This window comes from Arthrobacter sp. SIMBA_036, assembly GCF_046535135.1.
Classification (GTDB): Bacteria; Actinomycetota; Actinomycetes; order Actinomycetales; family Micrococcaceae; genus Arthrobacter.
The window spans coordinates 56011-112317 of record NZ_JAWRXG010000001.1; the positions used below are offsets into that span (position 1 = coordinate 56011).

The 56307-nt window shown below is 61.0% G+C and carries 63 protein-coding genes and 1 tRNA gene (2 of these 64 cut by a window edge); 48 read left to right on the forward strand and 16 right to left on the reverse strand.

Annotation, left to right across the window (positions count from 1 at the left end; genetic code table 11):
* Positions 1-1308, forward strand: the 3' portion of a protein-coding gene (locus SB659_RS00290) for a PspC domain-containing protein (protein WP_410549168.1). 90 nt of this gene lie to the left of the window's left edge; the window shows 1308 of its 1398 coding nt (coding positions 91-1398); its start codon lies off the left edge, out of view; its stop codon occupies positions 1306-1308.
* A complete protein-coding gene (locus SB659_RS00295) occupies positions 1292-1966 on the forward strand; it encodes a LuxR C-terminal-related transcriptional regulator (RefSeq protein ID WP_284979036.1) in 675 nt (224 codons plus the stop codon). Before SB659_RS00290 ends, SB659_RS00295 begins: the two co-directional genes overlap by 17 nt.
* Positions 1967-2085: 119 nt before the next feature.
* Here the strand turns inward: SB659_RS00295 and SB659_RS00300 are convergent, their stop codons facing one another.
* Positions 2086-3315 carry a pyridoxal phosphate-dependent aminotransferase gene (locus SB659_RS00300; protein ID WP_284976352.1) on the reverse strand — a complete coding sequence of 410 codons (1230 nt, stop codon included), beginning with the start codon at positions 3313-3315 and terminating at the stop codon, positions 2086-2088.
* 255 nt (positions 3316-3570) lie between these two features.
* On the opposite strand from SB659_RS00300, the gene SB659_RS00305 reads away from it, so the two are divergent.
* From SB659_RS00305 to rplL, 9 genes are all read left to right on the forward strand, one after another.
* Positions 3571-3643, forward strand: a tRNA-Trp gene (locus tag SB659_RS00305).
* 80 nt (positions 3644-3723) lie between these two features.
* Positions 3724-4005: a preprotein translocase subunit SecE gene (secE, locus tag SB659_RS00310; RefSeq protein ID WP_284976353.1), complete on the forward strand. Its 282-nt coding sequence runs from the start codon at positions 3724-3726 to the stop codon at positions 4003-4005.
* Positions 4006-4116: 111 nt separating this feature from the next.
* Positions 4117-4986 carry a transcription termination/antitermination protein NusG gene (gene nusG, locus SB659_RS00315; protein ID WP_410549169.1) on the forward strand — a complete coding sequence of 290 codons (870 nt, stop codon included), beginning with the start codon at positions 4117-4119 and terminating at the stop codon, positions 4984-4986.
* 129 nt (positions 4987-5115) lie between these two features.
* Positions 5116-5547, forward strand: a complete 432-nt coding sequence (gene rplK, locus SB659_RS00320) for a 50S ribosomal protein L11 (RefSeq protein ID WP_011775609.1) — start codon at positions 5116-5118, stop codon at positions 5545-5547.
* A 148-nt stretch (positions 5548-5695) separates the two neighbouring features.
* Positions 5696-6403, forward strand: coding sequence for a 50S ribosomal protein L1 (rplA, locus tag SB659_RS00325; protein ID WP_284976355.1), 708 nt, complete (start codon positions 5696-5698; stop codon positions 6401-6403).
* Between the two features lie 106 nt (positions 6404-6509).
* On the forward strand, positions 6510-7619 hold the full coding sequence (locus tag SB659_RS00330) for a GNAT family N-acetyltransferase (RefSeq protein WP_410549170.1): 1110 nt from the start codon (positions 6510-6512) through the stop codon (positions 7617-7619).
* Positions 7598-8767 (forward strand): GNAT family N-acetyltransferase, encoded by a 1170-nt coding sequence (locus SB659_RS00335; protein ID WP_410549171.1) that lies wholly within the window; start codon positions 7598-7600, stop codon positions 8765-8767. The genes SB659_RS00330 and SB659_RS00335 overlap by 22 nt, the downstream gene beginning before the upstream one ends.
* Before the next feature lie 299 nt (positions 8768-9066).
* Positions 9067-9669 (forward strand): 50S ribosomal protein L10, encoded by a 603-nt coding sequence (gene rplJ / locus SB659_RS00340; protein ID WP_410549172.1) that lies wholly within the window; start codon positions 9067-9069, stop codon positions 9667-9669.
* 74 nt (positions 9670-9743) lie between these two features.
* The gene (gene rplL, locus SB659_RS00345) at positions 9744-10118 is read left to right on the forward strand and encodes a 50S ribosomal protein L7/L12 (protein WP_284976359.1); all 375 of its coding nucleotides are present in this window, start codon (positions 9744-9746) and stop codon (positions 10116-10118) included.
* 59 nt (positions 10119-10177) lie between these two features.
* Here rplL and SB659_RS00350 read toward each other — a convergent pair whose 3' ends face one another.
* Together SB659_RS00350 and SB659_RS00355 are read right to left on the reverse strand one after the other, a co-directional pair.
* Positions 10178-10669: an aminoacyl-tRNA deacylase gene (locus tag SB659_RS00350; protein ID WP_410549173.1), complete on the reverse strand. Its 492-nt coding sequence runs from the start codon at positions 10667-10669 to the stop codon at positions 10178-10180.
* A 14-nt stretch (positions 10670-10683) separates the two neighbouring features.
* Positions 10684-11883, reverse strand: coding sequence for an acetyl-CoA C-acetyltransferase (locus SB659_RS00355; protein ID WP_284979028.1), 1200 nt, complete (start codon positions 11881-11883; stop codon positions 10684-10686).
* A 437-nt stretch (positions 11884-12320) separates the two neighbouring features.
* Here SB659_RS00355 and rpoB point away from each other — a divergent pair, with 437 nt between their 5' ends.
* The 6 genes from rpoB (at position 12321) to tuf (ending at position 24681) form a co-directional block, all read left to right on the forward strand.
* On the forward strand, positions 12321-15827 hold the full coding sequence (rpoB, locus tag SB659_RS00360) for a DNA-directed RNA polymerase subunit beta (protein WP_284976361.1): 3507 nt from the start codon (positions 12321-12323) through the stop codon (positions 15825-15827).
* A gap of 104 nt (positions 15828-15931) precedes the next feature.
* Positions 15932-19831, forward strand: a complete 3900-nt coding sequence (locus SB659_RS00365; protein ID WP_284979027.1) for a DNA-directed RNA polymerase subunit beta' — start codon at positions 15932-15934, stop codon at positions 19829-19831.
* A gap of 397 nt (positions 19832-20228) precedes the next feature.
* Positions 20229-20603, forward strand: a complete 375-nt coding sequence (gene rpsL, locus SB659_RS00370) for a 30S ribosomal protein S12 (protein ID WP_009358312.1) — start codon at positions 20229-20231, stop codon at positions 20601-20603.
* A gap of 1 nt (position 20604) precedes the next feature.
* A complete protein-coding gene (rpsG, locus tag SB659_RS00375) occupies positions 20605-21075 on the forward strand; it encodes a 30S ribosomal protein S7 (protein WP_003803829.1) in 471 nt (156 codons plus the stop codon).
* A gap of 69 nt (positions 21076-21144) precedes the next feature.
* A complete protein-coding gene (gene fusA, locus SB659_RS00380; protein WP_284979026.1) occupies positions 21145-23259 on the forward strand; it encodes an elongation factor G in 2115 nt (704 codons plus the stop codon).
* Positions 23260-23490: 231 nt separating this feature from the next.
* Complete coding sequence (tuf, locus tag SB659_RS00385) at positions 23491-24681, forward strand: elongation factor Tu (protein WP_284976364.1); 1191 nt, start codon at positions 23491-23493, stop codon at positions 24679-24681.
* 105 nt (positions 24682-24786) lie between these two features.
* Here tuf and SB659_RS00390 read toward each other — a convergent pair whose 3' ends face one another.
* Positions 24787-26232: a GH1 family beta-glucosidase gene (locus SB659_RS00390; protein ID WP_410549174.1), complete on the reverse strand. Its 1446-nt coding sequence runs from the start codon at positions 26230-26232 to the stop codon at positions 24787-24789.
* Positions 26233-26613: 381 nt separating this feature from the next.
* Between SB659_RS00390 and rpsJ the strand changes: the two genes are divergently transcribed.
* From rpsJ to map, 23 genes are all read left to right on the forward strand, one after another.
* Positions 26614-26922 (forward strand): 30S ribosomal protein S10, encoded by a 309-nt coding sequence (rpsJ, locus tag SB659_RS00395; RefSeq protein WP_003803825.1) that lies wholly within the window; start codon positions 26614-26616, stop codon positions 26920-26922.
* A gap of 17 nt (positions 26923-26939) precedes the next feature.
* Positions 26940-27590, forward strand: coding sequence for a 50S ribosomal protein L3 (gene rplC, locus SB659_RS00400; RefSeq protein WP_258438093.1), 651 nt, complete (start codon positions 26940-26942; stop codon positions 27588-27590).
* Between the two features lie 4 nt (positions 27591-27594).
* Entirely contained in the window at positions 27595-28212 is a 618-nt protein-coding gene (rplD, locus tag SB659_RS00405) for a 50S ribosomal protein L4 (protein ID WP_410549175.1), read from the forward strand.
* On the forward strand, positions 28209-28514 hold the full coding sequence (gene rplW, locus SB659_RS00410; protein ID WP_011775593.1) for a 50S ribosomal protein L23: 306 nt from the start codon (positions 28209-28211) through the stop codon (positions 28512-28514). Before rplD ends, rplW begins: the two co-directional genes overlap by 4 nt.
* A 29-nt stretch (positions 28515-28543) precedes the next feature.
* Positions 28544-29383, forward strand: coding sequence for a 50S ribosomal protein L2 (gene rplB / locus SB659_RS00415; RefSeq protein WP_011775592.1), 840 nt, complete (start codon positions 28544-28546; stop codon positions 29381-29383).
* A gap of 12 nt (positions 29384-29395) precedes the next feature.
* A complete protein-coding gene (gene rpsS, locus SB659_RS00420; protein WP_011775591.1) occupies positions 29396-29677 on the forward strand; it encodes a 30S ribosomal protein S19 in 282 nt (93 codons plus the stop codon).
* 38 nt (positions 29678-29715) lie between these two features.
* Positions 29716-30081, forward strand: a complete 366-nt coding sequence (gene rplV, locus SB659_RS00425; RefSeq protein ID WP_090817766.1) for a 50S ribosomal protein L22 — start codon at positions 29716-29718, stop codon at positions 30079-30081.
* Positions 30082-30915 carry a 30S ribosomal protein S3 gene (gene rpsC / locus SB659_RS00430; protein ID WP_284976367.1) on the forward strand — a complete coding sequence of 278 codons (834 nt, stop codon included), beginning with the start codon at positions 30082-30084 and terminating at the stop codon, positions 30913-30915.
* The gene (rplP, locus tag SB659_RS00435) at positions 30916-31332 is read left to right on the forward strand and encodes a 50S ribosomal protein L16 (protein ID WP_003803795.1); all 417 of its coding nucleotides are present in this window, start codon (positions 30916-30918) and stop codon (positions 31330-31332) included.
* A 2-nt stretch (positions 31333-31334) separates the two neighbouring features.
* The gene (gene rpmC, locus SB659_RS00440) at positions 31335-31655 is read left to right on the forward strand and encodes a 50S ribosomal protein L29 (protein ID WP_284976368.1); all 321 of its coding nucleotides are present in this window, start codon (positions 31335-31337) and stop codon (positions 31653-31655) included.
* Positions 31652-31948, forward strand: coding sequence for a 30S ribosomal protein S17 (gene rpsQ / locus SB659_RS00445; RefSeq protein WP_284976369.1), 297 nt, complete (start codon positions 31652-31654; stop codon positions 31946-31948). The genes rpmC and rpsQ overlap by 4 nt, the downstream gene beginning before the upstream one ends.
* A 353-nt stretch (positions 31949-32301) precedes the next feature.
* The gene (gene rplN / locus SB659_RS00450; RefSeq protein WP_284976370.1) at positions 32302-32670 is read left to right on the forward strand and encodes a 50S ribosomal protein L14; all 369 of its coding nucleotides are present in this window, start codon (positions 32302-32304) and stop codon (positions 32668-32670) included.
* A 3-nt stretch (positions 32671-32673) separates the two neighbouring features.
* Entirely contained in the window at positions 32674-33033 is a 360-nt protein-coding gene (gene rplX / locus SB659_RS00455; RefSeq protein ID WP_018776682.1) for a 50S ribosomal protein L24, read from the forward strand.
* On the forward strand, positions 33033-33620 hold the full coding sequence (gene rplE / locus SB659_RS00460) for a 50S ribosomal protein L5 (protein WP_284976372.1): 588 nt from the start codon (positions 33033-33035) through the stop codon (positions 33618-33620). The genes rplX and rplE overlap by 1 nt, the downstream gene beginning before the upstream one ends.
* A gap of 77 nt (positions 33621-33697) precedes the next feature.
* A complete protein-coding gene (gene rpsH / locus SB659_RS00465; protein ID WP_284976373.1) occupies positions 33698-34096 on the forward strand; it encodes a 30S ribosomal protein S8 in 399 nt (132 codons plus the stop codon).
* An 18-nt stretch (positions 34097-34114) separates the two neighbouring features.
* Positions 34115-34651, forward strand: coding sequence for a 50S ribosomal protein L6 (gene rplF, locus SB659_RS00470; protein ID WP_284976374.1), 537 nt, complete (start codon positions 34115-34117; stop codon positions 34649-34651).
* A gap of 3 nt (positions 34652-34654) precedes the next feature.
* Positions 34655-35038: a 50S ribosomal protein L18 gene (gene rplR, locus SB659_RS00475; RefSeq protein ID WP_284976375.1), complete on the forward strand. Its 384-nt coding sequence runs from the start codon at positions 34655-34657 to the stop codon at positions 35036-35038.
* Positions 35039-35067: 29 nt separating this feature from the next.
* Entirely contained in the window at positions 35068-35745 is a 678-nt protein-coding gene (gene rpsE / locus SB659_RS00480; protein WP_284976376.1) for a 30S ribosomal protein S5, read from the forward strand.
* A gap of 2 nt (positions 35746-35747) precedes the next feature.
* Positions 35748-35954 (forward strand): 50S ribosomal protein L30, encoded by a 207-nt coding sequence (rpmD, locus tag SB659_RS00485; RefSeq protein ID WP_011775580.1) that lies wholly within the window; start codon positions 35748-35750, stop codon positions 35952-35954.
* A complete protein-coding gene (rplO, locus tag SB659_RS00490) occupies positions 35954-36436 on the forward strand; it encodes a 50S ribosomal protein L15 (RefSeq protein WP_284976378.1) in 483 nt (160 codons plus the stop codon). The genes rpmD and rplO overlap by 1 nt, the downstream gene beginning before the upstream one ends.
* Positions 36437-36623: 187 nt before the next feature.
* A complete protein-coding gene (gene secY / locus SB659_RS00495) occupies positions 36624-37934 on the forward strand; it encodes a preprotein translocase subunit SecY (protein WP_284976379.1) in 1311 nt (436 codons plus the stop codon).
* Between the two features lie 5 nt (positions 37935-37939).
* Positions 37940-38509 carry an adenylate kinase gene (locus SB659_RS00500; RefSeq protein ID WP_284976446.1) on the forward strand — a complete coding sequence of 190 codons (570 nt, stop codon included), beginning with the start codon at positions 37940-37942 and terminating at the stop codon, positions 38507-38509.
* Between the two features lie 164 nt (positions 38510-38673).
* The gene (gene map / locus SB659_RS00505; RefSeq protein ID WP_284976380.1) at positions 38674-39501 is read left to right on the forward strand and encodes a type I methionyl aminopeptidase; all 828 of its coding nucleotides are present in this window, start codon (positions 38674-38676) and stop codon (positions 39499-39501) included.
* A 73-nt stretch (positions 39502-39574) separates the two neighbouring features.
* On the opposite strand, the gene SB659_RS00510 is transcribed toward map, so the two are convergent.
* From SB659_RS00510 to SB659_RS00520, 3 genes are read right to left on the reverse strand one after another with little or no spacing between them, the layout of a single operon-like run.
* On the reverse strand, positions 39575-40921 hold the full coding sequence (locus SB659_RS00510; protein ID WP_410549176.1) for an extracellular solute-binding protein: 1347 nt from the start codon (positions 40919-40921) through the stop codon (positions 39575-39577).
* Positions 40922-40978: 57 nt separating this feature from the next.
* The gene (locus SB659_RS00515) at positions 40979-41836 is read right to left on the reverse strand and encodes a carbohydrate ABC transporter permease (protein ID WP_284979047.1); all 858 of its coding nucleotides are present in this window, start codon (positions 41834-41836) and stop codon (positions 40979-40981) included.
* A 38-nt stretch (positions 41837-41874) separates the two neighbouring features.
* Entirely contained in the window at positions 41875-42864 is a 990-nt protein-coding gene (locus tag SB659_RS00520) for a carbohydrate ABC transporter permease (RefSeq protein WP_410549177.1), read from the reverse strand.
* A 292-nt stretch (positions 42865-43156) separates the two neighbouring features.
* Between SB659_RS00520 and SB659_RS00525 the strand changes: the two genes are divergently transcribed.
* The 8 genes from SB659_RS00525 to SB659_RS00560 all read left to right on the forward strand — a co-directional run bounded on the left by SB659_RS00525 (position 43157) and on the right by SB659_RS00560 (position 48499).
* Positions 43157-44131: a P1 family peptidase gene (locus SB659_RS00525; RefSeq protein ID WP_410549178.1), complete on the forward strand. Its 975-nt coding sequence runs from the start codon at positions 43157-43159 to the stop codon at positions 44129-44131.
* A gap of 225 nt (positions 44132-44356) precedes the next feature.
* Entirely contained in the window at positions 44357-44578 is a 222-nt protein-coding gene (infA, locus tag SB659_RS00530; protein ID WP_011775571.1) for a translation initiation factor IF-1, read from the forward strand.
* 72 nt (positions 44579-44650) lie between these two features.
* A complete protein-coding gene (gene rpmJ, locus SB659_RS00535; protein WP_011775570.1) occupies positions 44651-44764 on the forward strand; it encodes a 50S ribosomal protein L36 in 114 nt (37 codons plus the stop codon).
* Between the two features lie 194 nt (positions 44765-44958).
* Positions 44959-45336, forward strand: a complete 378-nt coding sequence (gene rpsM / locus SB659_RS00540; protein WP_011775569.1) for a 30S ribosomal protein S13 — start codon at positions 44959-44961, stop codon at positions 45334-45336.
* 51 nt (positions 45337-45387) lie between these two features.
* On the forward strand, positions 45388-45789 hold the full coding sequence (rpsK, locus tag SB659_RS00545; RefSeq protein WP_014922380.1) for a 30S ribosomal protein S11: 402 nt from the start codon (positions 45388-45390) through the stop codon (positions 45787-45789).
* Between the two features lie 149 nt (positions 45790-45938).
* The gene (locus SB659_RS00550) at positions 45939-46949 is read left to right on the forward strand and encodes a DNA-directed RNA polymerase subunit alpha (RefSeq protein WP_284976385.1); all 1011 of its coding nucleotides are present in this window, start codon (positions 45939-45941) and stop codon (positions 46947-46949) included.
* 66 nt (positions 46950-47015) lie between these two features.
* Complete coding sequence (gene rplQ, locus SB659_RS00555) at positions 47016-47576, forward strand: 50S ribosomal protein L17 (protein WP_410549179.1); 561 nt, start codon at positions 47016-47018, stop codon at positions 47574-47576.
* A 32-nt stretch (positions 47577-47608) separates the two neighbouring features.
* A complete protein-coding gene (locus SB659_RS00560) occupies positions 47609-48499 on the forward strand; it encodes a tRNA pseudouridine synthase A (protein WP_410549180.1) in 891 nt (296 codons plus the stop codon).
* Between the two features lie 121 nt (positions 48500-48620).
* Here SB659_RS00560 and SB659_RS00565 read toward each other — a convergent pair whose 3' ends face one another.
* The 9 genes from SB659_RS00565 to SB659_RS00605 form a co-directional block, all read right to left on the reverse strand.
* Positions 48621-49505 carry a type II secretion system F family protein gene (locus SB659_RS00565; protein ID WP_284979017.1) on the reverse strand — a complete coding sequence of 295 codons (885 nt, stop codon included), beginning with the start codon at positions 49503-49505 and terminating at the stop codon, positions 48621-48623.
* A gap of 10 nt (positions 49506-49515) precedes the next feature.
* Entirely contained in the window at positions 49516-50457 is a 942-nt protein-coding gene (locus SB659_RS00570) for a type II secretion system F family protein (RefSeq protein ID WP_284979016.1), read from the reverse strand.
* A gap of 2 nt (positions 50458-50459) precedes the next feature.
* Positions 50460-51779 carry a CpaF family protein gene (locus SB659_RS00575; protein ID WP_410549395.1) on the reverse strand — a complete coding sequence of 440 codons (1320 nt, stop codon included), beginning with the start codon at positions 51777-51779 and terminating at the stop codon, positions 50460-50462.
* 113 nt (positions 51780-51892) lie between these two features.
* A complete protein-coding gene (locus tag SB659_RS00580; RefSeq protein WP_410549181.1) occupies positions 51893-53092 on the reverse strand; it encodes a CpaE family protein in 1200 nt (399 codons plus the stop codon).
* Positions 53089-53859, reverse strand: coding sequence for a Flp pilus assembly protein CpaB (locus SB659_RS00585; protein ID WP_410549182.1), 771 nt, complete (start codon positions 53857-53859; stop codon positions 53089-53091). The genes SB659_RS00580 and SB659_RS00585 overlap by 4 nt, the downstream gene beginning before the upstream one ends.
* Before the next feature lie 54 nt (positions 53860-53913).
* A complete protein-coding gene (locus SB659_RS00590; RefSeq protein WP_410549183.1) occupies positions 53914-54933 on the reverse strand; it encodes a pilus assembly protein TadG-related protein in 1020 nt (339 codons plus the stop codon).
* A gap of 8 nt (positions 54934-54941) precedes the next feature.
* Positions 54942-55352: a TadE/TadG family type IV pilus assembly protein gene (locus tag SB659_RS00595; protein ID WP_410549184.1), complete on the reverse strand. Its 411-nt coding sequence runs from the start codon at positions 55350-55352 to the stop codon at positions 54942-54944.
* 98 nt (positions 55353-55450) lie between these two features.
* Positions 55451-55645 (reverse strand): Flp family type IVb pilin, encoded by a 195-nt coding sequence (locus tag SB659_RS00600; protein ID WP_284979010.1) that lies wholly within the window; start codon positions 55643-55645, stop codon positions 55451-55453.
* 332 nt (positions 55646-55977) lie between these two features.
* Positions 55978-56307, reverse strand: the 3' portion of a protein-coding gene (locus tag SB659_RS00605) for a prepilin peptidase (RefSeq protein WP_410549185.1). It continues 315 nt past the right edge of the window; the window shows 330 of its 645 coding nt (coding positions 316-645); its start codon lies off the right edge, out of view — the gene reads right to left on this strand; the stop codon is at positions 55978-55980.

Genomic DNA, 56307 nt, shown 5'->3' on the forward strand with positions numbered 1-56307 from the left:
TGGCCCCTCAAATATGTTCGCCTCGGGATGGTCTTGGCGGTGTTCGCAGGCGGCGCCGGCATCGTCTTTTACGCCTGGCTGTGGGCTGTGGTTCCCACAGCGGATGAAAACGCGACACGCAGCGCCCGCCGGCCGGCGTCGCCCATTGCCCCGGCAGTCAGCCAGGCGCCGAACCCTGCAAACCCTGGGAGCGGTAGCCAGCCAGGCGGGCCAGGCCTCTTTCATGCAGGGTCCGACGACGGTCCCACCACGGGCGGCAGCAGCCGTGCGTCGTTGTTCACGTTGCGCCGGATCCAGTACGGCAAGGAAATCCTGCTGGGTTTCGCGCTGCTGATGGTTGCCGCCATCTTGATGGCACGCCAGTTCGGCGTGGACGTCCCCCTGGGAACGTTGATCCCGGTGGCGGCCATCCTTTGCGGTGCCGCCATCGCCTGGATGCAGTTGGATGAAACCCGCCGGGCGGGCCTGGTGGACAAAACCAAGGCGGATCAGGCCGGCGGCTGGGTTCGCCTCGCGGCAGGCTTGGCCTTGGTAGTGGCTGGCGTCCTGGTGATGGTGTCCGGGTCCGGATCATGGGAGCAGACCTGGCTGGCACTGCTCGCCTCGGTTGCCGTGCTTGGCGGCGTCGCTTTGGTTTTGCTGCCGTGGGGACTGAAGTTTTGGCGGGACTTGGAAACCGAGCGCGCCGGCCGTGTTCGCGAGACTGAGCGTGCCGAGATCGCTGCGCACCTGCATGATTCCGTTCTGCAGACCTTGGCCCTGATCCAACGCCGCGCCGGTTCCGAGCAGGACGTAGTGCGGCTGGCAAGGGCGCAGGAACGCGAACTGCGGGCGTGGCTCTTCAGCGACGCGGCCAGGGAATCCGGCCTCCTGGCAGATCGGCTCAAGGCGGTCGCAGCGGAGGTGGAGGACTCCCACGGCCAGGCGGTTGACGTTGTCGCTGTAGGCGATACCGGAATGACGGAAAGGCATGAGGCCTTGGTCCAAGCAGCCCGGGAGGCCATGCTCAACGCCGCCCGGCACGGTGGTGGCACGGTGTCGGTGTACGTGGAAAGTGCAGCGGGAAACACAGAGGTATTCATCAAGGACAGGGGTCCCGGCTTTGACCTTGCCGCGGTGCCTGATGATCGGCTTGGCATCAAGGAATCGATCATCGGCCGCATGAAACGCCATGGCGGCTCTGCGGTCATCAACAGTAGCTCCGAGGGCACGGAAGTCAGGCTCTCCCTGCCTCCGCTGGGCACCGGTCCCGGAGAAATGCGCAATGACGACGGCGGAATGGAGAAGCGCGATGACGCACAACCCTGACAGTGGCGCGGACCGGCGCGTCCGTGTGGTGATCGTGGATGACCATGCGATCTTCCGATCCGGACTGAAGGCCGACTTGGATGCGCGCATGGACGTCGTGGGCGAGGCAGGGACGGTGGAACAGGCCCTCGCTGTGATCGCCGAAGCACGTCCGGAGGTGGTCCTTCTTGACGTTCACCTTCCCGGTGGCCTGGGTGGCGGAGGGCGGGAAGTCATTGCCGGTTCGGCCGCGCTTCTGGGCAGTACCAGCTTCCTAGCGCTGAGCGTCTCCGATGCCGCCGAGGACGTGGTGTCCGTGATTCGGGCCGGCGCCCGTGGCTATGTCACCAAGACCATATCCGGGCCCGAAATTTCCGACGCCGTGATCCGGGTTGCGGACGGGGACGCCGTGTTCTCGCCCCGCCTTGCGGGTTTCGTCCTGGATGCGTTCGGGACCGCGCCGGCAGACATCGCCGACGACGAGCTGGATAAGTTGTCAGCCCGGGAACTGGAAGTCATGCGCCTGATCGCCCGTGGATACAGCTATAAGGAAGTCGCGAAGGAACTTTTCATCTCCATCAAGACCGTGGAGACCCACGTGTCGGCGGTTCTCCGGAAGCTCCAGCTATCGAACCGGCATGAGCTCACAAAGTGGGCAGCCGAGCGACGCCTGCTCTGACGTTAGTTGCCCAGACGCCCCAGACGCCGCTTCCTGACCCCTCCTCCCAATAAATCAGCCCCTGGGCAACCGTAAGAGGTTGCCCAGGGGCTGATCCAGGCCCGGGGAGGGTCAGAGGCCTATTTCGCCTTGCCCAGGAATTCCTGGATTCGGCGGACACCTTCGGCGAGGTCGTCGTCGCCCAAAGCGTAGGAGAGCCGTACATACCCGGAAGGACCAAATGCTTCGCCCGGTACCACGGCAACTTCGACCTCATCGAGGATGAGTGCGGCAAGTTCCGCCGACGTCGCCGGCCGGACAGGGCCGTTGGAGGTCTCGAATTCCTTGCCCAGGAGGCCGCGCACGTCCGCGTAGACGTAAAAGGCGCCTGTCGGCGTCGGGCATTCAACACCGTCGATCTCGTTAAGTCCGGCGACGATTGCTTTTCGACGGCGGTCGAAGGCAACCTTCATCTCGTCGACGGCGGTCAACGGGCCGGTGAGGGCAGCGGCGGCAGCAACTTGCATGATGTTCGAGACGTTGGAGGTGGCGTGCGATTGCAGGTTGGTGGCGGCCTTGATGACGTCGGCCGGGCCGATCATCCAGCCCACCCGCCAGCCGGTCATGGCATAGGTTTTGGCAACACCGTTGAGGATGACTACCTTGTCACCGAGTTCCGGCGCCGCCGTCGCGATCGAGGTGAACTCAACGTCGTCGTACGTCAAGTGCTCATAGATTTCGTCAGTGACAACCCACAGGCCCTTGGACGCCGCCCACTTGCCGATCTCCGCCGTCTGCTCCGGGCTGTAGACGGCGCCGGTGGGGTTGGATGGCGAGACGAAGAGCAGGATCTTGGTCTTGTCGGTGACTGCGGCCTCCAGCTGCTCAACAGTGACCAGGTATCCCTGCTCAGGGCCGGCGAAGACCTCCACCGGTACACCGCCAGCCAACCGGATGGCTTCAGGGTAAGTGGTCCAGAACGGCGTCGGGATGATGACTTCATCGCCCGGATCCACCAGCGTGGCGAAGGTGTTGTACACCGCCTGCTTGCCGCCATTGGTCACCAGGACCTGGGACGGGTCAACCTGGTAGCCCGAGTCCCGGAAGGTCTTTTCGGCGATGGCCTTCTTCAGCTCCGGGAGACCGGCGGCGGGGGAGTACCGGTGGTACTTGGGCTGGCCCGCCGCTTCAATGGCAGCCTGCACGATGTAATCCGGGGTGGGGAAGTCGGGTTCACCGGCCCCGAAACCGATCACGGGACGTCCCGCGGCCTTGAGTGCTTTGGCCTTGGCATCAACGGCAAGGGTGGCGGACTCGGCAATGGCGGAAATTCGCTGTGAAATGCGGGCGGTAGTTGTTCCGGCAGACATCTATGTACCGTTCTTCGCAGGCAGCTCGTGGGCTGGATGATGGGATTCGACGTAAACTACCTTATGCTGTTCTGCGGCGCTCTCGCGTGCCTGCCGGACAATGTGACCAATTCCCGTGCTCACACTTGCCCAGCGACGTGCGGGAACTCTGAAGTGCGTCGGTTCGACTATCGCGAATTTCTTGCGTAGACTGATTCACCGGTGTTGAAAAGCATCACAGGCTGAAGTGCGGCCTGAAACATGGATTCGATCCATAGGGTAGTGGCGCAATTGGTAGCGCAGCGGTCTCCAAAACCGCAGGTTGCAGGTTCGAGTCCTGTCTGCCCTGCGCAAGGTGTTCCGGCGGAAACGCCGGGACACGCGCAGCAACCATGGCTCTGATCAGAGTCGGGTCAACGACTTTGCAAGGTGAGTGAGGACCAGGTGACCGAAACAGCTGCCAGCAGCTCAAAGGGCCGTCCCGCCAAGAAGGCCGATCGCGGCCTCTTCGCCCGAATTGCACTTTTCGTACGCCAGGTCATCGGCGAGCTGAAGAAGGTCGTTGCACCCACCCGCAAGGAACTGATCAACTACACGCTCGTGGTGCTGGTGTTCGTCGTCATCATGATGGTTGTCGTCACAATATTGGATCTGGCCTTCGGTACCGGAGTCAACTGGGTCTTCGGTGGTTCCGGCATCAAGGACCACTAGGCGGACGTGTCCGCAAACTGTGCCTCATCTCCGCAGTTCGGAGTAAGGCAGGGTTTGCGGAATTGAGCCATTTAAATAGGCATGTTAGGCAATGAGGAAGCAGGAGACCAAGTGTCTGAGCAGGAGCTCGAGGTAACTGAGACTGAGCTGGGTGCGTCCACTGAGGACACAGCCGACGCCACGGCTAACGCCGCGGGAGAGTCCGAGGTTGATTCCGCTGCGCCCGAATCTGCCGACGTCGACGCGTCCGAAGAGGACTTCGAGGCGGACGTCGACGGCGAATCGGATAACGAGTCAGATGACGAGGACACCGTCGGCGACGCCGGTGACGAGGACACTGCTGACAGTTCACTGGAAGCCGCTGCTGCTGCCGCACCGGCTGACCCGGCCGATGAATTCAAAGCCAAGCTGCGCCGCCAGGAGGGTGACTGGTACGTCATCCACTCCTACGCAGGTTACGAAAACCGCGTGAAGGCCAACCTCGAGACCCGCATCCAGACCTTGGACATGGAAGATTACATCTTCGAAATCCAGGTCCCCATGGAAGAAGTCGTTGAGATCAAGAACGCTCAGCGCAAGGTCATCAATCGCGTCCGCATTCCCGGCTACGTCCTGGTCCGCATGGACCTGACCGATGCTTCCTGGGGCGCGGTGCGCCACACGCCCGGTGTCACCGGCTTCGTGGGTAACGCCCACAACCCCGTTCCGCTGCGTCTGGATGAGGTCTTCTCCATGCTCGCCCCGGTCTTCGAAGAAGAGCAGGCAGAGCAGGGCAAGCCGGTCAACAAGCAGAACCAGGCTCCTGTCGCCGTCGACTTCGAGGTCGGCGAGTCGGTCATCGTCAAGGAAGGTCCCTTCGAGACCCTGCCGGCAACGATCTCCGAGATCAAGCCGGAATCCCAGACCCTCGTGGTACTGGTCTCGATCTTCGAGCGCGAAACACCGGTGACGCTCGCATTCAACCAGGTCACCAAGATCTAGTTGACTCCATATTTCGCTCCTGTCCTGCCTGCTTAGCAGTTCGGGAGCGGCCGGCCGCCTCGCCATGGCGGCCACCAACCTGGGACGCGCTCCTGTGCCCCAGGAAGCTATTGAGAGAAGGACCCTACATTGGCTCCCAAGAAGAAGGTCACCGGCCTCATCAAGCTGCAGATCCAGGCAGGTGCCGCTAACCCGGCTCCGCCGATCGGTCCTGCGCTTGGCCAGCACGGTGTCAACATCATGGAATTCTGCAAGGCGTACAACGCTGCAACGGAATCCCAGCGCGGAAACGTTATCCCCGTTGAAATCACGGTTTACGAAGACCGTTCCTTCACGTTCATCACCAAGACCCCGCCGGCTGCAGAGCTCATCAAGAAGGCTGCAGGCGTTGCCAAAGGTTCGGCTACCCCGCACACCGTCAAGGTTGCCAAGCTGACCCAGGCCCAGGTCGAAGAGATCGCTTCCACCAAGATGGAAGACCTCAACGCCAACGACATCAAGGCCGCCGCCCTGATCATCGCCGGCACCGCCCGCTCCATGGGTATCACCGTAGAGGGCTAGTCAGCCTTTGAAAGCCATCCATGGCTTTCAACCCGCCGGGCAACCGGCACCAAAAATCGAAATGTCGTCAGGATCCACGCCGGATCCACGACCGTGGCAGGGCCCAGCGCGGTCCGCAGACCACAACTGCACAAGGAGAAACAGCAGCATGGCAAAGCGCAGCAAAGCATATGAGGCAGCCGTAGCCAAGATCGAGGCAGACAAGGTCTACGCCCCGGTCGAGGCCATTAACCTCGCGAAGGAAACCAACCCTTCCAAGTTCGACGCAACCGTTGAGGTCGCTTTCCGTTTGGGCGTTGACCCCCGTAAGGCCGACCAGATGGTCCGTGGCACCGTCAACCTGCCGCACGGCACCGGTAAGACCGCCCGCGTCCTCGTTTTCGCAACCGGCGACAAGGCTGAAGCAGCAATCGCTGCCGGCGCCGACTTCGTTGGTTCCGATGACCTGATCGAAAAGATCGCCGGCGGCTGGACCGACTTCGACGCCGCAGTGGCAACCCCTGACCTCATGGGCAAGGTTGGCCGCCTCGGTAAGGTCCTCGGCCCCCGTAACCTCATGCCGAACCCGAAGACCGGCACGGTTACCCCGGATGTCACCAAGGCTGTCAACGACATCAAGGGCGGCAAGATCGACTTCCGCGTCGACAAGCACTCGAACCTGCACTTCATCATCGGCAAGGTTTCCTTCGACGCCAACAAGTTGGCCGAGAACTACGCGGCTGCACTGGAAGAGGTGCTTCGTTTGAAGCCGTCCGCTTCCAAGGGCCGCTACATCCAGAAGGCCACCGTTGCCACCACGTTCGGCCCGGGCATCACCGTTGACCCGAACGTCACCAAGGTTCTCGTCGAGGCGTAAGCATCGGGAGCACTGGCTCTGATAAAAGGACCGTCCGGCATAGCCGGGCGGTCCTTTTTCTTGCATTGGCTGTCCCCAACGGACGCACAGCCGTAGGCTGTGGTGCGTGTCGACGTCGAACTCTTCTGTCAATGGCGGCGTATCCGTACAGCGGATCCCGGTGCCGGATAGTCCCGCGACGCCCGGAGCGTCCGGCTTCCACGCGTTCCACGAGTTGACGGTGTCCCACGAGATGGAACTCTGGGGAAACCTGGACCGCTGCCCCACCTGGGCCGAAGCTGTCCTGTTCTGGCAGGGCAACGACTATGAGGAGCGGCACGTATACCTGGCGCGCATTGACGGTGTACCCGTGGGAGCCGGCACGCTGACGCTCCCGATCTCGGAGAATACGACGACGGCGGGTGTGGACGTCCTCATCCGGCCAGGTTACCGGCGGCGCGGCTTAGGCTCGTTGATCCTCGGTGTGCTGGAGCAAGCGGCCTACCACCGGGGCCGGGTTTCTTTTGATGCGTATTTCGGAGGGCCGATCGCGGCGGTGGAGGCAGGTTCCGATATTTTGGCGGCGAAATCCCGCTCTGGCGGCGTCCCCCGGTCTTGGGCAGCCACGTGTTTTGCCCTCCACCACGGTTATTCCTTGGAGCAAGTGGAGACCAGCAGCGTCCTTTCCCTTCCCATCCCGGCCGAGCGCCGCCTGGACGTCGAGTGGGACGCGTTGCGGCACGCATCGGGTTACAGCACTGTGACGTGGCATGACTCGTGCCCGGAAGCGCTAATAGGTGCGTTCGCCCGACTCAAAAGCCTCATGAGCACGGAGGTACCTGTCGCCGGCATGGGCTGGGAGGGCGAGCAATGGAATGCCGCCCGCGTCCGGCAGGAGGAAGCAACGTGGGACGCCAGCGGGCTCCGGTCCGTGGTGGCTGTTGCCCGGCATGATGCCACGGGCGAGTTGGCGGCGTACACGGCCATGACTCATCGTGACCAGACACCCGCCATGCTCTATCAAGAGGACACATTGGTGGCTCCGGAACACCGCGGGCACAGGCTGGGCATGCTCGTCAAGGTGGCGAATCTTCGTCAGGCCGCAGAGCGGTGGCCACACGCCACAGCCGTCTTGACATGGAACGCCACCGAAAACCAGCATATGCTGGCCATAAATATCGCCCTTGGATTCAAGCCTTCCGGGTTTGAAGGCGCATGGCAGAAACGGCTGGAATGACTGTAAACGACGCGCCGACCGTTCACATCGAGCAATTGTGGGTCCCGGATAACCTGGACAGCCCTGACGCCGTTGATTTCCTGGATGCGGTGGAAGTGGGCCGTCGGGTCCGAATGCAGACCTGGGGAAGCGATGACCTCGCTTACACACCACTTGAAAAGCTGCTCGAATTTTCCGATCCGTACGAGCGGCAGCTGATCCTGGTAGCGAAAATCGGCGGCGTCATTGTGGGCACGGTGGACATCGCTTTTCCCTTGGCGGACAACCAGGATCTTGCCGAGTTCACCTTGGACATCCTCCCTGAGGCCCAAGGGCGCGGCGTGGGGCGCCAACTCCTGGAAGCCGCAGAGGAACTGGCGCTGGCCGAGGGCAGGACCATGATCCTGGTGGACACAAACCACCCGGCAACCTCGCTGACAGAGGTGCCCGAGGATCAGCTGATACCCGGGAGCGGCGCCGGATTCATTCCGGTCAGCAGCAGGGAAGCGGACTTCGCCACGAGTGCTGGCTACACCTTGCAACACATCGAACAGTTCAGTTCCTGCGCGTTACCCCTTGATTCCAAGCTGGCGGCTGAACTTCAGCGGGAAGCGGAAGAAGCCAACTCGGGCCGGTACGCCCTCCACCACTGGACCGACAGGTGCCCTGAGAAATGGCTTGAAGCAGTAGCCGTGCTGGAGAACGCTGCCGGGGAGGTAGTCCATGACGGCGGGGAGGACGAGCCTGCAGCCGCGCTGGCAACCGGCATGGTCTTTGACGCAGCAGTGCTGCGTGAAACCGAAAACGCTGCGTTGGCGCAGGGCAGGCGCACGGTGGTTACCGCCGTCGAGCATCTTGCCACCGAGCGCATCGTGGGGCTGACCACCATCAGCGTGCTGGCGCACCGCCAGGACGTTGTCTTCCAGGACGATACCCTGGTCCTGCAAGAACACCGGGGCAATAAGCTCGGATTGCTGATCAAGGTATCCAACATGGAACGGCTTACGGAGCAGTTCCCGGACGCTCGCGTCATTTACACGTGGAATGCCCCCGAAAACCGGTACCTCCTGACGGTGAACAAGCAGTTGGGATTCACGACGGCGGGTGTCACCGGCTTGTGGCAAAAGGAGTTCCCGGCCCGAGGACCAAGGGTGTCCTCATCGGAGTAGTGCCGGGTCGATTTGGTTTGCCGGACAGTCTCCCGTAGCCTTGAAGTACCAAAGACCGTCGGTTGATGGGAATCCACTCTTTCGAGCACAGCTCAACTCTGCAGCCACGCCCCTGAGATCCAAGTGAATTCCTTGACGAAGGACCCTGAACATAGGGCGGCCGGCGCAGGTGAACGAAGCGAGTCTCCACGCATTGAGCGTGTTGAGCCAAGCCCCGTGCATCTGCGCGGGGCGTTTTTAGTTTTTGCTCTCGTGAGCGGGGACCCGGAAGACCGGCTTTTATCCCCGGAAGGAGGGTTATGACAACGCCTAGCAAGGTCTCCGCAGTTGCAGAGATCACCACCGATTTCCAGGAATCGAACGCGGCTGTCCTGACCGAATACCGCGGGCTCACTGTTGCACAGCTCAAGGAACTGCGTGTTGCGCTCGGCCAGGACACCAAGTTCTCGGTCGTCAAGAACACCCTGAGCGCCATTGCAGCCAAGGAAGCTGGAGTTGAAGCATTCAACGAGCAGCTTTCCGGCCCTACTGCAATCGCCTTCATCAAGGGTGACGCTGTTGCTGCTGCCAAGAGCCTGACGGACTTTGCCAAGGCCAACAAGCAGCTGGTTATCAAGACCGGTTACTTCGAGGGCAAGGCACTGGACGCAGAAGGTGTTGCCGCGCTGGCAGCCCTTGAGTCCCGCGAGCTGCAGCTTGCACGTGTTGCCGGTGTCCTCAAGGCTCCCGCATCCGCTGCCGCACGCATCATCGACGCCCTGCGCCTCAAGCTTGAAGAAGAGGGCGGCGCACCTGCGGCTGCCGCTGAAGAAGCTCCGGCCGCCGAGGCTGCTGAAGAGCCCGCTGCTGAAGAGGTTGCGGCTCCGGCCGAAGCCGCTGAAGCTGCACCCGTAGAGAACTAAGTTCTCTCCCAATCAAACTCTGGCGCATGGACTGGCTTAGCCGGATCTGCGCCAACTAATGGAAGGACGCCACCATGGCGAAGCTCAGCAACGAAGAGCTCATTGAAGCTTTCAAGGAACTGACCATCATCGAGCTCTCCGAGTTCGTCAAGCTCTTCGAAGAGACCTTCGAAGTTACCGCTGCTGCTGTTGCAGTTGCTGGCCCCGCTGCCGGTGCTGCTGAAGCTGTTGAAGAGAAGACCGACTTCGACGTCATTCTCGAAGCTGCTGGCGAAAAGAAGATCGCAGTGATCAAGGAAGTTCGCGCTATTACCTCCCTCGGCCTCAAGGAAGCCAAGGACCTGGTTGACAGTGCACCGAAGGCTGTTCTCGAAGGCGCCACCAAGGAAGCCGCAGAGAAGGCAAAGGCTCAGCTCGAAGAAGCTGGCGCCACCGTTACCCTCAAGTAACACCTCTTACGCAGGAAGCCCCGCCCGGTTCGCCGAGCGGGGCTTCCTGCGTTAAACCCCTAGTTGGGTTCGCTGATGTCCGCCACGATCGCCCCAAGCGCTGAGGTGAGCGCGTCTGCGTCCACGAAGGCGCTACGGCCGTGGGCGCCTGCCCCCATGGATATCCGGCGCCCCGTGATGGTGGCATCCGCGTAGACAGGCCACCGGGTGGTGCTTCCCAACGGTGTGATGGTCCCGCGTTCATAGCCCGTGGCAGCCAGGGCGACGTCGGCATGGGGGAGTGAGAGCTTGTTGACCCCCACAAGGGCCCTCAACTTTGGCCACGAGATCTGCCGATCACCCGGAATGAGCGCGAACAGAAAGCTACCGTCGCGGTGCTTCACCACCAACGATTTCACGATGTCGGCCGGGCTGATGCCCAGGATGCCCGCCGCCTCTTCCAAGCTGTTGGCAGCCGGACGCTCGACGACGTCGACGTCCAGCCCGCGCGCTGCGGCGTCAGCGAGGAACCTCTGTCCGCCGTCGTTCATGTCCTCCACGGTGTGGCCCATAAATACGGTGCCCCTTAGTCGCGGTAGAGGAGGAGAGCTTCGCCTTGGCCCCCGCCACCACATAGGGACACAGCAGCTTTGCCGGAACCCCTGCGTTTGAGTTCGTGCGCAGCGTGGAGGGCCAGTCGCGCGCCGGACGCACCAATGGGGTGGCCCAAGGCAATGGCCCCACCGTGGATGTTGCATTTCTCCAGCGGGTAGTTGAGGTCCTTCAACGACTGGACGGCAACGGAGCCGAAGGCCTCGTTGATTTCGATGAAATCCAAGTCTTCCGCGGTCCAACCGGCCTTCTTCAACGCTTGGGCAATGGCGTTGGAGGGTTGGGAGTGCAGGGAGTTGTCCGGGCCCGCAACCTGCCCCGGTTTGCCGACGACGGCCAAGTAGCCCAAACCGTTGTCCTCCGCGAAACGGCGACTCGTGAGCACCAGGGCGGAGGCGCCGTCGGACAGGGGAGAGGAGTTGCCCGCAGTGATGGTGCCGTCCGTCGCGAAGGCCGCCTTCAGCGGTGCCAGTGTTTCTACCGTTGTGTTCGGCCGGACTCCCTCGTCAGTTGCGAGGACCAGCGCGTCACCCTTGCGCTGCTTGACGCTGACGGGAGCAATTTCGACGTCGAAAGTTCCGTCCGCGATCGCAGCTGCGGCGCGCTGATGGGACGCAGCCGCCACGTGGTCCTGGGAAGCGCGGTCAATCCCCAGGGTGACGTTCTTGGATTCCGTGGACAGCCCCATCGACTGCCCGTCGAAGGCATCGGTAAGCCCGTCGTGGGCGGCGACGTCCAGGGCTTGGATGGAGCCGTAGGTCCAACCCTGCCGGGATCCGGGCAGGAGATGCGGAGCCCGGGTCATGGATTCCTGTCCGCCGGCCACCACCACAGTTGCATCGCCGCCGCGAATCATCCGCGCTGCGTCAATCACGGCGGTCAGGCCGGACAGGCAGACCTTGTTGATGGTGACAGCAGGGATGTTCCAACCCAAGCCAGCGGCGATCGCGCTCTGCCGGGCCGGGTTTTGACCGGCTCCGGCCTGCAGCACCTGCCCCATGATGACGGCGTCAACCTGTTCGGCCTTGACGCCGCTGGACTCGAGCGCCGCGGCGATGGCATGGGCGCCGAGATCGACGGCGGTGAAGGACGCGAGTTGCCCGTTGAGCCGACCCTGTGGGGTGCGGGAAGCGGCAAGGATGACAACATCGTTGTCGTCAGCGGAGGTGGTCATGATCTCTCTTCCGGTTGCAATGTGTAGCAAGGTTATCGCGGGGTGTGCGCTACCAGTTCAGCACCCTTCAACTACAACGGGAGTACTGTGCCTTGGATTCCCGACTGCCCGGTTCATAGGTACCCGGATTCTCAAGATTGGAACCATGCCGGACAGCAGGATTGGTGCTTGCATTCCCAAGCGATCTGGGGTAGACAGGAAGGCTGCTTTGCCGTATTGTAGATATTTGCGTCTTCCCTGTTAACCTTCAGCCTTCATATAGCGGTGGGCTTTACCTCTCAGCTGCGCCATTGACGTGCCGTTCCTAACGTGCACTTTAGCGGGCAGCCTGGGTCCGGGTCATATAGCGGAACCGGAATAAGTGTCCTGCGGAGCATTCTGCCGGATGCAAACGGGGGAGATCTGAAAACGCCTGAAGGTCTGTGGAAGGATCCCTCTTGGTCGCCTCGAGCACCTCTAATAACGAAACCGCTAACACGGCAAGCACCGATGGTGCCACCCGCCGCCTCTCATTTGCAAAGATTCACGAACCTTTGGATGTTCCGAATCTTCTCGCCCTGCAGACTGACAGCTTTGACTGGCTTGTCGGAAACGAACGCTGGCAGGCGCGGGTAGCAAAGGCTGTCGAGGAGGGCGACCTCAGCGTCGCCACCACCTCCGGACTTGCCGATATCTTCGAAGAGATCTCCCCCATCGAGGACTTCCAGGGCACTATGTCCTTGAGCTTCTCCGAGCCGGAGTTCGCTGACCCGAAGTACACCATGGCCGAATGCAAAGACCGTGATGCCACGTACTCGGCACCCTTGTACGTCAAGGCCGAGTTCATGAACAACAACACGGGCGAAATCAAGCAGCAGACCGTGTTCATGGGCGACTTCCCGCTGATGACCGAAAAGGGAACGTTCGTTGTCAACGGCACCGAGCGTGTCGTCGTCTCCCAGCTGGTCCGCTCGCCGGGCGCGTACTTTGAGCGCACCGCGGACAAGACCAGTGACAAGGACATCTTCACTGCGAAGATCATCCCGTCCCGTGGCGCATGGTTCGAACTCGAAATCGACAAGCGCGACCAGGTCGGCGTTCGCCTCGACCGCAAGCGCAAGCAGTCGGTGACGGTCCTGCTGAAGGCCCTCGGTTGGACCGAAGGCCAGATCCTGGAAGAGTTCGGCCAGTACGACTCCATGCGCGCAACGCTGGAGAAGGACGCCACCGAGACCCGTGAAGACGCCCTCCTGGACATCTACCGCAAGCTGCGCCCGGGCGAGCCGCCCACAGTCGAGGCTGCCCAGTCCCTGCTGGACAACCTGTACTTCAACGCCAAGCGCTACGATCTGGCCAAGGTCGGCCGCTACAAGATCAACCGCAAGCTTGGTATCGATCGCTCCCTTGGTGACAAGGAAGCTTCGGTCCTGCATGTTGAAGACATCGTTGCCATGATCAAGTTCCTCGTTGCGCTTCACGCCGGCGAGAAGACCCTCATGGGCAAGCGGGACGGCCAGGACCACGAGCTCCGCGTCGAGATCGATGACATCGACCACTTCGGCAACCGTCGCATCCGCGCCGTTGGCGAGCTGATCGAGAACCAGGTCCGCACCGGTCTTTCCCGCATGGAGCGCGTCGTCCGCGAACGCATGACCACGCAGGACGTCGAGGCCATCACGCCGCAGACGCTGATCAACATCCGTCCCGTCGTGGCAGCCATCAAGGAGTTCTTCGGAACTTCGCAGCTGTCGCAGTTCATGGACCAGAACAACCCGCTGTCGGGTTTGACCCACAAGCGCCGTCTGTCGGCACTTGGCCCGGGTGGTCTGTCCCGTGACCGTGCCGGCATGGAAGTTCGAGACGTTCACCCGTCCCACTACGGACGTATGTGCCCCATCGAAACCCCTGAAGGCCCGAACATCGGCCTGATTGGTTCGCTGGCTTCCTACGGTCGCATCAACCCGTTCGGTTTCATTGAGACGCCGTACCGTTTGGTGTCCGAAGGCGTTGTCTCGGACGAGGTCCAGTACCTGACCGCCGACGACGAAGCTGAAGTTTTGATCGCACAGGCCAACGCTCCCTTGGATGCTGACAAGAAGTTCTCGGAAGAGACCGTCCTTGTCCGTGCCCGCGGTGGTGGAGGCGAGCCCGTCCTGGTTCCCGCAGGCGAGGTCCAGTTCATGGACGTTTCCCCGCGCCAGATGGTGTCCGTGGCAACGGCGCTTATTCCGTTCCTTGAGCATGACGATGCAAACCGCGCACTCATGGGTGCCAACATGCAGCGCCAGGCCGTGCCGCTGGTCCGTTCCGAGGCTCCTTTCGTGGGCACCGGCATGGAGCGCGCAGCCGCCGTCGACGCCGGTGACGTTGTCATAGCGAAGAAGGCCGGTGTGGTCACCGAGGTTTCCGCCGAGCTCGTTGTCATGATCAATGACGACGGCACGGAGACCAACTACCGCATCAACAAGTTCGCCCGCTCCAACCAGGGCAACTGCTACAACCACCGCGTCCTGGTCAACGAAGGCCAGCGCCTGGAAGTTGGCGGCATCATCGCTGACGGTCCCGCAACGGACCAGGGTGAGCTTGCCCTCGGTAAGAACCTGCTCGTGGCATTCATGTCATGGGAAGGCCACAACTTCGAGGACGCCATCATCCTGTCCCAGCGCATAGTTGCTGAGGACGTCCTTTCCTCCATCCACATCGAGGAGCACGAAATTGATGCCCGCGACACCAAGCTTGGTGCCGAGGAAATCACCCGTGACATCCCCAACGTGTCCGAGGAAGTCCTGGCGGGCTTGGACGAACGCGGCATCATCCACATCGGTGCAGAGGTTGAAGCAGGCGACATCCTGGTGGGTAAGGTCACCCCCAAGGGTGAAACCGAACTCACCCCGGAAGAGCGTCTCCTCCGTGCAATCTTCGGTGAGAAGTCCCGCGAAGTGCGCGACACCTCGTTGAAGGTTCCCCACGGTGAGTCCGGCACGGTCATCGGCGTTCGCGTCTTCGACCGCGACAATGACGACGAACTGCCCCCGGGCGTGAACCAGCTGGTCCGCGTCTACGTTGCAGCCAAGCGTAAGATCACCGACGGCGACAAGCTCGCCGGCCGCCACGGCAACAAGGGTGTTATTTCCAAGATCCTTCCGATCGAGGACATGCCCTTCCTTGCAGACGGTACCCCGGTGGACATCGTCCTGAACCCGCTTGGTGTTCCGGGTCGAATGAACGTTGGCCAGGTCTTGGAAACCCACCTCGGTTGGGTTGCCAAGACCGGTTGGAAGATCGAAGGCGAGCCGGAGTGGGTCAAGAACCTGCCCAACCTGCCCCGTGAAACCGGCCAGACCACCGTTGCCACCCCGGTGTTCGATGGCGCCCGTGAAGAAGAAATCACCGGCCTGCTCGACTCCACCAACGTCACTCGCGACGGCGACCGCCTGATCGATTCCTCCGGCAAGACCCGTCTGTTCGACGGCCGCTCCGGCGAGCCGTTCCCGGACCCGATCTCCGTCGGTTACATGTACATCCTGAAGCTCCACCACTTGGTGGACGACAAGATCCACGCGCGCTCCACCGGCCCGTACTCCATGATCACGCAGCAGCCGCTGGGTGGTAAGGCTCAGTTCGGTGGCCAGCGCTTCGGTGAAATGGAAGTGTGGGCGCTCGAAGCTTACGGTGCCGCTTACACGCTTCAGGAACTCCTCACGATCAAGTCTGATGACATCCATGGTCGTGTGAAGGTCTACGAAGCCATCGTCAAGGGCGAGAACATCCCTGAGCCTGGCGTTCCCGAGTCCTTCAAGGTCTTGATCAAGGAAATGCAGTCGTTGTGCCTGAACGTGGAAGTTCTTTCCACCGACGGAACCACGATCGAAATGCGTGACTCTGATGACGCAGTCTTCACGGCTGCGGAAGAACTGGGCATCGATCTGTCTCGTGCAGAGCCCAGTTCCGTAGAAGAGGTTTAGCAGCTATTCCGTCGGGCAGTCGTTCAGCACTGCCCGACGGAACAGCTCCCTCTTCCCGTAACCAAGACTTCAGAATTTAGAGAACAAGAGAGAACAGGGACCATATGTCCAGCGAATCCTCCTTCGGCCTCATGCAGATCGGCCTTGCCACCGCGGAAGACATCCGCGGCTGGTCTTACGGCGAGGTCAAGAAGCCGGAAACCATCAACTACCGCACGCTCAAGCCCGAGAAGGACGGCCTCTTCTGCGAGAAGATCTTCGGCCCGTCGCGGGACTGGGAATGCTACTGCGGTAAGTACAAGCGCGTCCGCTTCAAGGGCATCATCTGCGAGCGTTGTGGCGTTGAAGTTACCCGCGCCAAGGTACGCCGTGAGCGGATGGGCCACATCGAACTGGCTGCGCCCGTAACCCACATCTGGTACTTCAAGGGCGTTCCTTCGCGCTTGGGCTACCTGTTGGACCTGGCACCGAAGGACCTTGAGAAGGTCATTTACTTCGCTGCCTACATGATCACCAGCGTTGACACCGAAGCACGTCACGCCGAACTGCCGAACCTCCAGGTTGAGCACGACCTCGAGAAGAAGCAGATGGTGGACAACCGCGACAGCGACATCGCCACGATCGCCCGTGACCTTGAAGACGAGCTTGCCCGTCTTGAAGGTGAAGGTGCCAAGGCTGCCGACAAGAAGAAGGCCCGCGACTCGGCCGACCGCCAGATGGCGAACGTCCGCAAGCGTGCCGACGCCGATATCGAGCGCCTTGAGCAGGTCTGGGACCGTTTCAAGAACCTCAAGGTCGCTGACCTCGAGGGCGACGAAGGTCTCTACCGCGAACTGCGCGACCGTTACGGTCTGTACTTCGAGGGCTCCATGGGTGCCGAGGCCATCAAGAAGCGTCTTGAGACCTTCGACATGCAGGCTGAGGCTGAGTCACTGCGCGACACCATCCAGAACGGCAAGGGCCAGCGCAAGACCCGCGCCCTGAAGCGCCTGAAGGTTGTCAACGCATTCCTGACCACCAACAACAGCCCGCTCGGCATGGTACTTGACGCCGTCCCGGTGATCCCGCCGGAACTGCGCCCCATGGTCCAGTTGGATGGTGGCCGCTTCGCGACCTCCGACCTCAACGACCTCTACCGTCGCGTGATCAACCGCAACAACCGACTCAAGCGTTTGCTTGACCTGGGTGCTCCGGAGATCATCGTCAACAACGAGAAGCGCATGCTTCAGGAAGCTGTTGACAGCCTCTTTGACAACGGTCGTCGTGGCCGTCCGGTCACGGGTCCGGGCAACCGTCCGCTGAAGTCCCTGAGCGACATGCTCAAGGGCAAGCAGGGACGATTCCGCCAGAACCTCCTCGGCAAGCGCGTTGACTACTCCGGCCGTTCGGTCATCGTCGTCGGCCCGCAGTTGAAGCTGCACCAGTGTGGCCTGCCGAAGCAGATGGCCTTGGAGCTCTTCAAGCCGTTCGTGATGAAGCGCTTGGTTGACCTCAACCACGCCCAGAACATCAAGTCGGCCAAGCGCATGGTGGAGCGTTACCGTCCGCAGGTTTGGGACGTGCTCGAAGAGATCATCACCGAACACCCGGTGCTGCTCAACCGTGCACCTACCCTGCACCGCCTCGGCATCCAGGCCTTCGAACCCCAGCTTGTGGAAGGCAAGGCAATCCAGCTTCACCCGCTGGTTTGTGGCGCCTTCAACGCTGACTTCGACGGCGACCAGATGGCAGTCCACCTGCCGCTGAGCCCGGAAGCCCAGGCAGAAGCCCGCATCCTGATGCTGTCCTCGAACAACATCCTGAAGCCGTCCGATGGCCGCCCGGTGACCCTTCCTTCGCAGGATATGATCATCGGCCTGTACCACCTGACCACCAAGCGCGTCGGTTCTGCCGGCGAGGGCCGTATCTTCTCCTCGGTTTCGGAAGCGATCATGGCGTACGACGCCCGTGACCTGCACCTGAACTCCCAGGTCAAGATCCGTCTCGACGACTTCGTGCCGTACGCGGGTTGGGAAGCTCCGGAAGGCTGGGAGCCCGGTCAGCCGGCGCTTGTCCAGACCTCCTTGGGCCAGGTCATCTTCAACCAGACGCTGCCCGAGGACTACCCCTGGGTTGAGGCTGTTGCCGACAAGGGCGAACTGTCCCGGATCGTCAACGACCTCGCGGAGCGCTACCCGAAGGTGGTTACGGCTGCAACGCTGGACAACCTGAAGGATGCCGGTTTCTACTGGGCAACCCGCTCGGGAGTCACCGTTGCTATCTCGGACATCGAGGTTCCCAAGGACAAGCCTGCCATCCTGGCCGGGTACGAGAACATGGCTGCCAAGATCCAGGGCCAGTACGACAAGGGCCTGATCGACGACGACGAGCGTCGCCAGGAACTGATCGAAATCTGGAACAAGGCAACCAACGAGATCGCCCAGGCAATGCGCGACAGCCTGTCTCCGATGAACACCATCAACCGCATGGTGTCCTCCGGTGCACGTGGTAACTGGATGCAGGTTCGCCAGATTGCGGGTATCCGTGGTCTTGTGGCCAACCCGAAGGGTGAGATCATCCCGCGCCCCATCAAGTCCTCTTACCGTGAGGGCCTGTCGGTGCTGGAATACTTCATCGCTACGCACGGTGCCCGTAAGGGTCTTGCCGATACCGCACTGCGTACCGCCAACTCGGGTTACCTGACCCGTCGTTTGGTGGACGTTTCACAGGACGTCATCGTCCGTGAAGAGGACTGCGGTACCGAGCGCGGCTTGGTTACCCCGATCGCCGTGCCGGACTCCAACGGTGAGCTCGTCCTGGACGAGAACGTCGAGAACAGCGCCTACGCACGTACGCTGGCTGTCGACGTCGTCGATGCCCAGGGCAATGTCCTGGCAGCAGGCGGAACCGACTGCGGCGACGTCGTCATCGACCAGCTGCTGGCCGCGGGCATCACTGAGGTCAAGGTCCGTTCGGTGCTCACTTGTGAGTCCAAGGTCGGTACGTGTGCCCTGTGCTACGGCCGTTCATTGGCGACGGGTAAGACCGTGGACATCGGTGAGGCCGTGGGCATCATCGCCGCACAGTCCATCGGTGAGCCCGGTACCCAGCTGACCATGCGTACGTTCCACACCGGTGGTGCTGTCTCTGCCGGTGGTGGCGATGACATCACCCAGGGTCTGCCCCGTATCCAGGAGCTCTTCGAAGCCCGTACTCCCAAGGGTGTTGCCCCGATTGCTGAAGCAGCCGGTCGTATCACCATCGAAGAGTCCGAGCGTCAGATGCGGTTGGTCATCACTCCGGACGATGGCTCCGAAGAGATTGCCTACCCGGTGCTGCGCCGTTCACGTCTCCTCATCGAGGATGGCGATCACGTCAGCGTCGGCCAGAAGCTGATAAACGGTCCTGTGGACCCGAAGCAGGTTCTGCGCATCATGGGTCCGCGTGCTGCACAGAAGTTCCTCGTGGACGAAGTGCAGGGCGTTTACCGCAGCCAGGGTATTGGTATCCACGACAAGCACGTCGAGGTTATCGTCCGCCAGATGCTGCGTCGGGTAACCGTCATCGAATCCGGCGACTCCGACCTGCTCCCCGGCGAGCTGGCAGAGCGCTCACGCTTCGAAGATGAGAACCGTCGCGTAGTGTCCGAGGGCAAGGCACCGGCTTCCGGTCGCCCGGAGCTCATGGGTATCACCAAGGCTTCCTTGGCTACCGAGTCCTGGCTGTCGGCGGCTTCCTTCCAGGAGACCACCCGCGTCCTGACGCAGGCGGCCATGGAAGGCAAGAGCGATCCCTTGCTCGGCCTCAAGGAAAACGTCATCATCGGTAAGCTCATCCCGGCCGGAACGGGCTTGCCCCGTTACACCGAGGTCACTGTGGAGCCGACGGAAGAAGCAAAGGCCAGCCTGTTCACGGGCCCCAGCGCTTTCACCGACTTCTCCTATGACGCCCTCGGGGGAGACGGTGCTCCTGAGTTCCACGCCATCCCGTTGGATGACTACGATCTCGGCAACGACTTCCGCTGAAATTAGTCGGCAGTAGTTAGCGATTGAAGGTCAGGCCCCGCACTTTCAGAGTGCGGGGCCTGACCCATTAAGTGCGGGCCTGGCCCGTCAGGGGAGGCGCGTGCCGCCGTCGAACTCCTATACACCCGATTAAGGCGCCGGAGCAAGCCGTGCTAGACTTTTGTTAATTGTTCTGTGTGGCAGTGGATGAAGGCCGCCGCAGCATCATTTTGGTTTTGTTCTCATGGTGCTGGGTGGAGTCTGTTTCCGGGTTGCGGGCAACATGCGCAACGAATGCCGCACTTTTGCACGCCTACCGGAGTTTCGGCCGGCCGCATGAGCAACGCCAAAGTTCCCACGTTCACACCGGCTGGCGCCTGTGTGTGGGGGCAGAGATCAAACAACGGAGAACACGAAAGTGCCTACGATTAACCAGCTGGTCCGCAAGGGCCGCACGCCGAAGGTCTCCAAGACCAAGGCTCCCGCGCTGAAGGGCAGCCCGATGCGCCGCGGTGTTTGCACCCGCGTTTACACCACCACCCCCAAGAAGCCGAACTCGGCTCTGCGTAAGGTGGCACGTGTGCGCCTCAACGGTGGCGTGGAAGTTACCGCTTACATCCCCGGCGTTGGCCACAACCTCCAGGAGCACTCCATCGTGCTCGTCCGTGGTGGTCGTGTGAAGGACCTTCCGGGTGTCCGCTACAAGATCGTCCGCGGCGCGCTCGACACCCAGGGTGTCAAGAACCGCAAGCAGGCCCGTAGCCGTTACGGCGCAAAGATGGAGAAGAAGTAATATGCCTCGCAAGGGTCCGGCCCCGAAGCGGCCGCTAGTTTCCGATCCCGTTTACGGCTCCCCGTTGGTCACGCAGCTGATCAACAAGGTTCTGGTTGACGGCAAGAAGTCCACCGCTGAGCGCATCGTTTACGGTGCCCTCGAAGGTGCTCGTGCCAAGTCCGGCGGCGACCCCGTTGCCGCCCTCAAGAAGGCCATGGACAACGTCAAGCCTTCCCTCGAGGTGCGTTCACGCCGCGTCGGTGGCGCAACCTACCAGGTTCCGGTTGAGGTCAAGCCGGGTCGCTCCACCGCCCTCGCCCTGCGTTGGCTCGTGGGCTACTCCAAGGCTCGCCGGGAGAAGACCATGACCGAGCGTCTCCAGAACGAAATCCTGGATGCCTCCAATGGTCTTGGTGCCGCTGTGAAGCGTCGCGAAGACACCCACAAGATGGCCGAGTCCAACAAGGCCTTCGCACACTACCGCTGGTAAAAACTTTCCGGACGCCGCCGGCTCACTGAGCCGGCGGCGAACGTGTAGTCCATCCGAAAGGGAGACCCCGTGGCACAGGACGTGCTTACCGACCTCAACAAGGTCCGCAACATCGGCATCATGGCCCACATCGATGCCGGCAAGACCACCACTACCGAGCGCATCCTGTTCTACACGGGTGTGAACCACAAAATCGGCGAAACGCACGACGGCGCTTCGACCACCGACTGGATGGAACAGGAAAAGGAACGCGGCATCACCATCACGTCTGCCGCCGTGACCTGCTTCTGGGACAAGAACCAGATCAACATCATCGACACCCCGGGCCACGTGGACTTCACTGTTGAGGTTGAGCGCTCCTTGCGCGTCCTTGACGGTGCCGTTGCGGTGTTCGACGGCAAGGAAGGCGTGGAGCCGCAGTCCGAGACTGTTTGGCGCCAGGCTGACAAGTACAACGTGCCCCGCATCTGCTTCGTCAACAAGATGGACAAGCTGGGTGCTGACTTCTACTTCACCGTAGACACGATCATCTCCCGCCTTGGTGCCAAGCCGCTCGTTATGCAGCTGCCCATCGGCGCTGAGAACGACTTCGTCGGTGTTGTGGACCTCCTTGAAATGCGCGCCCTGGTTTGGCCTGGCGATGCTAAGGGTGACGTCACCATGGGTGCTTCATACGAAGTGCAGGAAATTCCTGCGGACCTCCAGGCCAAGGCCGAAGAGTACCGCGCGCAGCTCGTTGAGACTGTGGCCGAATCTTCCGAAGAACTCATGGAGAAGTACCTCGAAGGTGAAGAACTCACACTCGAAGAGATCAAAGCCGGCATCCGCAAGATGACCATCAACTCTGAGCTCTACCCGGTCTTCTGTGGCTCTGCCTTCAAGAACCGTGGCGTACAGCCGATGCTGGACGCCGTCGTCGACTTCCTGCCGAACCCGCTGGACGTCCCGCCGATGATCGGTCACGATCCCCGCGACGAAGAGAAGGAACTGACTCGTAAGCCTTCGGCCGACGAGCCCTTCTCCGCCCTCGCCTTCAAGATCGCGGCACACCCGTTCTTCGGTCAGCTGACCTTCATCCGCGTGTACTCCGGTCACGTCGAAGCCGGCGCCCAGGTGGTCAACTCCACCAAGGGCAAGAAGGAACGCATCGGCAAGCTGTTCCAGATGCACGCCAACAAGGAAATGCCCGTCGAGGGCGCTACCGCTGGCCACATCTACGCAGCTATCGGCCTGAAGGACACCACCACGGGTGACACCCTGTGCGATGCCAACAACCAGATCGTCCTTGAATCGATGAGCTTCCCGGCACCGGTTATCTCCGTTGCCATCGAGCCCAACACCAAGGGTGACCAGGAAAAGCTCTCCACGGCCATCCAGAAGCTCTCCGCTGAGGACCCGACCTTCCAGGTCTCCCTCAACGAAGACACCGGCCAGACCATCATCGCCGGCATGGGCGAGCTCCACTTGGACATCCTGGTGGACCGCATGCGCCGCGAATTCAAGGTCGAGGCAAACGTTGGCAAGCCGCAGGTTGCTTACCGCGAAACGATCAAGCGCACTGTTGAGCGTCTTGACTACACACACAAGAAGCAGACCGGTGGTTCGGGTCAGTTCGCTAAGATCCAGATCGCGATCGAGCCGATGGACACCAGCGACGGCGAAATGTACGAGTTCGTGAACAAGGTCACTGGTGGCCGCGTTCCGCGCGAATACATTCCTTCCGTCGACGCCGGTATCCAGGATGCGCTGAACGACGGCGTCTTGGCTGGCTACCCGGTTGTCGGCATCAAGGCCACGCTGATTGATGGCGCGTCCCACGATGTTGACTCCTCGGAAATGGCGTTCAAGATCGCCGGCCGTATGGCTTTCAAGGAAGCTGCACGCAAGGCGAACCCTGTTCTGCTTGAACCGCTGATGGATGTTGAGGTCCGCACCCCTGAGGAATACATGGGTGATGTTATCGGTGACCTGAACGCCCGTCGTGGCCAGATGCAGTCCATGGAGGACGCAGCAGGTGTGAAGGTTATCCGTGCACACGTTCCGCTGTCCGGCATGTTCGGCTACATCGGTGACCTTCGGTCCAAGACCCAGGGTCGTGCCGTGTACTCGATGACGTTCAACAGCTACGCTGAGGTCCCCAAGGCAGTAGCCGACGAGATCATCCAGAAGACCCGCGGCGAGTAATCTCCCGGTAACCGATGCAATTCCGGTCCCGGGAAGGCATCTCAGCTCGCGAGGCCGGGTTGTGACGAGAGCCGCAACCCGCCTCGTGCGCGAACAGGCTCTAGGAACTAAGATTGGTTCCTGAATCTGCAATTTCATCAAAACCAAGCCCCCAAGTAGACTTGCTAAAGTTTCTGCCGCGAAAAGCGCGGCCGAGGAGCACTTCACTTGAAATCGTTCTAGGAGGAACCTGTGGCAAAGGCAAAGTTCGAGCGGACTAAGCCGCACGTCAACATCGGCACCATTGGTCACGTTGACCACGGTAAGACGACGCTGACTGCCGCCATTTCCAAGGTGCTGTACGACCAGTACCCGGACATCAACGAGCAGCGCGACTTCGCGTCGATCGACTCGGCTCCGGAAGAGCGCCAGCGCGGTATTACCATCAACATCTCCCACGTGGAGTACCAGACCGAGAAGCGCCACTACGCACACGTAGACGCCCCGGGTCACGCTGACTACATCAAGAACATGATCACCGGTGCTGCCCAGATGGACGGCGCAATCCTCGTGGTTGCTGCAACCGATGGTCCGATGGCTCAGACCCGTGAGCACGTTCTGCTCGCCCGCCAGGTTGGCGTTCCCTACCTGCTGGTCGCGCTGAACAAGTCCGACATGGTTGATGACGAAGAACTCCTCGACCTCGTCGAAATGGAAGTTCGTGAGCTCCTTAGCTCGCAGGGCTTCGATGGCGATGAGGCTCCGGTTGTTCGCGTTTCCGGTCTGAAGGCTCTGGAAGGCGACCCGGTTTGGGTCAAGTCCGTCCAGGACCTGATGGCAGCTGTCGACGAGTCCGTTCCGGACCCCGTACGTGACCGCGACAAGCCGTTCCTGATGCCGATCGAAGACGTCTTCACCATCACCGGCCGTGGCACCGTTGTAACGGGCCGCGCCGAGCGTGGAACCCTCGCCATCAACTCCGAGGTCGAGATCGTCGGCATCCGCCCGGTCCAGAAGACCACGGTTACCGGTATCGAGATGTTCCACAAGCAGCTCGACGAAGCATGGGCCGGCGAGAACTGTGGCCTCCTGCTCCGCGGTCTGAAGCGCGACGACGTCGAGCGTGGCCAGGTTGTCGTCAAGCCGGGTTCCATCACCCCGCACACCGACTTCGAGGCTAACGTCTACATCCTGTCCAAGGACGAAGGCGGACGTCACAACCCGTTCTACTCCAACTACCGCCCGCAGTTCTACTTCCGTACCACGGACGTAACCGGCGTTATCACCCTGCCGGAAGGCACGGAAATGGTTATGCCTGGCGACAACACTGAGATGACCGTTGCGCTCATCCAGCCGATCGCTATGGAAGAGGGCCTCGGCTTCGCTATCCGCGAAGGCGGCCGCACCGTTGGTTCGGGACGTGTCACCAAGATCATCAAGTAGTTTCTTGCTTGAAGGTCGGTGATCTTCCGGATTTACCGGTAGTTACCTGAAAAGAACCCCATCGCTCCGGCGGTGGGGTTCTTTTTCATGCCTGGGCAGGTGACGCTACCGGAAGAGTGAGCTTTGGTGGTTCCGCGCCTTGGCCAATGAACGCAACCAGTAGAAGGAGTCTTTGGGGGTTCGAGCCTGTGTGTCGAAGTCGACGTGGACCAGGCCGAAACGCTGCGAATAGCCGGCGGCCCATTCGAAGTTGTCGGTGAGGGTCCACACGTAGTAGCCGAGTAAGTCCAAGCCCTCCGCCACGCCACCAGGTCCTGTGGCGGTCAGCGCATGCCCCAGATGCTCTGCCAGATAGGAGATCCGGTTAGTGTCCTGTACGGGACCTTCCACGTGGGCCGGCTCCGGGAAGCTCGCACCGCCCTCGGTGATGTACACAGGGGGGAGCGCGTCGCCGTAGCGTTCCCGCATCTCCTGCAGCAATATCGACAAATGCTCGGGAGCCACCGGCCAACCGAACCCGGTGGTCTCGTACTCGCTGTACGTGGCCAGGTGAAAGGGAATTTTGGCCATTTCGGGAGAGCTTCCAGTGGGGATCTCCGCCGGGCCCGGCCCGGAGGCGACCTTCAAGGGGTAGTAGTAGTTGAGCCCGTAGAAGTCCAGGGGCTGGTGGATGGTGTCCAGGTCGCCGTCTTCGACAGTGCTCAGTGATCGAAACCAAGGTTTCATGGGCAGTGGTGGCTTGGGGTATTGGCCCAGGAGCACGGCGTCCGCATAGATCCTGTTGAGGATGTGGTCCAGCGCTTGGGCCATGAGTCGGTCCGACAGCTTGTTGGTGGCGGCGCGGACGGGGGAGTGCATGTTCGATATGCCAATTTGTCCTTTGACGCCCACGTCACGGAGGGCCTGAACTGCCAGCCCATGGCCCAACAATTGGTGGTGGGCGGCTGGAAGCGAGTCGAACAGCAGTTCCCTACCCGGAGCGTGGACCCCCAGCGCATAGCCTTGGAGGGTAACAGAGACGGGCTCGTTCAACGTAACCCATCGATCCACGCGATCCCCAAAACGTTCAGCTGCCGCTTCACAATAGACGGCGAAGCGCTCTGCGGTCTGCCTGTTCATCCACCCGCCGGTCTGCTCCAGCTCCAACGGCAAGTCCCAATGGAAGAGAGTGGCCATGGGGGAGATGCCTGCAGCCAGGAGCTTGTCGATGAGGCGATCGTAAAAATCCAAGCCGCGCTGGTTGACGGCGCCGGTCCCACCGGGCTGTATCCGAGGCCACGATAGCGAGAAGCGGTACGAATCGATGCCTAGTTCCTGCATCAGGGCGATGTCCTCGTCCGCGCGGTTGTAGTGGTCGCACGCGACGGCGGGGGAGCCGCCGTCGACAATCACGCCCGGCTTCTCGGAAAAGGCATCCCAGCCGGACGGGCCCCGACCATCGGCGGTCAGCGAACCCTCGATCTGGAATGCGGCTGAGGCCACGCCCAGGACGAACCCTGGCCGGAGGCGTGCGGCAAGATCTTCCACGGAACCTGTATCCTGGACGGTCATTTTCCTATCATGCACAGGGTATCGGTGCCCGGCAATGGTGTCTGGGGTCCCGATTGGCCTTTCGGCCACAATTCCGCCATACTGGATAAGTTGTTCAAGCGCTTCTTCGTGTCCCGATCCGGATAATGCCGGATGTCGGGGGCCAAGCTGAAGCCCAAACATAACCCTGAACCCCATGATTGCGGTCGAGTTTGCGTGGAAATCGCGACACGCCCGACCGCGGGGGTCGGTGCGCTGGCAGGTTGAGGAACCCGGATATCCGGATTCAGCTTGTGCGGCGTGTGGTGGCAGAGCCTCAATCGCTTCGGCGGCCACGTCAACAGGTAAGTAAACAGAGCAGCCCTAACTAGAGCAGCACTAGCTGAAAGAGAGTCAGGCGACATGGCGGGACAAAAAATCCGCATCCGGCTGAAGTCATATGACCACGAGGTCATTGATGTTTCAGCGCGGAAGATCGTTGAGACGGTCACGCGCGCAGGCGCAACGGTAGTCGGCCCCGTGCCGCTGCCGACGGAGAAGAACGTGTACTGCGTTATCCGCTCTCCGCACAAGTACAAGGACAGCCGTGAGCACTTCGAAATGCGTACTCACAAGCGTCTGATCGACATCATCGACCCCACGCCGAAGGCTGTTGACTCGCTCATGCGTCTCGACCTGCCGGCTGACGTGAACATCGAAATCAAGCTCTAGGGAGGTGCTGAGAGACTATGACCGCAACCCGTAACGTAAAGGGCCTGCTGGGCACGAAGCTCGGCATGACCCAGGTCTGGGACGAGAACAACAAGCTCATCCCGGTAACTGTCGTCCAGGCTGACTCCAACGTCATCACCCAGCTGCGCAACGCAGAGGTTGATGGCTACGTCGCCGTCCAGATCGGCTACGGCCAGATCGACCCCCGCAAGGTCACCAAGCCGCTGGCTGGTCACTTTGAAAAGGCAGGCGTCACGCCTCGCCGCCACGTTGTCGAACTGCGTACCGCAGACGCCGCATCTTACGAGCTGGGCCAGGAGCTTTCTGTTGAGCTCTTCGAAGCCGGCCAGAAGATCGACGTCGTAGGCACCTCCAAGGGCAAGGGCTTCGCCGGTGTTATGAAGCGTCACGGCTTCCACGGCGTTGGCGCTTCCCACGGTGCCCACAAGAACCACCGTAAGCCTGGCTCCATCGGTGGCGCATCCACCCCGAGCCGCGTCTTCAAGGGCCTGAAAATGGCCGGCCGCATGGGCGCCGAGCGTCACACGACGTTGAACCTGACGGTTCACGCTGTTGACGTTGAGAAGTCGCTGCTCCTTATCAAGGGTGCCGTTCCCGGTGCCCGCGGCCAGGTCGTACTCGTACGCACTGCCGTGAAGGGAGCCTAGTTAAATGACTAGCACTGTCAAGGTAGACCTGCCTGCAGAGATCTTCGACGTCCAGACCAACGTGCCCCTGATGCACCAGGTCGTCGTCGCCCAGCTCGCTGCTGCACGCCAGGGTACCCACAAGACGAAGACCCGCGCCGAGGTTTCCGGTGCAGGTCGCAAGCCGTTCAAGCAGAAGGGCACCGGCCGCGCCCGTCAGGGTTCCATCCGTGCTCCTCACATGACCGGCGGTGGCGTTGTCCACGGTCCGACCCCTCGTGACTACAGCCAGCGCACCCCCAAGAAGATGAAGGCTGCTGCACTCCGTGGAGCCCTCTCTGACCGCGCCCGTAACGGCCGCATCCACGTCATCGCTGAACTGGTTACCGGCACCAAGCCGTCAGCCAAGGACGCACTGGCTTCGCTGCGCTCTGTCACAGAGCGCAAGAACCTGCTCGTCGTTATCGAGCGCGCCAACGATGTTGCTGCACTGTCCGTGCGCAACCTCGAAGATGTTCACGTTCTGTACGCAGACCAGTTGAACACCTACGACGTGCTGGTCTCCGACGACGTGGTCTTCACCAAGGCTGCTTTCGAGGCGTTCGTCGCTGACAAGGCAAAGAACGAGGAGGCCTCCAAGTGAGCGTAACCACCATCAAGGACCCGCGCGACGTCGTGCTTGCACCCGTCGTTTCGGAAAAGAGCTACGGTCTGATCGACGAAGGCAAGTACACCTTCCTGGTGGACCCTCGCTCGAACAAGACCGAAATCAAATTGGCCGTCGAGAAGATCTTCTCGGTCAAGGTTGACTCGATCAACACCATCAACCGTGCCGGTAAGCGCAAGCGCACCAAATTCGGCTGGGGACAGCGCAAGAGCACCAAGCGTGCAATTGTCACCCTCAAAGAAGGCACAATCGACATCTTCGGCGGTCCGCTCGCGTAGCGGAGACCACTTTAACGAGGAAATAAATTATGGGAATCCGTAAATACAAGCCGACTACCCCGGGCCGTCGTGGCTCGAGCGTAGCCGACTTTGCTGAAATCACGCGATCGACTCCGGAAAAGTCGTTGCTGCGTCCGCTGCACAAGACTGGCGGCCGTAACAACTCCGGTAAGATCACCACCCGTCACAAGGGTGGTGGGCACAAGCGCCAGTACCGTCTGATCGACTTCCGTCGTCACGACAAAGATGGCATCAATGCCCGCGTTGCCGAAATTGAGTACGACCCGAACCGCACGGCTCGCATCGCACTCCTGCACTACGTTGATGGCACCAAGCGTTACATCATCGCCCCCAACAAGCTGTCCCAGGGTGACTTCGTCGAGGCTGGTCCTGACGCTGACATCAAGCCGGGCAACAACCTGCCGCTGCGCAACATCCCGGTTGGTACCGTAATCCACGCAGTCGAACTGCGTCCGGGTGGCGGCGCCAAGATGGCACGTTCCGCAGGTGCTTCGGTACAGCTCGTTGCCAAGGAAGGCCGCTTCGCCCAGCTGCGTCTGCCCTCCGGCGAAATCCGCAACGTTGACGTGCGCTGCCGCGCAACCGTCGGCGAGGTCGGCAACGCCGAGCAGTCGAACATCAACTGGGGCAAGGCCGGCCGTATGCGCTGGAAGGGCGTCCGCCCGACCGTCCGTGGTGTAGCCATGAACCCGGTTGACCACCCGCACGGTGGTGGTGAAGGTAAGACTTCCGGTGGACGTCACCCGGTTAACCCGAACGGCAAGCCCGAGGGCCGTACCCGCCGTCCGAACAAAGAGAGCGACAAGCTTATTGTTCGTCGCCGCCGTACTGGCAAGAACAAGCGATAGGAGCCTGGACACATGCCACGCAGCCTGAAAAAAGGTCCTTTCGTTGACCAGCACCTCTTTGTGAAGGTCGCACGGGAAAACGATAAGGGCACCAAGAACGTCATCAAGACCTGGTCCCGCCGTTCGATGATCATCCCCGACATGCTCGGGCACACGATCGCCGTTCACGACGGACGCAAGCACATTCCGGTGTTTGTCACTGAGTCGATGGTCGGGCACAAGCTCGGCGAATTCGCTCCCACGCGGACATTCCGCGGCCATGTTAAGGACGACCGTAAGGGCAAGCGCCGCTAGGCGCCTGACTTTACGTCTTAGACGAGAGAAGGAAAGCAATGGAAGCCAAGGCTATTGCGCGTCACATCCGCGTAACGCCTATGAAGGCCCGGCGCGTCGTCAACCTTGTTCGTGGTAAGCAAGCGAATGAGGCTCTGGCAATTCTGAAGTTTGCCCCCCAGGCAGCTTCGGAGCCGGTATTCAAGGTACTTCAGTCGGCAATGGCCAACGCACGCGTCCTCGCGGACCGTGACGGCGTTGCATTCGACGACAGCGACCTGTTCATCAGCGAAGCATTCGTTGATGAAGGCCCGACTATGAAGCGGTTCCAGCCGCGTGCCCAAGGCCGCGCCTACCGCATTAGGAAGCGGACCAGCCACATCACCGTGGTCGTCGCAACCCCGGAGAAAGAGGAGGCTCGCTAAGTGGGACAGAAAGTAAACCCGCACGGGTTCCGACTCGGCATCACCACCGACCACGTTTCGCACTGGTTCGCTGACAGCACCAAGCCCGGACAGCGCTACAAGGACTTCGTCCGTGAGGACATCAAGATCCGTCAGCTCATGTCCACCGGCATGGAGCGCGCCGGCATCGCCAAGGTCGAGATCGAGCGCACCCGCGACCGTGTCCGTGTGGATATCCACACTGCACGCCCGGGTATCGTCATCGGCCGCCGCGGCGCTGAAGCAGACCGCATCCGCGGCGAGCTCGAAAAGCTCACGGGCAAGCAGGTCCAGCTGAACATCCTCGAGGTCAAGAACCCCGAGATGGAAGCACAGCTTGTTGCCCAGGGCATCGCTGAGCAGCTTACTTCCCGCGTGGCTTTCCGCCGCGCGATGAAGAAAGCAATGCAGTCCGCACAGCGTGCGGGTGCCAAGGGCATCCGTGTTGCTTGCTCGGGTCGTCTGGGTGGCGCAGAAATGTCCCGCTCGGAGTTCTACCGTGAAGGCCGTGTGCCCCTGCACACCCTCCGCGCGAACATCGACTACGGCTTCTACGAAGCCAAGACCACCTTCGGCCGTATCGGTGTGAAGGTTTGGATCTACAAGGGTGACGTAACCGCCAAGGAACTGGCTCAGCAGGCAGCTGCTGCTCCGTCCCGTGGCCGTGCAGGAGAGCGCCCGGGCCGCCCGGGTGGCGACCGTCGTCGTCGTAACGACCGTCCGGCAGCTGAGGCAGCACCTGCTGCCGTTGAAGCACCGGCCGCTGAAGCCGCTACCGCAGGTTCGGCTCAGGCAGCAGAAGGAGGACAGGCTTAAATGCTTATCCCACGTCGAGTCAAGCACCGTAAGCAGCACCACCCGGGTCGTTCCGGCGCTGCTACGGGCGGCACCAAGGTCAGCTTCGGTGAGTACGGTATCCAGGCGCTCAGCCCGGCATACGTAACCAACCGTCAGATCGAGTCCGCTCGTATCGCGATGACCCGCCACATCAAGCGTGGCGGTAAGGTCTGGATCAACATTTACCCGGACCGTCCGCTGACGAAGAAGCCTGCTGAAACCCGTATGGGTTCCGGTAAGGGTTCTCCGGAATGGTGGGTCGCAAACGTCAAGCCGGGCCGGGTTCTCTTTGAACTCTCCGGTGTCAATGAAGAGGTAGCTCGCGAGGCACTGCGCCTGGCAATCCACAAGCTGCCGTTGAAGGCACGCATTGTGCGTCGCGAAGGTGGTGAATAGAAATGGCAGTAGGGTCGAAGGATCTCGCACCCGCACAGCTGGACGGTTTCGACAACGAGCGTCTCGTTGAAGAACTCCGCAAGTCCAAGGAAGAGCTGTTCAACCTGCGTTTCCAGTCCGCCACCGGACAGCTGGAAAACCACGGTCGTTTGCGCGCGGTAAAGAAGGACATCGCACGCATCTACACCGTTCTTCGTGAGCGCGAGCTGGGCATTCGTGCCGAGGTTGCCGCACCGGTTGTGGAAGCCAAGGAAGAAAAGAAGTCCAAGAAGGCTGCCAAGGCTGAACCAGCCGAGGTTGAAGCTGGAGAGGACGCCAAGTGAGCGAGAAGGAAACTGTGACGGAAGCAGCAGCCAGCGCTGAACAGCGCGGTTACCGTAAGACGCGTCGCGGCTACGTAGTCTCTGACAAGATGGAAAAGACCATCGTTGTTCAGGTTGAAGACCGCGTGAAGCACGCTCTGTACGGCAAGGTTATTCGCCGCACCTCGAAGGTCAAGGCTCACGACGAAGAGAACATCGCCGGCGTCGGCGACCTCGTTCTCATCTCTGAGACCCGCCCGCTGTCCGCTACCAAGCGGTGGCGTCTGGTTGAGATCCTCGAAAAGGCCAAGTAAATCCAGCGCTGGGTTTACCTGGCAAGGATTCACTGGAAAGGCCCGCGTTCCCTACGGAACGCGGGCCTTTCCGCGTTCCCGGCCGTTTCGGTTCATAGGCCAAAACGTGCTAGGATATTGAGTTTGTATGGCGCCACATGTGCGTCGTCCACTACCTCGTAAACAATCGTGCCACTGCATACTGCCCCGCGCAGAGTTTTCTGCAAGGGAAGCTGATGCTTGTGGCACGGGCGTTTAGGCCTGGTCTGGCAAAATCCAGCCAGGTCAAGAGACACCCCGATCAACCGTTCCGCAAGGCTCATTCCGTAGGCATGATTTCGGTCTGAGAACCCGCGCGACGCAAGGAGTAAAAATTGATTCAGCAGGAGTCGCGACTCAAGGTCGCCGACAACACGGGTGCTAAGGAAATCCTTACCATTCGCGTTCTCGGTGGATCCGGTCGTCGCTACGCAGGCATTGGCGACGTCATCGTCGCTACCGTCAAGGACGCTATTCCCGGCGGAAACGTAAAGAAGGGCGACGTCGTCAAGGCGGTCATCGTCCGTACCAAGAAGGAACGCCGTCGTATCGACGGTTCCTACATCAAGTTCGACGAGAACGCAGCTGTGATCCTGAAGAACGACGGTGACCCCCGCGGTACCCGTATCTTCGGCCCGGTTGGTCGTGAACTTCGCGACAAGAAGTTCATGAAGATCGTTTCGCTGGCCCCGGAGGTGCTTTAGTCCATGGCTAAGATCAAGAAGGGTGACCTGGTTCAGGTCATCACCGGCGCCAAGCAGGAACGCGGCGGCGACCGCGGCAAGCAAGGCAAGGTACTGCGCGTATTCCCGGCCACCAACCGCGTGCTGGTAGAGGGAATCAACCGCGTCACCAAGCACACCAAGGTCGGTCAGTCGCAGCGCGGCACCAAGACCGGTGGCATCGAGGTTGTAGAGGCCCCGATCCACGTTTCCAACGTTGCTTTGGTGGACCCGTCGACCAAGAAGCCGACCCGTGTTGGTTTCCGTCTCGACACCGTTGAGAAGGATGGCGCTACCAAGACCGTCCGTATCCGCGTGTCCAAGGCCACCGGGAAGGACATCTGATGAGTGAGACATTGTCTGAGAACACCGTCGAAACCAAGATCGTTCCTCGTCTGAAGACGAAGTACGCAGAGACCATCAAAAAGTCCCTGCAGGACGAATTCAACTACGCGAACGTGAACCAGGTTCCCCGCCTCGTCAAGGTTGTCGTGAACATGGGTGTTGGAGATGCCGCTAAGGACTCCAAGCTGATCGACGGCGCTGTCCGCGACCTCACCCTGATCACCGGCCAGAAGCCGCAGGTTACCAAGGCCCGCAAGTCAATCGCACAGTTCAAGCTGCGCGAAGGCATGCCCATTGGCGCACACGCTACCCTCCGTGGCGACCGCATGTGGGAATTCGTGGATCGTCTGGTCTCCCTCGCGCTGCCCCGTATCCGCGACTTCCGCGGCCTCAACGGCAAGCAGTTCGATGGCAACGGCAACTACACCTTCGGTCTGACCGAGCAGGTTATGTTCCACGAAATCGACCAGGATTCCATTGACCGCGTTCGCGGTATGGACATCACGGTTGTCACCACTGCCAAGACCGACGACGAAGGCCGCGCGCTGCTCAAGGCGCTTGGTTTCCCGTTCAAGACCGAAAACTAACTACGTAAAAGGTCCGCAGCGCCAGCTCCTCGGAGCAAGCGCTACGGAAACCGGTACGAGGAAGGGCTATAGCCCAAATGACTATGACAGATCCTGTCGCAGACATGCTCACGCGTCTGCGCAATGCAAACTCGGCATACCACGACTCCGTGTCCATGCCGTACAGCAAACTGAAGGCACGCGTTGCTGACATCCTGAAGGCAGAAGGCTACATTGCCGGCTGGAAGGAAGAAGACGCCGAGGTTGGCAAGAAGCTGACCCTCGACCTGAAGTTCGGTCCGAACCGCGAGCGTTCCATCGCTGGCGTCCGCCGCATCTCCAAGCCCGGCCTGCGCGTCTACGCGAAGTCCACTAACCTGCCTCACGTTCTCGGTGGCCTGGGTATCGCAATCCTGTCCACCTCTTCCGGCCTCTTGACTGACAAGCAGGCCGGCAAGAAGGGCGTGGGCGGCGAAGTCCTCGCGTACGTCTGGTAACGGGAAAGGAAGAGAATAATGTCACGTATTGGACGTCTCCCCATCACCGTTCCTGCCGGAGTTGAGGTCAAGCTCGATGGCTCCGTCATCAGCGTCAAGGGTTCCAAAGGCGAGCTGAGCCACACTGTGGCCAGCCCGATCGAGGTTGCCCTGGAAGAGAACACGCTCACGGTCACCCGCCCGAACGACGAGCGCGCTTCGCGTTCGCTGCACGGCCTGACCCGCACCCTGATCGCCAACATGATCCAGGGCGTTACCGAGGGCTACGAGAAGAAGCTTGAAATTGTCGGTACCGGTTACCGCGTTCAGGCCAAGGGTTCTGACCTGGAGTTCGCTCTGGGCTACAGCCACCCGGTTAACGTCTCTGCACCCGAAGGCATCACCTTCGTAGTAGAGGGTCCGACCAAGCTCTCTGTTGCGGGTATCAATAAGCAGCAGGTCGGCGAGGTTGCTGCCAACATTCGCAAGCTGCGCAAGCCCGACCCCTACAAGGGCAAGGGTGTCCGTTACGCCGGCGAAGTCATCCGCCGCAAGGTCGGAAAGGCTGGTAAGTAAACCATGGCCATCGCAATTAACAAGAAGCGTTCGAACAAGAGCAAGTCTGCTGCACGCAGCCGTCGCCAGCTTCGTATCCGCAAGCGCATCAGCGGAACGGCTGTACGTCCTCGTCTGGTCGTCAACCGCTCGGCACGCCACGTATTCGTCCAGGTTGTCGACGACAGCAAGGGTGTAACCGTGGCTTCGGCTTCCACTTTGGAAGCTGACCTCCGCGCATTCGACGGAGACAAGACTGCCAAGGCCAAGCGCGTTGGTGAGCTCGTTGCCGGGCGCGCCAAGGCCGCAGGCGTCGAGGCTGTCGTCTTCGACCGTGGCGGTAACAAGTACCATGGCCGCATCGCCGCCGTCGCTGACGGTGCTCGCGAAGGTGGGCTGGCACTGTGACCGTTGAAAATAACGAAAAGGACATTCAGGTGACTGAAGCTGTAGCTGCTGAAGCAACTGAGACCGCGACGGCACCCGCTGCCGACGACCGCCGCGGCGGACGTCGTGGCGAGCGTGGCGACCGTGGCCAGGGGCGCGGCGACCGTGGTGGCCGTGGTGGCCGCGACGGTGGACGCGAAGCCGAGAAGAGCCAGTTCGTAGAGCGCGTTGTCACCATCAACCGTGTTGCCAAGGTCGTCAAGGGTGGTCGTCGCTTCAGCTTCACCGCTCTCGTCGTCGTCGGTGACGGCAACGGTATGGTCGGCGTTGGCTACGGCAAGGCCAAGGAAGTTCCCGCTGCTATCGCAAAGGGCGTAGAAGAGGCCAAGAAGTCCTTCTTCCGCGTTCCCCGCGTTGGCAGCACCATCCCGCACCGCGTGCAGGGTGAGGCTGCTGCAGGCGTTGTCCTGCTGCGTCCGGCTTCCGCCGGTACCGGTGTTATCGCCGGTGGTCCGGTCCGCGCGGTATTGGAGTGCGTCGGTATTCACGACATCCTCTCCAAGTCGCTCGGTTCCTCCAACGCGATCAACATCGTTCACGCGACTGTTGCCGCTCTGAAGCAGCTCGAAGAGCCCGCTTCCGTGGCTGCCCGCCGTGGCTTGCCGCTGGACGAGGTTGCTCCTGCTGCTCTGGTGCGCGCGCTCCAGAACCAGAAGGCAGGTGTTTAGTCATGGCTAAGAACCTGACTCCCTCCGACGCCAAGTTGGAGATCACCCAGATCAAGGGCGTCATCGGCGCCAAGCAGAACCAGAAGGCAACCCTTCGGTCACTGGGCCTCAAGCGCATCGGACACACTGTTGTCCGCAACGCTGATGCCGTGACTGTTGGAATGCTGAACACGGTTCCGCACCTCGTGAATGTAGAGGAGGCGAAGTAATGGCAGAGAACAAGACCGCCGCAGAGGCTGCTGAGAAGCAGAACACTCTGAAGGTCCACCACCTGCGTCCCGCCCCGGGTGCCAAGACCGCCAAGACCCGTGTTGGTCGTGGTGAAGGCTCCAAGGGTAAGACCGCTGGTCGCGGTACCAAGGGTACGAAGGCCCGCTACCAGGTAAAGGCTGGCTTTGCCGGCGGCCAGCTGCCGCTGCACATGCGCCTCCCGAAGCTGCGCGGCTTCAAGAACCCGTTCCGGGTTGAGTTCCAGGTTGTAAACCTGGAGAGGCTCAACGAGTTGTTCCCGGAAGGTGGCACTGTCACCGTGGAGTCCCTGGTTGCAAAGGGTGCGGTTCGCAAGAACCAGCCCGTGAAGGTGCTGGGCACCGGCGACATCACCGTCAAGGTTGACGTCACCGCCCACGCTTTCTCTTCCAGCGCTTCGGAAAAGATCGCCGCAGCAGGCGGAAGCACCACTGCTCTCTAGGAGCTAGTGGGGTGAACACCCGCTGTGAATAGAATCCCGGCATGCGGGGCTTAGGCCCCGTGTGCCGGGATTTTTTTGCGTGGCTGTGGACTCTCGATTATTGCGACGGCGTCACAAGCGGTTAGACTCGGTTGTTGGGTTTCATTGAGCCCATCCACACCCTTGTACTTTCTACTCAGGAGGACGCTTGCTAAGCGCATTCGGCCGGGCGTTTCGGACGCCTGATTTGCGACGCAAGTTGTTGTTCACGCTGGCAATCATCACAATCTTCCGCTTGGGAGCTTTCATCCCCTCGCCTGGTGTGAACTACCAGAATGTCCAGCAATGCTTGAACACCGGTGACACCTCGCAGGGCATCTACCAGCTGGTGAACTTGTTCAGCGGCGGCGCGTTGCTGCAGGTTTCGATCTTCGCTCTGGGGATCATGCCTTACATTACGGCGAGCATTATCGTGCAGCTGCTCCGGGTGGTCATTCCCCGGTTCCAGCAACTGTATGAGGAAGGGGCGTCGGGCCAGTCAAAGCTGACGCAGTACACCCGTTACCTCACCATCGCCTTGGGCCTCTTGAACGCAACCACCTTGGTCTCCCTGGCACGGTCCGGCCAGTTGCTGCCGGGCTGCAACCTGCACATCATTCCCGATGACAGCATCATCACCACGATCCTCATCATCATCACACTGACTGCTGGTACGGGCTTGATCATGTGGATGGGCGAACTGGTCACCGAAAAGGGTGTGGGCAACGGCATGTCGCTGCTCATCTTCACTTCCATCGCAGCCGGGTTCCCGCGTTCGCTGGGTGCCATTTGGGAGTCCAAGGGCCCTGGTACCTTCTTCCTGGTGTTGGCCATTGGTTTGCTCACCGTGGCGCTCGTGGTCTTCGTGGAGCAGTCGCAGCGCCGCGTTCCGGTCCAGTACGCCAAGCGCATGATCGGGCGACGCACTGTCGGCGGCACCAGCACCTACATTCCCATCAAGGTGAACATGGCTGGCGTCGTGCCTGTCATCTTTGCTTCCTCCATGCTTTACCTGCCCGGACTGATTTCGCAGTTCAACCAGCCGAAGGCAGGGGAGCCGATGGCTCCATGGGTCGAGTGGATCAACAACAACCTCACCCGTGGCGACCACCCCATCTACATGGCGTTGTACTTCCTCATGATCGTGTTCTTCACCTACTTCTACGTGGCGATCACCTTCAACCCTGAAGAAGTCTCGGACAACATGAAGAAGTACGGTGGCTTCATTCCGGGCATCCGGGCGGGTAAACCGACCGCGGACTACCTGCAGTACGTGCTTTCGCGAATCACTTTGCCAGGAGCCCTGTACCTGGGCTTCGTGGCGCTGATCCCGCTGGTCGCACTCGTCCTGATCAATGCCAACCAGAACTTCCCCTTCGGTGGCACCTCAATCCTGATCATGGTGGGAGTTGGCCTGGAGACCGTCAAGCAGATTGATGCGCAGCTACAACAACGTCACTACGAAGGGCTTTTGCGATGACGAGAATGCTGATCATAGGACCTCCCGGTTCGGGGAAAGGTACGCAGGCTGAACGGATTTCCGAGCGGCTCGGCGTCGTTGCCATCTCAACGGGCGACATCTTCCGCGCCAACGTCAAGGGTGAAACTCCCTTGGGCATCGAAGCGAAGAAGTACATGGACGCCGGCGACTTCGTTCCGGACAGCGTCACGAACGACATGGTTCGCGACCGGCTGAGCCAGCCCGACGCCGAGAATGGCTTCCTGCTGGACGGTTACCCGCGCACCACCGCGCAGGTGGACTACCTGGACCAGATCCTCGCAGACGGCCAGCAGGAGCTCGACGTCGTGCTCCAGCTGACTGCCGACGACGAGGAACTGGTAGCCCGGCTGTTGGGCCGTGCGAAGGAAACCGGCCGTTCGGATGACAACGAGGCTGTTATCCGGCATCGCCTGGACCTTTACCACGGTCAGACTGAAGCGGTCGTGGCAAAGTATGCCGAGCGCGGAATTCTCACCAAGGTCGATGGCATCGGCGGTATCGATGAAGTTACCGAGCGCGTCCTCACAGCCATTGAGTCGGCCAAAGCAGTCTAAGTAGCTCCCCGCCGTCGGCCTTGGCCACGGAGGAAAAGGGCGTGCTTTGCACTAACCGTGCAGGGCACGCCCTTCCTTAATTTCGGCCACGCTCCCCAATACGGGAAAATGGTCTTAGTCGCGGCGCCTGATCGGTCCCCGCAGTAAACCATCCAGAGGAGATCATGGCGTTCGGTCAGCCCCGCATTGAGTACAAGACCAATGAGCAGATGCGCATCATGCACCAAGCCGGGCTCGTCCTGAGCCGTGCACTGGACGCCGCGGTAGCGGCGGCAAAGGCCGGTGTCACCACCAAAGACCTTGATGAGGTGTTCGCTGCCGTGCTGAGCGATGCCGGCGCGAAGTCGAACTTCCTCGGCTACCACGGCTTCCCCGCTACCATTTGCACCTCCGTCAACGAGGAGGTGGTGCACGGCATCCCAGGGAACCGTGTGCTCCAGGACGGCGACATCATCTCCATTGACGGTGGCTGCATCGTGGACGGGTGGCACTCTGACTCCGCCAGGACGGTCATCGTAGGCACGGCGGATCCTGAGGACCAACGGCTCTCGGATGTGACCGAGGAAGCGATGTGGCGGGGTATTGCTGCCTTGGCCACGGGCAAGTTCGTGGGTGACATCGGCAATGCGATCGATGATTACGTGTCGTCCGTCCATGGCAAGCCCCTTGGCATCTTGGAGGACTACGTGGGCCACGGCATCGGCTCGGAGATGCACATGGCTCCGGACGTCCTGAATTACCGCACCGGACACCGTGGGCCCAAGGTCCGGCCCGGCCTGTGCCTGGCGATTGAACCGATGCTCGTTCGCGGCGGTATCGAAACCGCCACGTTGGAGGACGACTGGACAGTGGTGACCACGGACGGGAAACGGTCCTGCCAGTGGGAACATTCGGTAGCAGTTCACGAACAGGGCATCTGGGTGCTGTCCGCAGCGGACGGGGGCGCTGAACGCTTGGCCCCACTCGGCGTCGTGCCAGTCCCGATCCCGTAGCAGGCGACGAAAATTGGCAGTAGTGGTGGTGCCCAGGCGTGGGCACCACCACTACTGCCGGTTAATGACTCGATCAGGCCTTCAACTTGGGTTTGACGTCCTTGGTGTAAGCCCCATCCAGCGTCCCCTTGAGGTCGGTCATGGTTGCCTTGACGTCACCTTGCTGGGTGAGGATCTTCGCGGCGGCCTTGGCCATCTCTTGGTCGGCGCCGGGAAGGAACACGCGCGCGTTGTCCTGGACCCGGGTAACGGCGAGTTGGTCCATTGCCGTTTTGATTTGGGGCGTCTTGGCAAGGACGGCGGACATGTCCGCGGAAAGCCGGGTGGGCATGTAACCGGTGGCTGCGGAGAATGCTGCGGTGTTTTCGGGTTCCGTCATGAACTTCAGGAAGGTGGCAGCTGCCAGCTGCACTTCCTTGGTGACACCGCTGGGGATGCCAAGGCCTGCCCCGCCCGTGGGGCAGACGTTCGTCGCTGCTTTGGGGCCGCCGGGCAGGAAGCCGACTCCGACGTTGAACTTGGCGGACTTCAGCACGCCGAGGAGGTCACCGGTGGAGGAGATGGTGGTCGATGTAATACCTGCTGAGAAATCGTCCGCAGCGTTCTTCGAGGAGACGCCGGCCCACTTGTCCTTGTAGACGGAGTCCTGTGCCCATTGAAGGGCAGCAACGGACTCGGTGGAATCGCAGGTGATTTTCCAACCGTCGGACCAGCTGCCGCCCCAGCCCCAGAGGTTGTTCTGCAGGGTCCAGCCGGCGTAACCGGCCAAGGCGGGATACATGTAGGCGTATTTGGCGCCCGAGGCCGCTTGGAGTTTCGGTGCCCAGTCCGCGAATTCCTGCCATGTCTTCGGTGCCCGGTCAGGCAGCCCGGCGGCCTTGAAGTGGTCCTTGTTGTAATAGAAGAGCGGTGTGGAACGGCCGTAGGGAAGCGCCCACTGCTTGTCGGCGTACTTGTAGTCAGCCACGAGGGACTTCTGGAAATCATCCATGGCGAAGTTCAACTGCTTCAGCAGCCCGTCCAAGGCGATGATGTTGCCGTTGGTGTAGTAGCGGAACCACCAGACGTCGGAGAGGACCACGAGGCCGGGGAGCGTTGACTTCGCAGCCTGCGAGGTCTGGAATTTCTGCGCGATCTCTTCATAGTTGGCACCGGCGGTTACCAGGTTCACCTTGATATCCGGAAACTTCGCGTGGAATTTGTCGATGATGGACCGTTCGACATCCATGGACTGTCCCGGGTGGCTTGTCCAGAAATCAAATGAGCCGGCCGGCTTCACGCCGGTGAAGTCAACAGCGGAGGCGTCGACGGTTGCAGCCGGAGCCGACGTCGAGGGGCCGCCACAGGCCGCGAGGGCAACAGCGCTGGCGCCAAGGCCTGCGAGGCCCAGGAAGTGGCGTCGGTCAAGTTGGGTGTTCACAATGCTTCCTTTCAAGAATCTTTGGGGGTAGATCGATGCGGTGGATGTGATGGAGGCCTAGCCGGTCACGCTGCCTTGGGTGAGGCCGGCGACGATGTAGCGCTGCAGTGCCGCGAAGACGAGGAGGATCGGGATGATCACCAGGACGGCGCCGGCCATCAGGATTCCCCACCCGGCGCCGTTTCCTTCAGAGTTTTGAAGGAGCGTCAGGCCCACCGGAAGGGTCATGGTTTCAGGGCGGTCGGTAATGATCAGTGGCCAGATGTAGTCGTTCCATTCGCTGACGACGGTCACCAGAGCCACCGTCGCGATGGAGGGAAGCGATACCGGTGCCACCACTTGCCAGAGCCGCCGCCAGTGGCCTGCGCCGTCGATCTCGGCTGCTTCCAGGATGGAGGCAGGAAGCGTCAGGAAATGTTGGCGGAGCAAGAAGGTGCCGAAGGCTGTACCAAGGCCGGGAAGGATGATTCCCCAAAGCGTGTTCTTCCCGCCCAGTCCCGAGATCAGGATGTAGTTGGGCAGAATGGATACCTGCGGTGGCACCATCAGCGCCACGAGGATCAGAACGAAGATGATGTTCTTGAACGGGAATCGGACAAAGACCAACGCGTAGGCGGTGAGGATCGCCAGGACTACCTTCACGGTTGAACCCACCGTGGTGACGATGAGGCTGTTGAGGAAGAACTGGGCGAACGGCACAGTGGTCATGGCTGCGCGGTAGTTCTCCAGGTTCACGCCCTGGGGCAAGATCTTGAGGTCTGTTGTGACGATCTCGCCCGGCTGTTTCAGGGAGCTCAGCACCATCCACAACAACGGTAGGACCACCACCAACGTGGCCACGAGGAGGGGAAGGTAACCTCCCGCGAGTGTTTGGACGAGGTTCTTCCGGGAGAACGGACGGGCGCGTTCCACCATCGCCTCCGCAGCTGCGTTCTGTTGTGGCGTCAGCGTGCTCACGAGTAGTGCACCTTCCGTTCGACGAACCGCAACTGGAGAACGGTGATGATGAGCAGGAGGGCGAAGAGGACCACCGAGATGGCGGCGCTGTACCCGGCGCGGTTGTAGGCCCCGAAAGCTTGTAGGTAGGCCTCGTAGATCAAGGTGCTTGTCCCCGCGCCCAGGGGAGTCATAATCCGGATGAGGTCGAAGGCCTGCAGTGAACTAAGCATCGTGGTGATCAGCAGGAAGAACGTTGTGGGGGAGAGCAGTGGAACGGACATGCTCATGAAGCGCCGAAGACCGCTGGCGCCGTCCAGCGATGCTGCTTCCATGACGTCTTTGGGAAGCGACTGCAGCCCGGCGAGATACACAACGGCGCAGTAGCCGAGGTTTTTCCAGATGTAGACGATGATGACCATCACGAGGGAAAGTTGGGGATCATTGATCCATTCCGGGCTTTGCTGGCCGAAGCCACGGAGGATCCAAGCGAGCACGCCGTAACCGGGATCGAAGATGAACAACCAGACAAGGCCGACTCCGACGCCGCTCAGAACGTAGGGAGCGAAGACGGCGGAGCGCGCGAAGGTGGTGCCGCGGACCTTCGAGTTGAGGGCAACCGCGATCAGGAGTCCCAGTGCCATCGAGCCACCTACGGTCACCAGGGTGAAGACGGCGGTGGTGCCCAGGACGTTGGAAGCATCGGAACCGGTGAAGAAGTCGATGTAGTTCCCGAAGCCCACCACCGTGGCCGAAGCGGAGCCCAAGGTCCAGTCAAGGGTGGAGTAGTACATGTTGTTGATCAATGGCCAGTAGGTGAACGTCCCAATCAATATCAGGTTGGGCAAGGCCAGGGCGAGGAAGACCACGAAGTCCCTGCGGGTGCGGCGCGACCAGCCATTGCGTTTGCGGCGGGCGTCGTCGCTGCGGGAGGGGGTCCGCGTCTGGGCGTTCGCCTGGCCGAGAGGCACAGGGCTGTTGCTGCTGTGAATCTGTCGGGTAGTCATGAGTCGCTCACGGGTTGGATTGTGGTGGCCGGCTCCCGGATCGGGGCGGCGGGACAGGCCCAGCTCATCACGCCGCACTAGCGCCGTAGCGCCAAAACCGGCCAGCGTAGCGATAGTTGTCGTACACTTCCGCGCCTGTTTACCGTGCGTTCCCCGCATGTTCGGAAATGAGGTTCGGCTCCCGTTTGCGCCAGGAATCTGCCCAGTGACCAGGATCTGCCCAGTGAGAGGAGCGTCCGGCTCATGGTGACTCCCCGGTGGACAGCCTCTGGCTCCGGTGGAGAATGGAGCCATGAATGCAATCACCGACGTACCGGGCGTCCGGGTTGGGCATGTGCAGAAGCACGACGACGGCTGGCTCAGTGGCGTCACTGTGGTCCTTCCTCCGCCCGGAACGGTAGGCTCCGTCGACGTGCGCGGGGGCGGCCCCGGGACGCATGAAACCGATGCGCTGGATCCAACAACGCTCGTGCCCACCGTTGACGCCGTGGTGCTCACGGGCGGCAGCGCCTTTGGACTGGCCACCGCAACAGGCGCCCAACTCTGGTGCGAGGAACAGGGCCGAGGGTTCGCAGTGCCTGGAACCGTGGTGCCGATCGTTCCGGCCGCCGCGATCTTTGACCTCGGGCGTGGCGGTGACGTGAACGCGCGACCCGGCGCCGACATGGGTTACCAGGCGACCGCTGCTGCGTTCGCATCAGGCGACAATGCCGCCGTCGAACGTGGAAACGTCGGTGCCGGCACGGGTGCGGTCATAGCCCGTGGGCAGTACAAGGGTGGGGTGGGCACCTCGTCGCTCACGCTGGAGAAGATCTCCGCCGAAGGTCCGGTCACCGTGGGTGCCATTGCCGTAGTTAATGCACTGGGGGCGCCGCTGGGGTTGACGCCTGCCAGTGCGCGCCCGAGTCAGAGCACGCAAACGGCGGCAGCCCAGGGGGGCCTCAACACCACTCTCGTGGTGATTGCCACCAACGCAGTCTTGGATGTGGCCGAGTGCAAGCGGACGGCCTCCGCGGCACACGCAGGTGTGGCGCGGGCGATCGATCCGTCCCATACGCTTGCCGACGGAGATACCGTGTTCGCCTTGGCGACTGGCGGCGTCGCACTTGACCGCAGTAGCGAACAGGCACGGCAGATCTCGCTCATCACGCTGCAAAGCGCAGCTGCGGAAGCGGCCCGGCTGGCCATCCTCGACGGCGTCATGGCGGCGGAAAGCGTCTCGACCACGGCCGGTGATTTCCCGGCATTCGGGCCCGCAGGGGAGTGACGACGGCGGACAGGTGCGCTACCATGGCCGGATTTAACATTCATGCCGCATTGGCGTAGAGTTGTCTGTTGGTTGTCTGTACAGCCACGCCCTTTTCAGTGTCGCCTTCATCGGCGTCGCGCGCAGGAGTGTCGTGGACCCAAGAAGACCAAACAAACAAAAAACGTCCGCTGGATCTTCGGTGCCTAACCGGAGGACGGCGGCAAACAACAGTTAGCGGAGGGTATGGCCAAGAAGGACGGGGTCATTGAGATCGAGGGCGTTGTGACTGAGGCGCTGCCCAACGCGATGTTTCGCGTTGAGCTCACCAACAAGCACGTTGTTCTCGCACACATCTCTGGGAAGATGCGTCAGCACTACATCAGGATTCTCCCAGAGGACCGCGTAGTGGTGGAGCTAAGCCCATACGACCTCACACGTGGTCGTATCGTCTACCGCTACAAGTAAATTGCTGGGCGGCCAGGCAGAAATGCCCAGCTGCTCCAGCAGATCAACTGCTAAATCACGCAAAGGAACGCCATGAAGGTCAAGCCGAGCGTCAAGCAGATCTGCGACAAGTGCAAAGTGATCCGCCGTAATGGCCGGGTCATGGTGATCTGCGAGAACCCGCGCCACAAGCAGCGCCAGGGCTAATTCCCGCCAGGGAATCAGCGCCCGAAAGGGCAACCTGGGTTGCTAGCCCACGCAAGTAAATAAAGGCAGCACAAGCTGTGCCAGGACTGCATGACAGAGCCTGGTCAGCGAACCCCCGGTCGGAGGCTGGGGCCACACAGCACGTGTGGGTGTACTGCCTACGACCTCCGGTTTATTCAAGGAGTACCGCCACTATGGCTCGTCTCGCTGGCGTAGACATTCCCCGCGAAAAGCGGTTGGAAATTGCGCTTACTTACATCTACGGCGTGGGCAAGACCCGTGCACACGAAACCCTGGCTGCCACCGGCATCAGCGCTGACGTTCGCGTCAAGGACCTGACTGACGCCGAGCTGGTCCAGCTGCGTGACTACATTGAAGGCAACTACAAGGTTGAGGGTGACCTTCGCCGCGAGGTAGCCGCTGACATCCGCCGCAAGGTCGAGATTGGCAGCTACGAAGGCCTGCGCCACCGCAAGGGCCTGCCCGTACGCGGACAGCGTACGAAGACCAACGCTCGTACCCGCAAGGGCCCGAAGCGCACCGTCGCCGGCAAGAAGAAGGCCGGACGTTAATCCCTCGGGATTGACCTGGTTTTCCCCCGATAACTTTCTGTAGGAGAAACAATGCCCCCGAAGACTCGTGGAGCGGTTCGTAAGCCGCGTCGCAAGGATAAGAAGAATATTGCGCTTGGCCAGGCGCACATCAAGAGCACGTTCAACAACACCATCGTGTCCATCACGGACCCGAACGGTGCTGTCATCTCATGGGCTTCTGCCGGTGAGGTTGGCTTCAAGGGCTCCCGTAAGTCCACCCCGTTCGCTGCCCAGATGGCTGCCGAAGCTGCTGCAAAGCGCGCTCAGGAGCACGGTCTGCGCAAGGTTGACGTATTCGTCAAGGGCCCGGGATCCGGACGCGAAACCGCAATCCGTTCGCTTCAGGCCGCTGGCCTCGAGGTTGGCTCCATCCAGGACGTCACCCCCAGCGCCCACAACGGTTGCCGCCCCCCGAAGCGTCGCCGCGTCTAATTAGGTATTCCCTGCCTGCCGGCCGGGCCTCGCTGTCAAGGGTTTCGACCCCTCATCAGCATGGCCCGGCCGGCAAGGCTGGAAACCGAAGCCGATTTCCACCACCTGTGTTGCGTCATATAGCGGATGCTCGCCGAAAGGAAACCTAAGTGCTCATTGCACAGCGCCCCACCCTGTCCGAAGAAGTAGTCTCCGAGAACCGCTCCCGTTTCATCATTGAACCGCTGGAACCGGGCTTCGGCTACACTCTGGGCAACTCACTCCGCCGTACCCTGCTCTCCTCCATTCCCGGTGCCGCTGTAACCAGCATCCGGATCGATGGCGTGCTGCACGAGTTCACCACGGTTCCGGGTGTCAAGGAAGATGTCACCGAGATCATCCTGAACATCAAGAACCTGTCGGTTTCCTCCGAGCACGATGAGCCGGTTGTTGCTTACCTGCGCAAGCAGGGCCCCGGAGTCGTCACGGCAGCGGACATCGCTCCGCCGGCCGGCGTCGAATTCCACAACCCGGATCTGCACATTGCCACCCTGAACTCGAAGGGCAAGTTCGAACTCGAACTGACCATCGAGCGTGGACGTGGCTACGTTTCGGCAGCTCAGAACAAGTCCGGCGACTCCGAGATCGGCCGTATTCCGGTTGACTCGATTTACTCGCCGGTCATGAAGGTAACTTTCCGTGTGGAAGCTACCCGTGTTGAGCAGCGCACCGACTTCGACAAGCTCATTGTCGACGTCGAGACCAAGCAGGCAATCGCTCCGCGCGATGCTGTCGCTTCCGCAGGCACCACCTTGGTGGAACTGTTCGGTCTGGCTCGTGAGCTGAACACCGCAGCTGAAGGTATCGAGATTGGCCCGTCGCCCACCGACGCTGCCCTGGCAGCTGACATGGCTCTGCCGATCGAGGATCTGGACCTCACGGTCCGTTCCTACAACTGCCTCAAGCGTGAGGGCATCCACTCCGTGGGTGAACTCGTTGCCCGCTCCGAGGCTGACTTGATGGACATCCGTAACTTCGGTGCGAAGTCCATTGACGAGGTCAAGGCAAAGCTCGTGGAACTGGGACTGTCCCTCAAGGACTCCCCTCCCGGTTTCGATCTCGCAGCCCGTGCCGCAGCCATCGAAGAGGACGACGCCGCGTTCAGCGACGACGAGCTCTAACCAGCAGATCTTGGCCGATGGGTTCAGCGATGGACCTGTTCGGCTTACATAACAGGAGAAATAACTATGCCTACCCCCACTAAGGGTCCGCGCCTCGGAGGCGGCCCGGCTCACGAGCGCTTGATGCTCGCGAACCTGGCAGCTGCTCTGTTTGAGCACAAGCGCATCACCACCACGGTCACCAAGGCCAAGCGCCTCAAGCCGTACGCAGAGCGTTTGGTCACCTTCGCCAAGCGTGGCGACCTCGCTTCCCGCCGTCGTGTTCTCGGCCTGATCAGCGACAAGGGCGTTGTCCACGAGCTGTTCACCGACATCGCCGGCGCTGTTGCCAACCGCGATGGTGGATACACCCGCATCACCAAGATCGGCAACCGCAAGGGCGACAACGCTCCCATGGCTGTCATCGAGCTCGTCCTTGACCCCGTTTCCCCGAAGCAGGCCGTTGTTGCTGAAGCAGCCGCCGCCGCTGCCAAGGCTGCTCCGGCTGCCGAAGCTCCGGCCGCTGAGGAAGAGGTTGTAGAGACCGAAGCTGCTGACACCGAAGAGGCTCCGGCTGCTGAGGCCGAGGTTGCTGAGGCTGAAGCTGCTGACACCGAAGAGGCTCCGGCCGCTAAGGACGCGAAGTAATTCACTGAATTCTTCCCAGTAGACTTGGGTCTATGAACGAACGAAAACCCGCTGCCCCCGTTATGGGGGGCGGCGGGTTTTTGCGTGTCCGGCTGGACCTGTCGTATGACGGCGGCCCTTTCAGCGGGTGGGCGCTCCAGCCCGGCCGGCAAACCGTGCAGGGTTCACTCGAGCAAGCTTTGGCGCTCCTTTTCCAGCGCCCGGTCCGTGTGACCGTTGCCGGCCGGACCGACGCCGGTGTCCACGCCCGGGGCCAGGTGGTTCACTTGGACGTGTCCGAAGCTGAATGGTTGGCGCTTCCGCGCGGGCACGAACTTGATCCCGCCGTCGCCCTTTTACGGCGGCTCCGCGGCGCTTTGAGCCGCATACTTGGCGAGCTCACCGGTGCGGTGGAAGTGCACGACGCCGGACTGGCGCCGGAGGGTTTCGACGCCAGGTTTTCGGCGTTGTGGCGCAGGTACAGTTACCGGATAGCTGACGGGCCCCAACGGTGGGACCCGGTGCTGCGCGGGATGACCCTGTGGCACAAGTCCGCTGTGGATGTCGACGCGATGAACGAGGGCTCACAGGCACTGCTGGGCCTGAACGATTTCCGGTCCTATTGCAAGCCACGGGAAGGTGCGACCACCGTCCGTGAGCTGCAGAAGTTCTCCTTCGCGCGCAGGCCCGACGGCGTCATTCTCGCCACCGTGCAGGCGGATGCCTTCTGCCACAATATGGTGCGGTCCCTGGTGGGTTCGGCGTTACGTGTGGGGGAGGGCCTGGAGTCGCCGGGATGGTTGCTCGAGCGCCTTTTGGAACGCAAACGCGATGCAAAGTCGATCCTGGCCGCACCCCACCCGTTGGTGTTGGAGGAAGTTGCGTACCCTTCGGACAGCGAGTTGCTGGCCAGGGCTGAGTTGACCCGGGCGCGGCGGGAGTAGTTTCGCTGCCACGCCGGACGTGGAGGACCCCCTCCCGGCTCTGGGTACCGGAAGGGGGCCGATGTGGCTGCCCGTGGTCTGGGATCCGCGGACAGCCGGTCTATCTCCCCGGAGGGCAGGATCACATGCTGGTGAAAACGTGCATGATCTTGATGACGGCTGGACCCAGAAGGACGATAAAGAGCACCGGAAAGATCGAGAACAGCAGCGGGAAGAGCACCTTGACGGGTAGTTTCATCGCCTTTTCCTCAGCAATTTGACGGCGTTTGACCCGTGCCTGCTTGGCTTGGGCACGGAGTACGTTCGCGATGCCGATACCGTACTTATCGGCCTGGATGACGGCCAGGACAAAACTGCGAACGTCAGCCACCGTGGAACGATCGGCCAAGGCGGTGTAGGCCTCCTGCCGGGGACGGCCCACCTGGATGTCTTGGAGCGTCCGCAGCAGTTCCTGTGCCAGTGGGCCCCCTCCGTATGTTGAGGCCCGCTCCATGGCGGCTTCAAATCCGAGGCCTGCTTCCACGGAGATGAGCATCTGGTCCAGTGTGTTGGGGAACTCCAACTGGATGGCTTCCTGCCGCTTGAGGCCTGTGTTGTAGACCAACAAGTCAGGTATGAAATACAGGAACACGGTAAGGAAAAGACCGAACCCAAGAACGAGGGGGCTGGGGTTCGCCACAAACAAGAGCACACCGGCAACTGCTCCTCCCGCGGCGCCCACTGGTTTGATGGCGATCAGCTTTGTTAGCGGGATCCATTGCGGACGGCCAGCTAAGGCGAGCCATCGATCCAATTTGGCTTCGTAGCTTCCAGGGGTGAGTTTCCTGGCGATCCCCAGCATCAGGGGTGGGCGTTGGATTGTCACCCCCGAACCATTGCTGAACCCCGAGCCCAGATTGCTGTGGATGGCAACCATGCCCTTGCGATCGATGGTTGCCAGGGACCAGGCAAAGTAAGCCAGCGGGATGATGATGACGGCGATGATCAGCCAGGCGATGATAGTCACGGCGATCCTCCTAGAACTTGATCTTCACGGTGCGGCTCATCCAGAAACCGCCGACGACAAACAGGACCGCGCTGGCAATCAACATGGCGATTCCCAACGGATTTTGAACGAAGACCGCCATGTATCCGGGGTTCATGAGGGTCAGCATGAGGCCGACGCCAACCGGCAAGGCCATGAGGATGTACGCAGACATCTTTCCTTCGGCACTGAGTGCCCTGACATGGGCCTTGATTTCGCTGCGCTCCCGGATGGTCCCCGCGACTTGTTCCAACACTTCGGCCAAGTCACCGCCGACCTCCCGATTGATCTGGATTGCTTGCCCGATCCAGCGAAAGTCATCGCTTTCCATGCGGGCAGCGCAATCTTCCACGGCTTGGCGTGGGTCCTGCCCGATTCGCACTTCATTGACGATCCGGGACAGTTCTTCAGAAGCGGGCCCTTGCGCCTCTTGGGCTACAGCCTCGAAGGACCGCATGATGGTGTGGCCTACCCGGAGGCCGCCGATGAGCATTTGGATGATGTCAGTAAGTTGGCCTTCGAACTTTGCGCGGCGCTTTCCGCTCCTGAAGGCGAGGACAAGTTTCACTAAGAACGGAGTGGCTAACGCCAGCACGAGTCCGAAGATGACGTTAATAAGGAACGTCACCATCACGCCTACCACAATGGTTCCAAAAGCAACCATGACCGTGAAGTCGGCGGGGCTTAGGTGGACGCCGGCGTTGTAGAGAACTTCCTGGTTGAACGGCCCGCCAGAGCGACCCAGAGCAGTACCCATGGCCTGGACTGCCGATTGGGAAACGCGGCCCAGGACCGAATCATCGGGCAGTGTGCTTTCCCGCCGCCTTTCCAACGGAATAGTGCCGTTGGCTGGCTTCAGGACAACGAAGAACAGCACTAGGATAGCGCTGACGCAAAGGCCGATCGCTGCAACGAAGAGGGCTGAATTGTCCATGGTTATCGCCTCACTGCAGACGCCGGGCCAACCCCGAAGACAGCGGGGGAGACGGAGATACCCAGTTCCGCGAAGCGGTCCAGGAACCTGGGCCTGATGCCGGTGGGAAGAGCCCTGCCCAGAAAACGTCCTTGGGCGTCCAAGCCCGCAGAGTAGTCGAAGAGGAATGCATCTTGGAGGGTGACGACGTCTCCTTCCATGCCTTGCACCTCCGTCACGTGGGTGACGCGACGGCTCCCGTCACGCAAACGGGTGATCTGGACAATGACGTCGACCGCGGAGGACACCTGTTCCCGAACTGCCCGGAGTGGAAGGTCCATCCCTGCCATCAGCACCAAGGTTTCCAGGCGGGAAATAGCGTCCCGTGGTGAGTTCGCGTGGACCGTTGACAGGGAGCCGTCGTGGCCGGTGTTCATGGCCTGCAGCATGTCAAGGGACTCTCCGCCACGGACTTCGCCGACGATGATTCGATCCGGCCGCATGCGGAGGGAATTGCGGACCAAGTCCCGAATGGTGACCGCACCCTTGCCCTCGATGTTCGGCGGCCGGCTTTCCAGCCGCACCACGTGGCGCTGCTGCAGTTGCAGCTCCACCGCGTCTTCAATGGTGACAACCCGGTCCGATTCCGGAATGAACGACGACAGCACATTGAGCAGGGTCGTCTTTCCGGTACCTGTTCCGCCCGAGACAATGATGTTCAGGCGTGCCAGCACGCATGCACTCAACAATTCCGCCATCTCTTGGCTTACCGAGCCCCACTCGATGAGGTTACGCACCGTCAACGGGACGTGGCTGAACTTCCTGATGGTCAACGACGGTCCGTTGACCGCCAGGGGCGGAATGATGGCGTTGACGCGCGAGCCGTCCTCCAAACGGGCATCAACCAGGGGTGATGATTCATCAATGCGGCGGCCCACCTTGGATACGATGCGCTCGATGACTTTCCTTAGGTGCTCATCGGAACTGAACTGGAGGTCCGTCAACGCCAAATGGCCGTGGCGTTCGACGTAGATCTGGTCAAAGCGGTTGACCATCACTTCGGTGACCGACGGATCTTCGAGCAAACGCTGCAACGGGCCGAAACCCATGACCTCATCGGCAATTTCGCGGATGAGACGCCTACGCTCTTCAGGGGAAAGTGGAACCTGTTCATCGTCAATAACCGCTGACAGCTCATCGACGGCAAAGGACCTGAGTTCCTCTTCCGACGACGACGAGTCGCCTATGCGGCTTCCCATACGCTCGAACAAAGCCGAGGCGGCACGCTGCTTCAGCCCGGCCAGGGCGTCCACGACCGGAGTTGCAGGGACTCCGCCGAGCATCGGGGTTTGTGGCTGTACCGGTATCTGCGGCTGCACCAATGCAGGGGCTTCATGAGAGTCCAAGGCGTCAGGCATGGCCAGGGGATTGTTTTTTGTGAGCCGTTCCGAGAGCTTCATGACACCACCACCCTTCTGTGCAGCTTGTTCTGCGGCAGGGATTCCGTGCGGGGATCAAAACGCGCAACGAGCTTTTTGAGCCCTTTGGTTGCCGAGTCACGTGTGTTTCCCTGGAGGACGGGGATGCCACGGTTGGTAGAGAAGGGAAGGTTCCGGGAACGCGGAATGACGGCGTCAACCGGCACACCGACCGTCGCTTCAACATCTTGTACCGTGATGCCGCTCTTTCGGTCAGCGAAGTTCAAGACCATGTGGCGGCCCTGAGGAAGAAGTTGGAGTTCCTTCAGCACGCGGAAGCTCTTGCGAAGTCCCCGAACACTGGGAACGTCCATACCGCATACCCACACGCCGTCCGTTGCGATTTCCAACGTGGCAAGGCAGTGCTCGCCAAGGCCAGGCGCAGTATCCACCACCACATATTGAAACTCTGTTGCCAGTTGGTTGATCAGCCTGGTGACGTGGTCTGCCGTGATGTAGTCGGAGTCGGAGGGCTTCTGGGGTGCACAGAGGGCGTAGATTCCGGCCGGGTGCACCGTGAGGAAGGCCTTGAGCACCATGGAATCCTGCGACGCCGGCCCATGCACGGCCTCGGTGATGGTGTGCTCGGGTTCAAGCAGAAGCCCGGAAGCGACATCGCCGAACTGCAGGTCAAGGTCCACGATGACCACACGCATCGGAGCTACCGCACCCAACCCCACTGCAAGATTCGTTGCCACCGTTGTCTTTCCCACGCCACCCTTCGGTGACATCACGGCGATAACGCGTCCCCGCTGCTGACCTGATTCTGCGGCAGGCTGCATACCACGCCGCCTGCTGGCAGCGGCCAAGCACGCGCGTTCAAGCAGAACCCGAAGCTCGTTGACCTCGATTTCGGGCGCTACCACGTCCCTGATTCCTGAGTGCATGGCCCGGAGCACGATCTCGGGGCTGGGGTCGGCCACGAGCAGCAGGCTGATCTCGGGGTATTGCAGGTCCAACACGGTAGCCAGTTTCAGTGCGTCATCGGGGTTTACCCCGGGGCCCAGGACAATGACCTCCGGCGGCGCTCCTGTCAGCTGGTTGAAGACATCCTCGGTACCGCGTTGCAGGACGTCAGGTGAGAGGGTTTGAAGTTCGCCATGCAAGGCACCCGTGATGGCCTGGCGCACGCGGCTCTCAAAATCGCGCACTGCCGTAATGGCTACGAAGCGGCTCATTTCAGCTCACCGCCCAGGGTCGTCACAGGGGGTTCGCTCTTGGTTGTCTTGTCTGTCTGCTTCGATAGGTACAACGTTCCAAACTCGGCACCGAACACCATTTTCGCTGCATTGGCGTCGCTGACTGCCAAGGTGACGTAGGCTGAACCGTTCGGCAGGGCGACCGCTTGGTCGGATGTTGCCGACTTTTTCTGTGCGTCGGGCGCTGCCTGCTGGATTGCGGTCACGATGACGTCATGATTCAGGAGCTTGGTGTATTCTTTCCACCCTTTGACCTCGGCAGGAAGATCGGCACCTGCAGGCATGTCGCCGTCCAACTTAAAGGACGAAAAGACAGTCACGGTGTTACCCGCTTCGAGCCGGCCACCAAGAATGCGCTCGGGTGCCAAGAGAAAGGTGACTTCTTGTAAGCCGGCCGGCACAGGGACAGTTCCCGGTACCAATTCATTGGGGCTCACGAGCTTGGCGCTCAGGAGTTGCTCTCCGGGCTGCAGATCCGCGGAGACAACTTTGCCCGTCTGGCCGCTGAGTGCGCTGATGGTGCCCTGCGCTACGGCTGATTGGGGCAGTGTTTCAGTCTTGACTTTGGAACCTATTTCTTCGGCCTTGGTTCCGGCCGGTATACGTTCCTTGACGACCAGGACGGTGACGGGATTGAGCCCTTGCTGCGCCCGCTTATCGGCTCCTTGAACATAGGAAACCAACAAAACGGTACCGATTACTGCCAGTAGCAGCGCTGCAATGCCTCCCAGTAGGCGTGTTTTCACTGTGCATCTCCTTTCGGTTTTTCCTAACGTGGTGAGTAGACATTGAGCCAACGGCTACTCGATGAGCGTGACCACCGACGCTCCATAGTTGGGGGTGGTTCCACTGACCGTCATCCCTTCATCAAGGGACACGAACCGCTCGAAGTACCCCTGTAAGCCGCGACAGTTGCCGGTGCAACCTGGCGCGGCGGGATCCAGGACGGCGCCCGAACCGCTGAACTTGTAGCCCGTGACTTTGAACGCCGCGAAACCAATCAGCGTGTAGCGGGCGTTGGACCCATTGCCGGTCGCGGTCTTGAAAAGCGGGATAAGGGCGGGCTGGTCCATGATGTGGGCGAGGATCGTATTGCAGGCGGCAGCGTTGGGGAAGTGGTTTCCCGTCTGCCCGTTGACCGTGGCATTGACTGAGATGTCGGTGGAGCATCCGGAGTTAGTCACCAGCCAGCCAAAGCCGCCCGGTTGGTAGCCGTTTTGTGCTGCGCAGCCCGGGACAGTGGGCGCGTTGGTGTCGTAGCGAAGCAGGATATGCGTAGGAATCGGGTCTCCGCTAAAGCTGCCCGTGGAGTTCAACGATGCGAGCTGCGTTGGTGAAAGATACTTCTTGAAAACACACTCGCTGACCGTCCACGGCAGGGTTGTGGCCTTTGAAGGTGCTCCCCACGATGCTGTAGCTGTAGCCCCCACTGTGGCGCTATCGATTCCCAACGCCCGCGCAAAGAACAACCCGAAGCCGTTCTGGCCGCTCGTATCGCGTGAATTGGTGACCACTTTGACAGTTGTTCCCGAGGGAAAACTAACCACCGCCCCGCTGGTGTTGTCATTGGCGTTGCTGTTGGCAAACTGGTTACCCGTGGAAGTGCTGTTGCCGCAATGCCCGCCCGCGCAGTCGGTGGCAATGGCCAAGGCGGCGGCATCGGCACCGTTCTGGAGCTGTGCCTTCTCGAAGTACAAAGCGCCGACGTCCACAACCAATGCTGCGAAGCCCAACAGCACGACCATAAGTCCGGCGACCATGATGGTAGCTGCTCCGCGCTCGTTGTCAGCCTCGTCGCCGCCGGGTAGGACATCTCCCATGTAGCGACTTAGCCACCGCATCTCATCACCCCTACCCCGCGCATGCTGACCGGAAAGATGCTCGGGGCTCCGAAGAACCCGGCATCGAGGAATCCGGACATGGAAGGCAATGAAACCCTGGTTGTCACGGTGACATTCGCGCCAGGAGCGCAACTGGCGGCGTTATCGGTGACGGTCACGCCCAAACCGCTAAGTGAGGGGGCGGAGGCCAAGGCGTCCGCCGAGACATTGAGTCCGCCGTCCTTATAGTGGACTGCGGCGTAGCGGGCACCCTCACGGGCAGCCTCAGTCAGCGATATTTGCACGTTGAGGGCACGGCCGAATTCCATTATTCCAATCAGGAGCAGCAGCAATAGAGGTAGGAGCAACGCCATTTCCACAGCCACTGCGCCGCGCTCCTTTTTATTATTTGATGCCATGACCATCTCCCAGAGCCAGAACCATGCAACGAAAATGCGCTTAAGCAGTTGACTGCGGCGGCAAAGGGTTGCCGCCGCAGTCAACTGACCGCGACCGGTTAGAGGCTTCCGGCAACTGTGGTGAAGAGGCCTGCGATGGCCGGCCCGAGGACCAGAAGGGCAGCGATGACGACGACGGCGATCAGGGAGACCATGAGGCCGTATTCAACCATGGTGGCGCCCTTCTCCTCGGAGGTGAGGCGGGACTTGACGCCGGCGATGAACGAGGTGACGGAAAGCATAAGAGCAGACATTGGAAACCCTTCCCAGAGAAATATTTAGAATTAGCGATTTGAAGTTCAAGCAAATTGTCGGAATTTGCATGACTCTCGAATTTCACCTTGAGCCTTTTTGGCGGTTCGAATTCGATGAGATAAGAATTCCCCATTGGAAGCTGGCTGGACAATGCGTAGCCGTACTCAAATTTTCTTTAGGGGGCGGACGCCTCGTACTCGGCTCGAACGCGGCGAGTACTCAGTTTTCGGCCGCGCGGGGCCGTGGACTACTTGGAAAAGAAAGGGTGCTTACGAATTTCAGGCCAGATGGCAGGGGTGCTTTTCAGCTGAAATCGTCAGTACTCGTAAGGTCAGTTCAGGAACAGGATGACGCCCAGCGCCGCGCTCAACATGGCCGGACCATGCGCGGTTTCCCGTGTATTTCCGCTGTTTCCCACCCGTAACAGCAGCAACGTGAGTATCCCGCCCACTACGAATCCCAGCAGGCCGCCGTAGAGTACTTGCCCCCAACCCAAGTACCCCAAGTACATTCCGAGCGGGGCTGCGAGCTTCACGTCCCCCATGCCGAGGCTGCCCGGCGAAAAAAGTCCAAGAATCAGGTAGGAAAGGAACAATATTGCTCCGCCGGCGAGGGCCCGGAACAGCTGGGGCCAACCTGGAGCCAAGGAGGCGGCTAGCGC

Bases quoted from the DNA above. Each gene is read 5' to 3' on its own strand.
- SB659_RS00575 (WP_410549395.1), bottom strand. From the start codon at position 51,779: ATGCTCGGCGGAGTCCCTGCAACTCCGGTCGTGGACGCCCTGGCCGGG.
- rplP (WP_003803795.1), top strand. From the start codon at position 30,916: ATGCTTATCCCACGTCGAGTCAAGCACCGTAAGCAGCACCACCCGGGT.
- rplJ (WP_410549172.1), top strand. From the start codon at position 9,067: ATGACAACGCCTAGCAAGGTCTCCGCAGTTGCAGAGATCACCACCGAT.
- rplL (WP_284976359.1), top strand. From the start codon at position 9,744: ATGGCGAAGCTCAGCAACGAAGAGCTCATTGAAGCTTTCAAGGAACTG.
- SB659_RS00365 (WP_284979027.1), top strand. From the start codon at position 15,932: ATGTCCAGCGAATCCTCCTTCGGCCTCATGCAGATCGGCCTTGCCACC.
- rplQ (WP_410549179.1), top strand. From the start codon at position 47,016: ATGCCTACCCCCACTAAGGGTCCGCGCCTCGGAGGCGGCCCGGCTCAC.
- SB659_RS00350 (WP_410549173.1), bottom strand. From the start codon at position 10,669: ATGGGCCACACCGTGGAGGACATGAACGACGGCGGACAGAGGTTCCTC.
- rplB (WP_011775592.1), top strand. From the start codon at position 28,544: ATGGGAATCCGTAAATACAAGCCGACTACCCCGGGCCGTCGTGGCTCG.
- rplD (WP_410549175.1), top strand. From the start codon at position 27,595: ATGACTAGCACTGTCAAGGTAGACCTGCCTGCAGAGATCTTCGACGTC.
- SB659_RS00560 (WP_410549180.1), top strand. From the start codon at position 47,609: ATGAACGAACGAAAACCCGCTGCCCCCGTTATGGGGGGCGGCGGGTTT.
- rplC (WP_258438093.1), top strand. From the start codon at position 26,940: ATGACCGCAACCCGTAACGTAAAGGGCCTGCTGGGCACGAAGCTCGGC.
- rpmJ (WP_011775570.1), top strand. From the start codon at position 44,651: ATGAAGGTCAAGCCGAGCGTCAAGCAGATCTGCGACAAGTGCAAAGTG.
- SB659_RS00570 (WP_284979016.1), bottom strand. From the start codon at position 50,457: ATGGACAATTCAGCCCTCTTCGTTGCAGCGATCGGCCTTTGCGTCAGC.
- SB659_RS00500 (WP_284976446.1), top strand. From the start codon at position 37,940: ATGCTGATCATAGGACCTCCCGGTTCGGGGAAAGGTACGCAGGCTGAA.
- rplR (WP_284976375.1), top strand. From the start codon at position 34,655: ATGGCCATCGCAATTAACAAGAAGCGTTCGAACAAGAGCAAGTCTGCT.
- rpsJ (WP_003803825.1), top strand. From the start codon at position 26,614: ATGGCGGGACAAAAAATCCGCATCCGGCTGAAGTCATATGACCACGAG.
- rplF (WP_284976374.1), top strand. From the start codon at position 34,115: ATGTCACGTATTGGACGTCTCCCCATCACCGTTCCTGCCGGAGTTGAG.
- SB659_RS00300 (WP_284976352.1), bottom strand. From the start codon at position 3,315: ATGTCTGCCGGAACAACTACCGCCCGCATTTCACAGCGAATTTCCGCC.
- rplO (WP_284976378.1), top strand. From the start codon at position 35,954: ATGGCAGAGAACAAGACCGCCGCAGAGGCTGCTGAGAAGCAGAACACT.
- infA (WP_011775571.1), top strand. From the start codon at position 44,357: ATGGCCAAGAAGGACGGGGTCATTGAGATCGAGGGCGTTGTGACTGAG.
- SB659_RS00600 (WP_284979010.1), bottom strand. From the start codon at position 55,645: ATGTCTGCTCTTATGCTTTCCGTCACCTCGTTCATCGCCGGCGTCAAG.
- SB659_RS00595 (WP_410549184.1), bottom strand. From the start codon at position 55,352: ATGGCATCAAATAATAAAAAGGAGCGCGGCGCAGTGGCTGTGGAAATG.
- SB659_RS00335 (WP_410549171.1), top strand. From the start codon at position 7,598: ATGGCAGAAACGGCTGGAATGACTGTAAACGACGCGCCGACCGTTCAC.
- rpsS (WP_011775591.1), top strand. From the start codon at position 29,396: ATGCCACGCAGCCTGAAAAAAGGTCCTTTCGTTGACCAGCACCTCTTT.
- rpsG (WP_003803829.1), top strand. From the start codon at position 20,605: ATGCCTCGCAAGGGTCCGGCCCCGAAGCGGCCGCTAGTTTCCGATCCC.
- SB659_RS00525 (WP_410549178.1), top strand. From the start codon at position 43,157: ATGAATGCAATCACCGACGTACCGGGCGTCCGGGTTGGGCATGTGCAG.
- rplX (WP_018776682.1), top strand. From the start codon at position 32,674: ATGGCTAAGATCAAGAAGGGTGACCTGGTTCAGGTCATCACCGGCGCC.
- SB659_RS00580 (WP_410549181.1), bottom strand. From the start codon at position 53,092: ATGAGCCGCTTCGTAGCCATTACGGCAGTGCGCGATTTTGAGAGCCGC.
- SB659_RS00390 (WP_410549174.1), bottom strand. From the start codon at position 26,232: ATGACCGTCCAGGATACAGGTTCCGTGGAAGATCTTGCCGCACGCCTC.
- SB659_RS00520 (WP_410549177.1), bottom strand. From the start codon at position 42,864: ATGACTACCCGACAGATTCACAGCAGCAACAGCCCTGTGCCTCTCGGC.
- SB659_RS00295 (WP_284979036.1), top strand. From the start codon at position 1,292: ATGACGCACAACCCTGACAGTGGCGCGGACCGGCGCGTCCGTGTGGTG.
- rpsK (WP_014922380.1), top strand. From the start codon at position 45,388: ATGCCCCCGAAGACTCGTGGAGCGGTTCGTAAGCCGCGTCGCAAGGAT.
- rpsH (WP_284976373.1), top strand. From the start codon at position 33,698: ATGACTATGACAGATCCTGTCGCAGACATGCTCACGCGTCTGCGCAAT.
- rpmC (WP_284976368.1), top strand. From the start codon at position 31,335: ATGGCAGTAGGGTCGAAGGATCTCGCACCCGCACAGCTGGACGGTTTC.
- rplE (WP_284976372.1), top strand. From the start codon at position 33,033: ATGAGTGAGACATTGTCTGAGAACACCGTCGAAACCAAGATCGTTCCT.
- SB659_RS00515 (WP_284979047.1), bottom strand. From the start codon at position 41,836: ATGGTGGAACGCGCCCGTCCGTTCTCCCGGAAGAACCTCGTCCAAACA.
- rplA (WP_284976355.1), top strand. From the start codon at position 5,696: ATGGCAAAGCGCAGCAAAGCATATGAGGCAGCCGTAGCCAAGATCGAG.
- map (WP_284976380.1), top strand. From the start codon at position 38,674: ATGGCGTTCGGTCAGCCCCGCATTGAGTACAAGACCAATGAGCAGATG.
- rpsM (WP_011775569.1), top strand. From the start codon at position 44,959: ATGGCTCGTCTCGCTGGCGTAGACATTCCCCGCGAAAAGCGGTTGGAA.
- SB659_RS00590 (WP_410549183.1), bottom strand. From the start codon at position 54,933: ATGGGAGATGTCCTACCCGGCGGCGACGAGGCTGACAACGAGCGCGGA.
- rplV (WP_090817766.1), top strand. From the start codon at position 29,716: ATGGAAGCCAAGGCTATTGCGCGTCACATCCGCGTAACGCCTATGAAG.
- rpmD (WP_011775580.1), top strand. From the start codon at position 35,748: ATGGCTAAGAACCTGACTCCCTCCGACGCCAAGTTGGAGATCACCCAG.
- SB659_RS00355 (WP_284979028.1), bottom strand. From the start codon at position 11,883: ATGACCACCTCCGCTGACGACAACGATGTTGTCATCCTTGCCGCTTCC.